Annotated in this window: 56 protein-coding genes, 2 tRNA genes, 2 pseudogenes, 1 riboswitch and 2 other annotated features (1 of these 63 cut by a window edge); of the genes and pseudogenes, 54 read left to right on the forward strand and 6 right to left on the reverse strand. The window is 30.5% G+C overall.

Features of this window, described 5'->3' with window-relative positions; translation table 11 throughout:
• From Q5O29_RS05615 to Q5O29_RS05710, 20 genes and pseudogenes are all read left to right on the forward strand, one after another.
• Nucleotides 1–141: pseudogene (locus Q5O29_RS05615) on the forward strand (adenylate kinase); the annotation flags it as partial.
• Nucleotides 141–890 (forward strand): type I methionyl aminopeptidase, encoded by a 750-nt coding sequence (gene map, locus Q5O29_RS05620; RefSeq protein WP_022212000.1) that lies wholly within the window; start codon nucleotides 141–143, stop codon nucleotides 888–890. The pseudogene Q5O29_RS05615 and the gene map, both read left to right, overlap by 1 nt.
• 81 nt (nucleotides 891–971) lie before the next feature.
• Nucleotides 972–1,253, forward strand: a complete 282-nt coding sequence (locus tag Q5O29_RS05625) for a KOW domain-containing RNA-binding protein (protein WP_022212001.1) — start codon at nucleotides 972–974, stop codon at nucleotides 1,251–1,253.
• A gap of 7 nt (nucleotides 1,254–1,260) precedes the next feature.
• Nucleotides 1,261–1,479: a translation initiation factor IF-1 gene (infA, locus tag Q5O29_RS05630; protein WP_005212092.1), complete on the forward strand. Its 219-nt coding sequence runs from the start codon at nucleotides 1,261–1,263 to the stop codon at nucleotides 1,477–1,479.
• Between the two features lie 39 nt (nucleotides 1,480–1,518).
• Nucleotides 1,519–1,632 (forward strand): 50S ribosomal protein L36, encoded by a 114-nt coding sequence (gene rpmJ, locus Q5O29_RS05635; RefSeq protein WP_016205879.1) that lies wholly within the window; start codon nucleotides 1,519–1,521, stop codon nucleotides 1,630–1,632.
• A 210-nt stretch (nucleotides 1,633–1,842) separates the two neighbouring features.
• Nucleotides 1,843–2,208: a 30S ribosomal protein S13 gene (rpsM, locus tag Q5O29_RS05640; protein ID WP_022166532.1), complete on the forward strand. Its 366-nt coding sequence runs from the start codon at nucleotides 1,843–1,845 to the stop codon at nucleotides 2,206–2,208.
• 15 nt (nucleotides 2,209–2,223) lie between these two features.
• Nucleotides 2,224–2,616, forward strand: a complete 393-nt coding sequence (gene rpsK, locus Q5O29_RS05645) for a 30S ribosomal protein S11 (RefSeq protein ID WP_022212002.1) — start codon at nucleotides 2,224–2,226, stop codon at nucleotides 2,614–2,616.
• A 32-nt stretch (nucleotides 2,617–2,648) separates the two neighbouring features.
• Entirely contained in the window at nucleotides 2,649–3,269 is a 621-nt protein-coding gene (rpsD, locus tag Q5O29_RS05650; protein ID WP_022212003.1) for a 30S ribosomal protein S4, read from the forward strand.
• Between the two features lie 98 nt (nucleotides 3,270–3,367).
• Nucleotides 3,368–4,315 carry a DNA-directed RNA polymerase subunit alpha gene (locus tag Q5O29_RS05655; RefSeq protein WP_022166534.1) on the forward strand — a complete coding sequence of 316 codons (948 nt, stop codon included), beginning with the start codon at nucleotides 3,368–3,370 and terminating at the stop codon, nucleotides 4,313–4,315.
• Between the two features lie 12 nt (nucleotides 4,316–4,327).
• A complete protein-coding gene (gene rplQ / locus Q5O29_RS05660; RefSeq protein ID WP_022212004.1) occupies nucleotides 4,328–4,669 on the forward strand; it encodes a 50S ribosomal protein L17 in 342 nt (113 codons plus the stop codon).
• A 190-nt stretch (nucleotides 4,670–4,859) separates the two neighbouring features.
• The gene (locus Q5O29_RS05665; protein ID WP_302622849.1) at nucleotides 4,860–5,693 is read left to right on the forward strand and encodes an energy-coupling factor transporter ATPase; all 834 of its coding nucleotides are present in this window, start codon (nucleotides 4,860–4,862) and stop codon (nucleotides 5,691–5,693) included.
• Nucleotides 5,678–6,535: an energy-coupling factor transporter ATPase gene (locus Q5O29_RS05670; protein WP_022212006.1), complete on the forward strand. Its 858-nt coding sequence runs from the start codon at nucleotides 5,678–5,680 to the stop codon at nucleotides 6,533–6,535. The genes Q5O29_RS05665 and Q5O29_RS05670 overlap by 16 nt, the downstream gene beginning before the upstream one ends.
• An 18-nt stretch (nucleotides 6,536–6,553) precedes the next feature.
• Nucleotides 6,554–7,351: an energy-coupling factor transporter transmembrane protein EcfT gene (locus Q5O29_RS05675; RefSeq protein ID WP_022212007.1), complete on the forward strand. Its 798-nt coding sequence runs from the start codon at nucleotides 6,554–6,556 to the stop codon at nucleotides 7,349–7,351.
• A 35-nt stretch (nucleotides 7,352–7,386) separates the two neighbouring features.
• Nucleotides 7,387–8,121, forward strand: a complete 735-nt coding sequence (gene truA / locus Q5O29_RS05680) for a tRNA pseudouridine(38-40) synthase TruA (protein ID WP_022212008.1) — start codon at nucleotides 7,387–7,389, stop codon at nucleotides 8,119–8,121.
• 160 nt (nucleotides 8,122–8,281) lie between these two features.
• A complete protein-coding gene (rplM, locus tag Q5O29_RS05685; RefSeq protein ID WP_022212009.1) occupies nucleotides 8,282–8,716 on the forward strand; it encodes a 50S ribosomal protein L13 in 435 nt (144 codons plus the stop codon).
• A 26-nt stretch (nucleotides 8,717–8,742) separates the two neighbouring features.
• On the forward strand, nucleotides 8,743–9,135 hold the full coding sequence (rpsI, locus tag Q5O29_RS05690; protein WP_022212010.1) for a 30S ribosomal protein S9: 393 nt from the start codon (nucleotides 8,743–8,745) through the stop codon (nucleotides 9,133–9,135).
• Between the two features lie 228 nt (nucleotides 9,136–9,363).
• Complete coding sequence (locus Q5O29_RS05695; RefSeq protein WP_370545597.1) at nucleotides 9,364–10,965, forward strand: Na/Pi cotransporter family protein; 1,602 nt, start codon at nucleotides 9,364–9,366, stop codon at nucleotides 10,963–10,965.
• Nucleotides 10,966–11,070: 105 nt separating this feature from the next.
• Nucleotides 11,071–11,769, forward strand: a complete 699-nt coding sequence (gene cwlD / locus Q5O29_RS05700) for an N-acetylmuramoyl-L-alanine amidase CwlD (RefSeq protein ID WP_022212012.1) — start codon at nucleotides 11,071–11,073, stop codon at nucleotides 11,767–11,769.
• Between the two features lie 148 nt (nucleotides 11,770–11,917).
• Nucleotides 11,918–12,760 carry a fumarate hydratase gene (locus Q5O29_RS05705; protein ID WP_022212013.1) on the forward strand — a complete coding sequence of 281 codons (843 nt, stop codon included), beginning with the start codon at nucleotides 11,918–11,920 and terminating at the stop codon, nucleotides 12,758–12,760.
• A gap of 10 nt (nucleotides 12,761–12,770) precedes the next feature.
• A complete protein-coding gene (locus Q5O29_RS05710; RefSeq protein WP_022212014.1) occupies nucleotides 12,771–13,343 on the forward strand; it encodes a Fe-S-containing hydro-lyase in 573 nt (190 codons plus the stop codon).
• A 14-nt stretch (nucleotides 13,344–13,357) separates the two neighbouring features.
• On the opposite strand, the gene Q5O29_RS05715 is transcribed toward Q5O29_RS05710, so the two are convergent.
• Entirely contained in the window at nucleotides 13,358–14,215 is an 858-nt protein-coding gene (locus tag Q5O29_RS05715) for a YitT family protein (RefSeq protein ID WP_022212015.1), read from the reverse strand.
• 308 nt (nucleotides 14,216–14,523) lie between these two features.
• Between Q5O29_RS05715 and Q5O29_RS05720 the strand changes: the two genes are divergently transcribed.
• The 7 genes from Q5O29_RS05720 (at nucleotide 14,524) to iadA (ending at nucleotide 23,439) form a co-directional block, all read left to right on the forward strand.
• Complete coding sequence (locus Q5O29_RS05720) at nucleotides 14,524–16,743, forward strand: ribonucleoside-diphosphate reductase subunit alpha (protein ID WP_022212016.1); 2,220 nt, start codon at nucleotides 14,524–14,526, stop codon at nucleotides 16,741–16,743.
• Between the two features lie 33 nt (nucleotides 16,744–16,776).
• The gene (locus Q5O29_RS05725) at nucleotides 16,777–17,811 is read left to right on the forward strand and encodes a ribonucleotide-diphosphate reductase subunit beta (protein ID WP_022212017.1); all 1,035 of its coding nucleotides are present in this window, start codon (nucleotides 16,777–16,779) and stop codon (nucleotides 17,809–17,811) included.
• A gap of 228 nt (nucleotides 17,812–18,039) precedes the next feature.
• On the forward strand, nucleotides 18,040–19,659 hold the full coding sequence (gene ptsP / locus Q5O29_RS05730; RefSeq protein ID WP_022212018.1) for a phosphoenolpyruvate--protein phosphotransferase: 1,620 nt from the start codon (nucleotides 18,040–18,042) through the stop codon (nucleotides 19,657–19,659).
• Between the two features lie 368 nt (nucleotides 19,660–20,027).
• Nucleotides 20,028–20,561: a chromate transporter gene (locus Q5O29_RS05735; protein ID WP_022212019.1), complete on the forward strand. Its 534-nt coding sequence runs from the start codon at nucleotides 20,028–20,030 to the stop codon at nucleotides 20,559–20,561.
• Nucleotides 20,562–20,564: 3 nt separating this feature from the next.
• Nucleotides 20,565–21,089 carry a chromate transporter gene (locus tag Q5O29_RS05740; RefSeq protein WP_022212020.1) on the forward strand — a complete coding sequence of 175 codons (525 nt, stop codon included), beginning with the start codon at nucleotides 20,565–20,567 and terminating at the stop codon, nucleotides 21,087–21,089.
• Between the two features lie 43 nt (nucleotides 21,090–21,132).
• Entirely contained in the window at nucleotides 21,133–22,254 is a 1,122-nt protein-coding gene (locus Q5O29_RS05745; RefSeq protein ID WP_022212021.1) for a tetratricopeptide repeat protein, read from the forward strand.
• Between the two features lie 15 nt (nucleotides 22,255–22,269).
• Nucleotides 22,270–23,439: a beta-aspartyl-peptidase gene (gene iadA / locus Q5O29_RS05750; RefSeq protein WP_302631825.1), complete on the forward strand. Its 1,170-nt coding sequence runs from the start codon at nucleotides 22,270–22,272 to the stop codon at nucleotides 23,437–23,439.
• Nucleotides 23,440–23,491: 52 nt separating this feature from the next.
• Here the strand turns inward: iadA and Q5O29_RS05755 are convergent, their stop codons facing one another.
• Both Q5O29_RS05755 and Q5O29_RS05760 read right to left on the reverse strand, forming a co-directional pair.
• The gene (locus tag Q5O29_RS05755) at nucleotides 23,492–24,082 is read right to left on the reverse strand and encodes a cell wall hydrolase (RefSeq protein ID WP_022212023.1); all 591 of its coding nucleotides are present in this window, start codon (nucleotides 24,080–24,082) and stop codon (nucleotides 23,492–23,494) included.
• A gap of 64 nt (nucleotides 24,083–24,146) precedes the next feature.
• A complete protein-coding gene (locus tag Q5O29_RS05760; RefSeq protein WP_022212024.1) occupies nucleotides 24,147–25,148 on the reverse strand; it encodes a hypothetical protein in 1,002 nt (333 codons plus the stop codon).
• Nucleotides 25,149–25,279: 131 nt separating this feature from the next.
• On the opposite strand from Q5O29_RS05760, the gene cdaA reads away from it, so the two are divergent.
• The 20 genes from cdaA to Q5O29_RS05860 all read left to right on the forward strand — a co-directional run bounded on the left by cdaA (nucleotide 25,280) and on the right by Q5O29_RS05860 (nucleotide 47,216).
• On the forward strand, nucleotides 25,280–26,131 hold the full coding sequence (cdaA, locus tag Q5O29_RS05765; protein ID WP_022212025.1) for a diadenylate cyclase CdaA: 852 nt from the start codon (nucleotides 25,280–25,282) through the stop codon (nucleotides 26,129–26,131).
• The gene (locus tag Q5O29_RS05770) at nucleotides 26,101–27,396 is read left to right on the forward strand and encodes a YbbR-like domain-containing protein (RefSeq protein WP_022212026.1); all 1,296 of its coding nucleotides are present in this window, start codon (nucleotides 26,101–26,103) and stop codon (nucleotides 27,394–27,396) included. The genes cdaA and Q5O29_RS05770 overlap by 31 nt, the downstream gene beginning before the upstream one ends.
• Before the next feature lie 291 nt (nucleotides 27,397–27,687).
• The gene (locus tag Q5O29_RS05775) at nucleotides 27,688–29,292 is read left to right on the forward strand and encodes an NAD(P)/FAD-dependent oxidoreductase (RefSeq protein WP_022212027.1); all 1,605 of its coding nucleotides are present in this window, start codon (nucleotides 27,688–27,690) and stop codon (nucleotides 29,290–29,292) included.
• A 140-nt stretch (nucleotides 29,293–29,432) separates the two neighbouring features.
• On the forward strand, nucleotides 29,433–30,380 hold the full coding sequence (gene ptb, locus Q5O29_RS05780) for a phosphate butyryltransferase (protein ID WP_302631827.1): 948 nt from the start codon (nucleotides 29,433–29,435) through the stop codon (nucleotides 30,378–30,380).
• A gap of 21 nt (nucleotides 30,381–30,401) precedes the next feature.
• Nucleotides 30,402–31,472, forward strand: a complete 1,071-nt coding sequence (gene buk, locus Q5O29_RS05785) for a butyrate kinase (protein WP_022212029.1) — start codon at nucleotides 30,402–30,404, stop codon at nucleotides 31,470–31,472.
• 96 nt (nucleotides 31,473–31,568) lie between these two features.
• Entirely contained in the window at nucleotides 31,569–32,351 is a 783-nt protein-coding gene (locus Q5O29_RS05790; protein WP_022212030.1) for an AIM24 family protein, read from the forward strand.
• A 75-nt stretch (nucleotides 32,352–32,426) separates the two neighbouring features.
• Nucleotides 32,427–32,729, forward strand: coding sequence for a YerC/YecD family TrpR-related protein (locus Q5O29_RS05795; protein WP_022212031.1), 303 nt, complete (start codon nucleotides 32,427–32,429; stop codon nucleotides 32,727–32,729).
• Between the two features lie 118 nt (nucleotides 32,730–32,847).
• Nucleotides 32,848–34,191, forward strand: coding sequence for a phosphoglucosamine mutase (gene glmM, locus Q5O29_RS05800; RefSeq protein ID WP_022212032.1), 1,344 nt, complete (start codon nucleotides 32,848–32,850; stop codon nucleotides 34,189–34,191).
• Nucleotides 34,192–34,649: 458 nt separating this feature from the next.
• A complete protein-coding gene (gene leuC, locus Q5O29_RS05805) occupies nucleotides 34,650–35,909 on the forward strand; it encodes a 3-isopropylmalate dehydratase large subunit (RefSeq protein ID WP_022212033.1) in 1,260 nt (419 codons plus the stop codon).
• Nucleotides 35,910–35,924: 15 nt separating this feature from the next.
• Complete coding sequence (leuD, locus tag Q5O29_RS05810; RefSeq protein WP_022212034.1) at nucleotides 35,925–36,413, forward strand: 3-isopropylmalate dehydratase small subunit; 489 nt, start codon at nucleotides 35,925–35,927, stop codon at nucleotides 36,411–36,413.
• 74 nt (nucleotides 36,414–36,487) lie between these two features.
• The gene (gene leuB, locus Q5O29_RS05815; protein ID WP_022212035.1) at nucleotides 36,488–37,567 is read left to right on the forward strand and encodes a 3-isopropylmalate dehydrogenase; all 1,080 of its coding nucleotides are present in this window, start codon (nucleotides 36,488–36,490) and stop codon (nucleotides 37,565–37,567) included.
• 12 nt (nucleotides 37,568–37,579) lie between these two features.
• Nucleotides 37,580–39,238, forward strand: a complete 1,659-nt coding sequence (ilvD, locus tag Q5O29_RS05820; RefSeq protein ID WP_022212036.1) for a dihydroxy-acid dehydratase — start codon at nucleotides 37,580–37,582, stop codon at nucleotides 39,236–39,238.
• Nucleotides 39,239–39,331: 93 nt separating this feature from the next.
• On the forward strand, nucleotides 39,332–41,008 hold the full coding sequence (gene ilvB, locus Q5O29_RS05825) for a biosynthetic-type acetolactate synthase large subunit (RefSeq protein ID WP_022212037.1): 1,677 nt from the start codon (nucleotides 39,332–39,334) through the stop codon (nucleotides 41,006–41,008).
• A gap of 16 nt (nucleotides 41,009–41,024) precedes the next feature.
• On the forward strand, nucleotides 41,025–42,029 hold the full coding sequence (ilvC, locus tag Q5O29_RS05830) for a ketol-acid reductoisomerase (protein ID WP_022212038.1): 1,005 nt from the start codon (nucleotides 41,025–41,027) through the stop codon (nucleotides 42,027–42,029).
• A gap of 192 nt (nucleotides 42,030–42,221) precedes the next feature.
• Nucleotides 42,222–42,536: a heavy metal-binding domain-containing protein gene (locus Q5O29_RS05835; protein WP_186834991.1), complete on the forward strand. Its 315-nt coding sequence runs from the start codon at nucleotides 42,222–42,224 to the stop codon at nucleotides 42,534–42,536.
• A 16-nt stretch (nucleotides 42,537–42,552) separates the two neighbouring features.
• Complete coding sequence (locus Q5O29_RS05840) at nucleotides 42,553–42,702, forward strand: hypothetical protein (RefSeq protein WP_022212040.1); 150 nt, start codon at nucleotides 42,553–42,555, stop codon at nucleotides 42,700–42,702.
• 149 nt (nucleotides 42,703–42,851) lie between these two features.
• A riboswitch (purine riboswitch) is annotated at nucleotides 42,852–42,953 on the forward strand.
• A 102-nt stretch (nucleotides 42,954–43,055) separates the two neighbouring features.
• Nucleotides 43,056–44,360 (forward strand): NCS2 family permease, encoded by a 1,305-nt coding sequence (locus Q5O29_RS05845; RefSeq protein WP_022212041.1) that lies wholly within the window; start codon nucleotides 43,056–43,058, stop codon nucleotides 44,358–44,360.
• Between the two features lie 170 nt (nucleotides 44,361–44,530).
• Nucleotides 44,531–44,716 (forward strand) — a binding site (T-box leader).
• A gap of 60 nt (nucleotides 44,717–44,776) precedes the next feature.
• Nucleotides 44,777–46,438: a glutamate--tRNA ligase gene (gltX, locus tag Q5O29_RS05850; RefSeq protein WP_022212042.1), complete on the forward strand. Its 1,662-nt coding sequence runs from the start codon at nucleotides 44,777–44,779 to the stop codon at nucleotides 46,436–46,438.
• A 269-nt stretch (nucleotides 46,439–46,707) separates the two neighbouring features.
• Nucleotides 46,708–46,875, forward strand: coding sequence for a hypothetical protein (locus Q5O29_RS05855; RefSeq protein ID WP_022212043.1), 168 nt, complete (start codon nucleotides 46,708–46,710; stop codon nucleotides 46,873–46,875).
• 176 nt (nucleotides 46,876–47,051) lie between these two features.
• Nucleotides 47,052–47,216 carry a hypothetical protein gene (locus Q5O29_RS05860; RefSeq protein ID WP_022212044.1) on the forward strand — a complete coding sequence of 55 codons (165 nt, stop codon included), beginning with the start codon at nucleotides 47,052–47,054 and terminating at the stop codon, nucleotides 47,214–47,216.
• Between the two features lie 8 nt (nucleotides 47,217–47,224).
• Here the strand turns inward: Q5O29_RS05860 and Q5O29_RS05865 are convergent, their stop codons facing one another.
• On the reverse strand, nucleotides 47,225–48,889 hold the full coding sequence (locus tag Q5O29_RS05865; protein ID WP_022212045.1) for a glutamine--tRNA ligase/YqeY domain fusion protein: 1,665 nt from the start codon (nucleotides 48,887–48,889) through the stop codon (nucleotides 47,225–47,227).
• A 186-nt stretch (nucleotides 48,890–49,075) separates the two neighbouring features.
• On the opposite strand from Q5O29_RS05865, the gene Q5O29_RS05870 reads away from it, so the two are divergent.
• The 3 genes and pseudogenes from Q5O29_RS05870 to Q5O29_RS05880 all read left to right on the forward strand — a co-directional run bounded on the left by Q5O29_RS05870 (nucleotide 49,076) and on the right by Q5O29_RS05880 (nucleotide 50,858).
• Nucleotides 49,076–49,408: a DUF1540 domain-containing protein gene (locus tag Q5O29_RS05870; protein WP_022212046.1), complete on the forward strand. Its 333-nt coding sequence runs from the start codon at nucleotides 49,076–49,078 to the stop codon at nucleotides 49,406–49,408.
• 284 nt (nucleotides 49,409–49,692) lie between these two features.
• Nucleotides 49,693–50,265, forward strand: coding sequence for a 5-formyltetrahydrofolate cyclo-ligase (locus tag Q5O29_RS05875; RefSeq protein WP_022212047.1), 573 nt, complete (start codon nucleotides 49,693–49,695; stop codon nucleotides 50,263–50,265).
• A gap of 181 nt (nucleotides 50,266–50,446) precedes the next feature.
• Nucleotides 50,447–50,858, forward strand: a pseudogene (locus Q5O29_RS05880) (HAD family hydrolase).
• A gap of 104 nt (nucleotides 50,859–50,962) precedes the next feature.
• On the opposite strand, the gene thrS reads toward Q5O29_RS05880, so the two are convergent.
• A complete protein-coding gene (gene thrS, locus Q5O29_RS05885; protein WP_022212049.1) occupies nucleotides 50,963–52,894 on the reverse strand; it encodes a threonine--tRNA ligase in 1,932 nt (643 codons plus the stop codon).
• Between the two features lie 65 nt (nucleotides 52,895–52,959).
• Nucleotides 52,960–53,175: a binding site (T-box leader), on the reverse strand.
• Between the two features lie 106 nt (nucleotides 53,176–53,281).
• On the opposite strand from thrS, the gene Q5O29_RS05890 reads away from it, so the two are divergent.
• The 3 genes from Q5O29_RS05890 (at nucleotide 53,282) to Q5O29_RS05900 (ending at nucleotide 56,758) form a co-directional block, all read left to right on the forward strand.
• Nucleotides 53,282–53,366, forward strand: a tRNA-Leu gene (locus Q5O29_RS05890).
• A gap of 5 nt (nucleotides 53,367–53,371) precedes the next feature.
• Nucleotides 53,372–53,447: transfer RNA gene (locus Q5O29_RS05895), tRNA-Gly, on the forward strand.
• Between the two features lie 281 nt (nucleotides 53,448–53,728).
• Nucleotides 53,729–56,758, forward strand: coding sequence for a glycoside hydrolase family 2 TIM barrel-domain containing protein (locus Q5O29_RS05900; protein WP_022212050.1), 3,030 nt, complete (start codon nucleotides 53,729–53,731; stop codon nucleotides 56,756–56,758).
• Nucleotides 56,759–56,837: 79 nt separating this feature from the next.
• Here Q5O29_RS05900 and Q5O29_RS05905 read toward each other — a convergent pair whose 3' ends face one another.
• Nucleotides 56,838–57,242, reverse strand: coding sequence for an HNH endonuclease signature motif containing protein (locus tag Q5O29_RS05905; protein ID WP_022212051.1), 405 nt, complete (start codon nucleotides 57,240–57,242; stop codon nucleotides 56,838–56,840).
• A 184-nt stretch (nucleotides 57,243–57,426) separates the two neighbouring features.
• Between Q5O29_RS05905 and Q5O29_RS05910 the strand changes: the two genes are divergently transcribed.
• Nucleotides 57,427–57,671 carry the 5' end (the start) of a hypothetical protein gene (locus Q5O29_RS05910; RefSeq protein ID WP_022212052.1) on the forward strand. 430 nt of this gene lie beyond the right edge of the window, so the window shows 245 of its 675 coding nt (coding positions 1–245); its start codon is at nucleotides 57,427–57,429; its stop codon lies off the right edge, out of view.

A 57,671-nucleotide genomic window follows, 5' to 3' on the forward strand; every position in this document is an offset into this window, starting at 1 on the left:
AGACTAGACGTATATGAAAGACAAACACAACCACTGATTGATTTTTACAAAGAAAAAAATCTACTTTCTACGGTAGATGGAACAAAAGCTATTAACGAAGTATTTAATGATATTTGTGAATTATTCGGGAGAGTTGATTAATGATCATTATTAAAAATGATAAAGAAATCGACCTAATGAGGAAAGCTGGTAAAATAGTAGCGGAAACGCTTCTAGTGGTTGAGAAAAACATAAAGCCAGGCATAACTACTGCCGAATTAGATAGGATAGCAGAAGAATTTATAACTAAGCATGGGGCAAAACCTTCATTTAAAGGGCTCTATGGATTTCCTGCATCACTATGCATATCTGTTAATGAGCAAGTAGTTCATGGAATACCAGGAAGGTATGTATTAAAAGAAGGAGATATTGTTAGTGTAGATTGTGGAGCTATTATTGATGGCTATCACGGAGATGCTGCAAGAACCTTCGCTGTTGGAAATATTTCAGAAGAAGCACAAAAGCTTATTGAAGTAACTAAAGAAAGTTTTTTCAAAGGTTTAGAAGCTGCAAAAGTAGGAAATAATCTAACTGATATTTCAAATGAAATACAAAAATATATTGAGGCTTCAGGGTTCTCTGTTGTAAGAGATTTCGTTGGGCATGGAATTGGAAAAGATCTTCATGAAGATCCAGAGGTTCCAAACTTCGGAAGACCAGGCCGAGGTCCAAAATTAGTGACTGGTATGGCTCTAGCTATTGAACCTATGGTTAACGTAGGAAGTCATAGAGTTAAAACATTAGGTGATGATTGGACAGTTATCACCAGTGATAAAAGTCTATCAGCACATTATGAAAATACAGTCATAATTTTACCAGATGGACCAGAGATACTAACACTAGTTAAATAAGTGTTGCTTAGTTATAAATTCGCATGAAACCATATGGTGTCTTGTAAATTTATGGCTAAGGTAATCATCGAGGTGAAAAGTTTGCAAAACAATGACTTAATTGGAAAACTTGTTATTTCAAATTCAGGTAGGGATAAAAATCAAATGTATGTCATAGTAGATAATATAGATGATAATTATTACCTATTGAGCAATGGAAAAACAAAGACAATTCAGATGCCGAAAAAAAAGAAGATAAAACATTTTGATGTTTTAGAAGATGCTGAAGATCATATTAAAACTGCTCTAGCAGCTAAAGATAAAGGCACTGATTTAAAGATTAAGAGATTTTTAAAGCTTAAAGGCATTGTTAAGGAGGGTTGATTACCTTATGTCAAAAGATGATGTAATAGAAATGCAAGGTGTAGTTTTAGAAGCTTTACCTAATGCAATGTTTCAAGTTGAGTTAGAAAGTGGTCATAAAATACTAGCTCACATATCAGGAAAATTAAGAATGAACTTCATAAGAATTCTTCCGGGAGATAAAGTAACAATAGAGCTTTCTCCATATGACCTAACAAGAGGAAGAATTACTTGGAGAGCAAAATAAGGTGTGAAGTCACCATAAATTACACAAGGAGGGTTAGCGATGAAAGTAAGACCATCAGTTAAGCCTATTTGCGAAAAGTGCAAGATTATAAGAAGAAAAGGAAAAGTAATGGTTATCTGTGAAAATCCTAAGCACAAGCAAAAACAAGGCTAATATAATTAAGTATTAGGCAAATATATTTTTACAAATATTAATATATTGACTTTTATTACAAATTTCAATATTATTATATAGGCAATATTTAAGTCGATAATTTTAGGTGCGGCTGCAATAGTAATTGCAATTAGTTATCTATTAACCTAAAATTCATTATAAATTATTTAATAAATAATTGCATTCCAACTTATCAGGAGGTGTAAATCAATGGCAAGAATTTCAGGAGTTGACCTACCAAGAGAAAAAAGAGTTGAGATAGGTCTAACATATATATACGGTATAGGATTATCTACTTCTCAAAAGATTTTAGCTGAAACTGGAGTAAACCCAGACACTAGAGTTAAAGATCTTACTGAAGAAGAAGTTAATGCAATCAGAAACTTCGTTAAGAATATTACAGTTGAAGGTGACTTAAGAAGAGAAGTTGCTTTAAACATAAAGAGATTAGTTGAAATCGGATGTTACAGAGGAATAAGACATAGAAAAGGTCTTCCAGTTAGAGGACAAAAGACTAAGACTAATGCTAGAACTAGAAAAGGTCCTAAGAAGACAATCGCAAACAAGAAGAAATAGTGAGGAGGGATTTCAATGGCTCAAAAAGTTAAAAAGACTAGAAGAAGAAAAGAAAGAAAGAATGTTGAACATGGTGCTGCACACATCAAATCAACTTTCAATAACTCAATAGTTACTTTAACTGATGCAGCAGGAAATGCTTTATCATGGTCAAGTGCTGGAGCTTTAGGTTTCAGAGGATCAAGAAAGAGTACTCCATTCGCATCACAAATGGCAGCAGAAACTGCAGCTAAAGCGGCTATGGAACACGGTCTAAAGAGTATAGAAGTATACGTTAAGGGACCAGGTGCTGGAAGAGAAGCAGCTATAAGATCTTTACAAGCTGCTGGATTAGAAGTAACTTTAATAAAAGATGTTACTCCAATTCCACACAACGGATGTAGACCACCAAAAAGAAGAAGAGTTTAGTTTATATATAAGTTCAACAGGAGGTGTAACGAATGGCAAGATATACTGGAGCTACATGTAGATTATGTAGAAGAGAAGGTCAAAAGCTATTCCTTAAGGGAGATAGATGCTTTACTGATAAATGTGCTTTCGTTAGAAGAAGCTATGCACCAGGACAACATGGAGCAGCTAAGAAAAAGATGTCTAACTACGGAGTTCAATTAAGAGAAAAGCAAAAAGCAAGAAGAATATATGGTGTTTTAGAGAGACAATTTAGAGCATACTATGAAAAAGCTGAACACATGAAAGGTATCAGCGGTGAAAACTTACTTAAATTATTAGAAATGAGATTAGATAACGTTGTTTACAGATTAGGATACGGTGCTTCAAGAAACGAAGCTAGACAATTAGTAACACACGGTCATTTCTTAGTAAATGGTAAAAAAGTTGATATTCCATCATTCAAGGTATCAGTTAACGATGTTATATCTGTTTGTGAAAAGAGCAGAGGAACTGAAAAGTTCAAGACATTTGTTGAAAACCCAAAAACATTACCAAAATGGTTAGAAGCTAACGTTGAAAACTATGAAGGTAAAGTTGTTGCTGAACCAGCTAGAGAAGACATTGATGTACCAATTAATGAAACTCTAATCGTTGAGTTATACAGCAAATAAAATCTAACTTTGTAAAATAAGATCTAGTCTTAAGTGCAATTTTAGAATCAGTTGCCCTCATAATTAGATTGCCATTTTAATATAAGGAGGGTTTTTAAATGTTAGAAATCGAAAAGCCAATAATAGAGTGCATTGAATCAAATGAAGATGGTACTTATGGTAAGTATGTAGTTGAACCACTTGAAAGAGGATATGGAATTACACTTGGAAATGCTATGAGAAGAATATTACTTTCATCACTTCCAGGTGTAGCAACTACATCTGTTAAAATCGATACAGTACTTCATGAATTCTCAACTGTACAAGGCGTTAAAGAAGATGTTACAGAATTAATTCTTAACATCAAATCATTAGCGTTAACAATGGAAGGTGAAGGACCAAAGACTATCTATATAGATGCTCAAGGTCCAGGTGTAGTAACAGGAGCTGACATTAAGACAGACGGAGATGTTGAAGTTATTAATAAAGACCTACATATAGCGACTTTAGATGATAACGGAAAACTATATATGGAGTTAACAGTAAACAGAGGAAGAGGATATGTTACTCAAAATAAAAATAAGAGTGAATCATTACCACTTTCAGCTATAGCTGTTGATTCAATATATACTCCAGTTAAAAGAGTTAATTTCACAGTAGAGAATACTAGAGTTGGTCAAATTACTGACTATGATAAGTTAACTTTAGAAATCTGGACTAATGGTACTATTAAAATAGATGAAGCTATAAGCTTATCTGCTAAAATTTTAATAGAACACTTCAAGTTATTCATGTCTTTAGGCGTTGCGACTAATGATGTTGAAATAATGATAGAAAAAGAAGAAGATAAAAAGGAAAAAGTACTAGAAATGACTGTTGAAGAGCTAGATCTTTCAGTTAGATCATATAACTGTTTAAAGAGAGCTGGTATTAATACAGTTCAAGAGCTTGCTGGTAAATCAATGGATGACATGATGAAGGTAAGAAATCTAGGAAAGAAATCCTTAGAAGAAGTTGAAAGAAAGCTTAAAGAATTAGGTTTAAGCTTAAAATTAAGCGACGAGTAAGGAGGAAGATCCATGGCAGGTTATCGTAAGTTAGGTCTTGCTACAGACCAAAGAAGAGCTATGTTAAGAAGCTTAGTAACAAGCTTTTTAAAGCACGGAAGAATAGAAACTACTGAAACTAGAGCTAAAGAAACTAGAAGTATAGCTGAAAAAATGATCACTCTTGCAAAAAGAGGAGATCTTCACGCTAGAAGACAAGTTTTATCTTATGTTTTAGAAGAAGAAGTTGTTAAGACATTATTCGAAGAAATCGCACCAAAGTATGCTGAAAGAAATGGTGGATACACTAGAATAATTAAAAAAGGCCCTAGAAGAGGGGACGGAGCAGAAGTTGTTATACTTGAATTAGTATAATTTCTTTTAGGGGGGATTAAGTGTTAAGCTTAATCCCTCTTTTTTTTTATAAATATTATGTAAAAGCTTATAATATTATAGAAAATAATGTATACTTAAATTTAATAAGTTAGCTTATAAAGAAAATAAAAGCACTATAGGTTTTTATATGATATTTAATGATTAAAAGGGAGGAAAATGCTTGAATACAATGATTGAATGTAGAAATTTAGTTTTTAAATATACAGCTAGTGAAAACCAGGAAGAAAAGATTGCCATAAATGATGTAAATCTTCAAATAACAGAGGGTGAATTTATTGCTATATTAGGACATAATGGTTCGGGAAAATCTACTATGGCAAAACATATGAATGCATTGTTGATTCCTACCGATGGAAAAATGTTAGTAAATAAAATGGATACTTCTGATATGAATAACTTATGGAATATAAGGGAAACAGCTGGAATGGTTTTTCAAAATCCAGATAATCAATTAGTAGCAACTATAGTAGAAGAAGATGTTGCTTTTGGACCAGAAAACTTAGGTGTACCACCAGAAGAAATAAGAAAAAGAGTTGATGAGGCTTTAGAGAGGGTTGGAATGTCAGAGTATAAAAAGCATGCACCACATTTGCTTTCTGGTGGACAAAAGCAGAGAATAGCCATAGCAGGCATCTTAGCTATGCAACCTAAATGTATAATATTTGATGAGCCAACAGCAATGCTTGATCCATCAGGTAGAAAAGAAGTACTTGATACTATTATTGATTTAAATAGAAATTATGGAATTACAGTAATACTTATAACTCATTATATGGATGAAGCAGCTAAGGCTGATAGAATAGTTGTGATGGATAAAGGAAAGTTGATTTTAGATGGAAAGCCACGAGATGTTTTCTCTAATGTAGAAAAGATGAAAAATATAGGGCTAGATGTTCCTCAAGTAACAGAATTAAGCTATGAGTTGCAAAAAGTAGGAATTAATATAGATACTAGAATATTAGATGTGAATGAGATGGTGAATGCAATATGTCAATTAAAATAGAAAATTTAACATATGTTTATATGCCAAAGACACCTTTTGAAAAAAAGGCTTTAGATAATGTAAGCTTAGAAATAGAAGATGGAGAGTTTTTAGCAGTAATCGGACATACTGGTTCAGGAAAATCTACCTTAATACAACATTTAAATGGGCTTTTAAAGCCAGCCAGTGGAAAGATTTATGTTGATGGAACTGATATAACTGATAAAGATACTAAGCTAGTTGATATTAGAAAAAAAGTTGGGTTAGTATTTCAATATCCAGAATATCAGCTTTTCGAAGAAACTATTGCTAAAGATATTGCTTATGGACCAACCAATTTAGGGTTAAATGAAGATGAAATATTAAGAAGAGTTAAAAAATCTATGGAAATGGTAGGTTTGGATTATGATGAGTATAAAGATATTTCTCCGTTTGAACTTAGTGGAGGGCAGAAGAGAAGAGTAGCCATTGCAGGAGTAATTGCTATGGAACCCAATGTGCTGATATTAGATGAACCTACAGCAGGTTTGGATCCAGCAGGGAGAGATGATATATTAGAGCAGATAAAATTTCTGCATGAAAAATATAATATGACAATAATTCTTGTGAGCCATAGTATGGAGGATGTAGGAAAGTTAGCAGAGAAGATCATTGTAATGAATGATGGACATATAGAGCTTAAAGGAAAACCAAAAGAGGTATTTAGGGAAATAGATACTTTAGAAAGAATAGGTTTAGCAGTGCCTCAAGTAACGTATTTAATGAGAGAGTTAAAGAGAAAAGGCTTTAATGTATCAGAAGATATTTTTACTGTGGAAAAAGCTAAAAGTGAATTATTAAATATATTATTAAAAAATAAGTAATGGAAAGAGAGAGTTAGTATGATAAAAGATATTACCATAGGCCAATATATACCTGGCGAATCTTTTGTGCATAAGCTTGACCCAAGAACCAAGATATTAATATCTATTTTGTTTATTATATCGCTTTTTGTGGTAGATAAATTTGCAGCATATTCTTTTGTAGTTGCTTTTTTAGTATTAGTTATCTGCACAGCAAGGATACCATTTAGATTTGTATATAAAGGTCTTAAACCAGTATTCCTATTAATTGCCTTAACAGGTGCCTTAAACTTATTTATGGTAAAGGGAGGAGAGCTCTTATTCAGTTTTGGTTTTATTAAAATATATGAGCTAGGACTTAGAACTGCTGTATTTATGGCAATAAGATTAATTTTGTTAATAATGGGTACGTCTATATTAACATTAACTACATCGCCAATAGAGCTTACAGATGGGATAGAAAGGCTTCTAAGACCTATAGGAAAAGAAATAGCCCATGAATTAGCAATGATGATGACCATTGCCTTAAGATTTATACCAACATTGATGGATGAAACTGATAAGATAATGAAAGCTCAAAAAGCTAGAGGAGCTGATTTTGAAACAGGAAACATTCTACAGAAGGCTAAAAACTTAATACCATTATTGATTCCTTTATTTATTAGTTCCTTTAAAAGAGCTGATGAGCTAGCTATGGCTATGGAAGCAAGATGTTATAGAGGTGGAGTTGGTAGAACCAGAATGAAGGTATTAAAATTCACTTCTAAGGATGTAATTGCTTTTGCATTATTTTCCGTAGTATTTGCTAGTATTATAGCAACAAGAATTTTATTATAAATTTTTAATATTAAAATAAAAAAGGTGATAGTTTAGTGAAAAATATAAAACTGATAATAGAGTATGATGGTACTAATTATTATGGATGGCAGAAGCAAAATGATAAGGTCACTATACAAGGAACTCTTGAAGAGGCGGTAAGGAGTCTTACTAAGGAAGAAAATGAGATAATTGGATGCTCCAGAACTGATTCTGGAGTACATGCCAGAGGATTTGTGGCAACATTTAAGACAGAGAGTACAGTACCACCCCATAAGTTTAGAGAAGCAATTAATTATAGATTGCCAGATGATATAGTGATTCTTAGCTCTGAAGAAGTTTCTGAAGATTTTCATCCAAGATATTTGGCGAAGGGAAAGACATATGAATATACCATATATAATAATTTAGTGCCAACAGCATTAAATAGGTTATATTCATATCATTATAAATATTCTTTAGATATTGAAGTAATGAAGAGTGCTTGTCACTTCTTTAAGGGAACTCATGATTTTAAAGCTTTTAGAAGTGAAGGAAGTTCTGTTAAGACAACTGTAAGAACCATATATGATGTAAATATTAAAATTGATGGAGATTTTATTAAGATTTCTGTTTCTGGTGATGGTTTTTTATATAATATGGTTAGAATAATAGTAGGCACTTTAATTAACGTTGGAAGAGGAAAAATTACACCAGATGATATTGAAAAAATTATATTAGGAAGAGATCGAAAAGCCGCTGGAGATTGTGTTCCTGCGAAAGGATTAAAGCTAATTGAAGTTTATTATTAAAAATAAAAAAAAATGTTGACACGCCCGTAAGCGTGTATTATAATTTATTTTGTTTGTTAGATTATTTATGTACGTAAGATCCAATTAGACCTGGGTCTTAACATAAATGCAAAGCTCGAAAGAGCAAAGCGATATAATGTAAGTTCAGGGAGGGAAAAACATGAAATCATACATTGCTAAGGCACAAGAAGTTGAAAAGAAATGGTTTGTTGTTGACGCTGCTGGTAAGCCACTAGGAAGAGTTGCTAGCCAAGTTGCTTCAATATTAAGAGGAAAACATAAACCAACATTTACACCAAATGTTGATTGCGGAGATCACGTAATAGTTATCAATGCAGAAAAAGTTGTTTTAACTGGTAAGAAGTTAGATCAAAAATTCATGAGAAAATACAGCGGATACGTTGGAGGACTTAAAGAAGTTCCTTACAGAGAAGTATTAGCTAAGAAGCCAGAACTAGCTTTCGAAGAAGCTGTTAGAAGAATGCTTCCATCAGGAGTTTTAGGAAGAAAGCAACTTAAAAACTTAGTAGTATATAGAGGTGCTGAGCACAATCATGAAGCTCAAAAACCAGAAGTACTTGAATTAAAGTACTAATATACAATCGGGAGGAGGAATAAATTATGGCAAAAGTTCAATATATGGGAACTGGTAGAAGAAAGAAATCAGTTGCTAGAGTAAGACTAGTACCAGGAACTGGTAAAGTAGTTATAAACAACAGAGAAATAGAAAACTTCTTTGGTTTAGAAACTTTAAGAATGATCGTTAACCAACCATTAGTATTAACAGGAACTAAAGACAGATTTGACGTTTTAGTAAATGTACACGGTGGTGGATTCACTGGTCAAGCAGGAGCAATAAGACACGGAATCACAAGAGCTTTAATTAAGTCAGATGAAAGTCTTAAATCAGAATTAAAGAAAGCTGGATTTGTAACAAGAGATCCAAGAATGAAAGAAAGAAAGAAATACGGTCTTAAGAAAGCAAGAAGAGCTCCACAATTCTCTAAGAGATAGTATATTCTTTTTGCAAAAAAAAGAGAGGTTCAGCCTCTCTTTTTTTAGTATTTAATAATATATAAAGAAAATTAAAATATTATTACCCAAAATATGAAATATTAAATTCATGTTAAAAACAGAGCAAATTCCTTAACAAATATTAAAAAATATAGTAAACTAGCCTTGAGAAAATAATCGTTTATTATAGAAATAAAAAGTAGAGGAGAGTCTAACTTGGATACAATAATGGTTATAATTAGTTTATTAGGCGGTCTTGGGTTATTCATATATGGTATGAAAATCATGGGAGATGGTCTTGAAAACGCAGCAGGAGAAGGGTTAAAAAATATACTAGAAAAAGTTACTAAAAATCCTATAATTGCTGTAGTTGTTGGTGCCATAGTTACAGCAGTAATTCAAAGTAGTAGTGCAACAACAGTTATGGTAGTAGGTTTTGTTAATGCTGGTTTAATGAATTTAGCACAAGCAGCTGGAATAATTATGGGGGCCAATATAGGGACAACCATTACAGCACAATTAGTAGCGTTTAAACTTACAGATATAGCACCTTTATTTGTTTTTGGTGGTGCAATGATTGTAATGTTTGCAAAGATGAAAAAGAAAAAGGAAATTGGGAATATTATTTTAGGGTTTGGTATTTTATTCATCGGTATGGGAATGATGAGTGAATCGATGGAACCTTTAAGGGAATCAGCAATGTTCCAAAAGGTATTATTAACTATTTCAGATAAATGGTACTTAGGAGTTATTGCCGGAGCATTAATTACTGCCGTATTACAAAGTTCATCAGCAACAACTGGTATATTAGTTGCTTTAGCCAATGCAGGAGCGATTTCAATAGCAGGAGCATTACCAATAGTACTTGGATGTAATATAGGTACATGTATAACAGCTATGTTATCAACAGTTGGAACAAATAAAACTGCTCATAGAGCAGCTATGATGCATTTAATATTTAATGTAACAGGTACAGTGATATTTTTACCGTTATTAGCTACAGGATTATTAGCTGACATAGTTTCATATATGTCACCAGTAGTAAGTAAACAAATAGCTAATGCACATACAATATTTAATATTACAAATACAATAATTATGGTTCCGCTAATACCTTTATTGATTAAGGTAGTTACTTGGATTATACCAGGTGAAGATGAAGATGAAAAACAAGGACCTAAGTATATTGATGATAGATTATTAGAAACACCAGTAATTGCAGCTGGACAAGTAATAAAAGAAACTATTAGAATGGCCACAAAAGCTAAAAAAGGTTTAGTTTTATCAATGGATGCATTTAAGAAGAATGATGAATCATTAGTTCAAAAAGTTTATGAAAATGAAAAAATTATAAATATATTAGAAGAATCAATAACTACATATTTAGTTAAGCTTTCTAAATGTGAATTATCAGATAAAGAAAAAAATATAGTAGCGGCTACATTCCACATAGTAAATGATATTGAAAGAATAGGGGATCATGCTGAAAACTTAGCTGATTTAACATTACAAAAAATAAATAAATCATTAGAGTATTCTAAGGATGCAATGGAAGAGCTAGATAGTATTTATTCGTCAACTTTGGAAGCTTTAGATATAGCAATTGAAAGTTATGAAAATAGAAATGTTAATAAAGCAAAAAGCATAGTTGATGTTGAAGCTAAAATTGATAAAAAACAAAAAAGCTTTAGAGAACGTCATATAAGAAGATTATATGATGGAAGATGTAATGCATATACAGGGGCTATATTCTTAGATATATTAAGTAATTTAGAGAGAATTGGAGATCATTCAACAAATATAGCTGAAAGTGTTATTGAAAATAATTAATTATAAAGACTAGAGGAAAAATACCTCTGGTCTTTTTTTAGTTGGAATAATAAAAGTGGTTTTAAACATAATAAAAATGAGAAATAAAAGGTATGGAGGATAAGTATGAAAAAATTTATATTGGCTTTTATAGGTGTATTTTTAATTCTTTCAAGTACTATACCAATAAAGGCAGAAGAATTAAATGAAAAGATAATCTTGATAGATCCAGGGCATGGAGGAATTGATGGGGGAGCAATATCTAAAAATGGTACTGTGGAAAAAGATATTAATTTGGACATAGCCTTAAAGCTTAGAGAAAGTTTAGAAGATAAAGGTTACAAAGTATTTATGACTAGAGAGTGTGATAGGGGCTTATATGAAAATGGGAAAAGCATTAAGGAAAAGAAAAGAGAAGATTTAAAAAAGAGGGCATCTTTAAAAGTTGAAACTAATTGTGATATTTTTATTTCTATCCATGAAAATATGTTTCCTCAAGCAAAATGCTTTGGTGCACAAGTATGGTATGCATCTAATACTGATAGTGAAAAGCTAGCCAATATTGTACAAGATTCTATAAAAGTAGTAGTGAATGATGGTAATAAAAGAGTAGCTAAACCAGCAGGAGAAGCATATCTAATTTTAAGAGATAAATATGAAGGAGCATCTATATTAGTAGAATGTGGTTTTTTATCTAATAGTGATGAAGAAAGTAGATTGAAAACTGATGAACATCAGCAATTGTTAGTAGATGGAATTGTTAAAGGAATTGATGAATACTTTAGTAATGACAGTTCTACAAATGAAAAGAGTGAAGCAAGCTAAAATCAGTAAGGTTAATAATTGATAATTGGGGAAAGTTCATAAGGACTTTCAATCTCAATTATCCATTATCAATTATAAATTTTTAATAAAAAATAATAGCTTGTTCATTGAATATATATAATAAAATTTAAATATAAGGGGGATTTTTATGAGAATTATAAATATAAAGGAGATAATAAAGACAGTTAAGGAATTATCCATAGAAGCTAATTATTATTTGCCTGATGATATAAAGGAAGCAATAGAAAAGGCAGAAAAAAATGAAAAATGGCCAATAGCAAATAATATCTTAAACAAGATAATAGAAAATAGTCATATAGCTGCTAGAGAAAAAATACCAATATGTCAAGACACAGGAATGGCTTGTGTATTTGTTGATATTGGACAAGATGTTCATATAATAGGAGGAAATTTGGAAGAAGCAATTAATGAAGGAGTAAGACAGGGATATGAAGAAGGATTTTTAAGAAAATCAGTGGTTAAGGATCCATTACATAGGGTAAATACCAATGATAATACTCCGGCACTGATTTACTACAATATTGTACCAGGAGATAAAGTGAAAATAATGGTATCACCTAAAGGTTTTGGTTCAGAAAATATGAGCAGAATTGCCATGTTGAAGCCATCTGATGGATTAGAGGGTGTAAAGAACTTTGTACTTGAAACAGTAAGAATTGCTGGGCCCAATCCATGTCCACCTATAGTAATAGGCATTGGTATAGGTGGCAACTTTGATAAAGTAGCATATCTTGCTAAAAAGGCTTTATTAAGATATGTTAATGAAAAAAATGTTGATGAGTTTTATGGCAATTTAGAAAAAGAGTTATTAGAAGAGGTAAATAAAATAGGTATTGGGCCTCAAGGATTTGGTGGAAAGACTACGGCATTAGCTTTAAATATAGAAACATATCCTACTCATATTGCAGGACTTCCAGTGGCAGTGAATATAAATTGTCATGCTACTAGGCATAAGGAAAGGATTTTATAGGGGAAAGTTTATGGAAAAGAAAATATATCTTCCTTTAACAGAAGAACAAGCAGCAAATCTGAAAGCTGGAGATAATGTATTATTAAGTGGAATAATTTACACAGCAAGAGATGCAGCTCATGAAAGGTTAGTTAAGCTCATCGAGGAAAAAGAAAAGCTACCCATAGAACTTAAGGATTCAGTGATATATTACGTAGGACCTACACCAGAGAAACCTGGAGAAATAATTGGTTCAGCAGGTCCAACTACTAGTTATAGGATGGATAAATATGCACCTATACTTTTGGATTTAGGATTAAAAGGAATGATTGGTAAGGGAGCAAGAAGTGAAGAAGTCATTGAAGGAATTAAGAAAAATAAATCTATTTACTTTGGAGCTATAGGTGGTGCAGGAGCACTTATTAGCAAGTGTATAATATCTTCAGAGATTGTGGCTTATAAAGACCTTGGAGCTGAAGCTATAAGAAAACTTGAAGTGAAAGACATGCCTTTAACAGTAATTATAGATAGTGAAGGAAATAATCTTTATGAAATAGGAAAAGAAAAATATTTAAATGAGCAAGTAAAAAAACACAGCAGTTAAGCTGTGTTTTTTTGCTATATTGATTGGAATCCATTACCTTTTACTTCTGAAACATCAACTATTGTAATAAAGGCATTTGGATCTATATTTAAAATTTTTCTTCTTAAACTAATCATTTGAGAAGTGGTTACAGCTACATAAAGAAGCTTTCTTTTATGTCCAGTAAATTCACCTTCAGCCATTAAGGAAGTTATTCCCCTATGCATATCTTTTAATACAAAATCAATAATATCTTTTTCACGATCAGTTAATACTAAGAAGAGTTTTTTGCTAGTAAAACCATTAATTACTTTATCAATAGTAAATCCTTGAATATACATTGATATCAATGTATAAAGTGCTTGAGGTAAGCCAAAAATTAATGCACCAATAGCAACAATTATTAAGTTGAAATAGAAATTTACTGCACCTATTTCAAAACTAGGATATTTTTTTCGAATTACCATGGTAATAATATCAGTACCTCCAGTGGAACCATTTCTTGAAAAGACTAGTCCACTACCAATACCATTTATTACACCACCATAAATACAATAAAGCAATATATCATCAACATTTACAAATGATGATAATGGTTTAGTTAATATAAGAGCTGTAGAGAATGACAGCATTCCTATGGCAGTATAAATTGTGAAACGTTTGGTTAAAAATTTATAACTTACAAAGAATAATGGAATATTTATTAAGAAGACAATAAGCCCAGAAGGAATATTCAAAGCATATTGAAAAATAAGAGCAATACCAGTGGCACCACCACTAAGAAGTTTAGCATTAGAAATAAATAGATTTATTCCTAGTGCAGAAATAAATGTTCCTAAAATTATAAGTACAATATCTAAAATAAGCATTTTGTTTTTGTAAAATATTTTCATAAAATTTTTCCTCATTAATTATTTATATAAATTTCATATAACATAATAAAGTATATAGTAGTAAAAATGCAATAGAAATAAAAAAATTTTTTTTATAAGAGATATTAATTCTTAATAAATAAAAATCATTGATTAAAAGAGAATAGAAGAGGATAAAAGAAATGTTAAAAAAATTTATAGAAAAACAACAGAAAAACTATTTTTACAAATTAAAAATGTGAGTTTATAATAAGACAATATGTTGTGTGGAATAATGAAAATATAGACATATAATATACTATATATAGTAGAAGAGAGGAAATGGCTAAATGAATAAAATGTGTAAATTTGCTATAGAAGATATAAAGGATAAAGATGGCGTATATAATGAAGCAAAGTTAGTTGAGAGTTGTAATAACATAATAAGACCAGGTATGACTGAGGAAGAAATATTATCATCTATTATGCAAAGTGCCTTAGAGTTAACAACAGAAAGTGAACCAAAATGGCAATATGCAGCTTCAAAAATATATATTTATAAATTGTATAAAGAAGTAAATAATAACAGAGGGTTAAAAAAGCAAGAACCATATAGCAATTTTTATGATTTTATTAAAGAAATGACAACAAGAAATTTATATGGAAAATATATTTTAGAAAATTATTCACAAGAAGAGGTAGAGGAATTAGAAAAATATATAAAGCCAGAAAGAGATTATTTATTTACATATAGTGGTATTGATTTATTAACTAAAAGATATTTAATACATGATTATAATAAAAAGACATTAGAATTACCACAGCAAATGTTTATGGGAATAGCTATGCACTTAGCAGTTCCAGAAGTAAAAGGTAAGAAAATAGAATGGGCTAAGAGATTTTATGATGTTTTAAGTTCATTAAAAGCTACAATGGCAACACCGACTATGTCAAATGCTAGAAAGCCATTTTATCAGTTAAGCTCATGTTTCATTGATACTGTTGATGATAGTTTAAATGGAATATATAAATCTTTAGATAACTTTGCTAATGTTTCTAAATTTGGCGGAGGTATGGGGATATACATAGGTAAGGTTAGAGCTTTAGAGTCAAGTATAAGAGGTTTTAAAGGAGCTGCTGGAGGAGTAATTCCATGGGTTAAATTATTTAATGATACAGCAATAGCAGTTGACCAGCTGGGAGTTAGAAATGGATCTGTAGCAGTATGGCTTGATGCATGGCATAAAGATATTCCTGAGTTTCTTCAAATAAGAACGAATAATGGAGATGATAGAAAGAAAGCACATGATGTTTTCCCAGGGTTATGTTATCCAGATTTATTTTGGCGTTTAGCAGAACAAGATATTGATGCAAATTGGTATATGATGTGTCCTCATGAGATTAAAGTTGCTAAGGGATATTCACTAGAAGATTATTATGGTGCAGAATGGGAAGAAAAGTACTATGAATGTGTTAATGATGATAGAATATCTAAACGTGTTATGAGTGTAAAAGATATAGTAAGGCTTATTATAAAAAGTGCAGCAGAAACAGGAACACCATTTGCATTTTATAGAGACACTGTCAATAAGATGAACCCAAATAAGCATAAAGGGATAATATATTCTTCTAATCTTTGTACAGAAATAATGCAAAATATGAGTGCAATGGAAATACAACAAAAAGAAATTTTTGATAAGAACGGCGATAAAATAGTAATTGAAAAAACAAAAGCAGGAGATTTTGTTGTATGTAATCTTTCATCAATAGTATTAGGTAATGTTGATGTAAATGATGAAAAGGAAATTGAATATGTTGTTGAAACACAAATAAGAGCCATGGATAATGTAATTGACTTAAATTATTATGCAATTCCATTTGCTGAAATAACTAATAAAAAATATAGAGCAATAGGTCTTGGAACCAGTGGATATCATCATATGCTTGCTAATAATAAAATTCATTGGGCAGAAGAAAAACATTTAGAATTTGCTGATAAAGTATATGAAAATATTAATTATTATGCAGTAAAAGCAAGTATGAAGATAGCTAAAGAAAAAGGTTCATATGAATGCTTTGAAGGATCAGATTGGCAAAATGGAGATTATTTCAAATTAAGAGGCTATTCTAGTGATAGATGGAATGAATTAAAGCAAGAAGTAAATAAAACAGGGTTAAGAAATGGATATTTATTAGCAGTAGCACCAAATGGTTCAACAGCTACTATAGCAGGTACATCAGAAGGTATAGATCCAGTTATGGCAAGGTTTTGGTTAGAAGAGAAAAAAGGAAGCATAGTGCCAAAGACAGCACCTAATTTAAGCTGGGAAAATTTCTGGTTCTATAATTCAGCATATAATGTAGATCAAAGCTTTAGTGTTAAAGTTAATGGTGTACGTCAAAGACATATAGACCAAGGACAATCTTTTAACTTATATATAACGACAGATTTTACAATGAGACAAATAATGAACCTATACATAGATGCATGTAAGTGTGGAGTAAAATCAATATACTATGTAAGGTCAAAATCACTAACAGTAGAAGAGTGTGAGAGCTGTTCAGCATAATAAAAAATATAAAAACATTTGGGAGTAACTAATATGGATGTAAAAAAGAGATCTTTATTTAATGAAAATGGAGATGTGGAAGTCAGTAAAAAAAGAATGATTAATGGTAATACCACTAATTTAAATGATTTTAATAATATGAAATATGGATGGGTTTCAGAGTGGTATAGACAGGCAATGAATAATTTCTGGATACCAGAAGAAATTAATTTATCACAAGATTTAAAAGATTATAACAATTTAAAAGAAGCAGAGAAAGTTGCATACGATAAAATACTATCATTTTTAATATTTTTAGATTCAATACAGACAGCTAATTTAGGAAATATAAATAATTATATTACAGCCAGTGAAATTAACTTATGTCTTACAATCCAAGCTTTCCAAGAAGCTGTACACTCTCAAAGCTATAGCTATATGTTGGACACTATATGTTCTCCAGAAAAGAGAAATGAGATATTATATCAATGGAAAGATGATGAAATATTGCTGGAAAGAAATAAATTTATAGGGGCTCAATATAATAACTTTTTAGAAGAGCCTACTATAGAAAACTTAGTAAAGACAGTAATGGCTAATTACATTTTAGAAGGTATATATTTCTATTCTGGATTTATGTTCTTCTATAATTTAGAGAGAAATGGAAAGATGCCAGGTTCAGCTCAGGAAATAAGATATATAAATAGAGATGAAAACACTCACCTTTGGTTATTTAGAAGCATAATTAGAGAGCTTATAAAGGAAGAGCCAGAAGTATTTACAGAAGAATTAAGAGAAGAATTAAGATGCATGATGAAAATAGGTGTTGAAAATGAAATTAATTGGGGTAAATATGTAATTGGTGATAAAATTCAAGGAATAAATAGTAATTTAATTGAAAGTTATATAAAATATTTAGGTAATAGAAGATTAAAAGAAATTGGATTTGAAGTAATTTTTGAAGGTTATGATGAAAATCCAGCTAAATGGGTAGATATTTTAGCAGATGCAAATTCAGTAAAAACTGACTTTTTTGAAGCAAAATCAACAGCATATGCAAAAGCTAGTGTATTAATTGATGATTTATAAAATTAACATTTACAGTATAAATTTGAAAATATTATCAAAAAAATGTTATAAAATATGATAGTTATTAAAAAAATATAAAGTATTTTGAGAAAATATTAAAAATTAAAGAAATTTTGATAATATTTAAAGAATATATGTTATAATTAAAAAACAATCATAATATTTTAATTAACTATGGAATTACAATGTTAAACAATTACATTGTTATGATGCAGGGAGGAAATTGCAATGAAAAATGGTATTGCTGCTTCAAAAGGATATGCAATAGGTAAAGTATTTATTCAACAACATGAAGAAATAGTTATAACAGATGAAAAAGTAACAGATGTTGCTGCTGCTAAGGCAGAATTAAGCAAAGCTTTAGAAGATTCAAGAATTCAATTAGAAGCTATTAAAGCTAAAACTTTAGAAGAAATAGGTGAGCACGAAGCTCAGGTTTTCGTAGCACACTTAGAATTATTAGATGATCCAGGATTTGCTGGAGAAATGGAAAACACTATAGAAAATGAAAGTATAAATCCAATGAAAGCAGTTCAAATGGTAACAGATACTTTCGTTATGATATTTGAATCAATGGAAGATGCATATATGAGAGAAAGAGCTGCTGATGTTAAAGACGTTTCTAAGAGAATAATCTCTAACTTAGCAGGAAAAGGTGGAAGTGATTTTGCTATAACTGAAAAGAATACAGTTGTAGTTGCTCATGATTTAACTCCATCAGATACAGCTCAATTAGATAGATCATTAGTTGTTGGTTTCTTAACTAACATTGGGGGAAGAACTTCTCACTCAGCTATCATGGCTAGAACATTAGAAATACCAGCAGTAGTTGGTTTAGGAGATATAACTACTTCAGTTAAAAATGGAGACTTAGTTATAGTTGATGGTATTGAAGGTATTGCTATAATCAATCCTTCAGAAGAAGTAGTAGCAGAATATAGAGCTAAGCAAGAAGCTTTCAAAGCAGAACAAGAAGAATTAAAGAAACTTATCGAAGTTAAAACAGTTACTAAATCAGGTAAAAGAGTAGAGGTTTGTGGAAACATAGGAAAGCCAGAAGATATAGACCAAGTTTTAGCTAATGGTGGAGATGGTGTAGGTTTATTCAGAACAGAATTCTTATATATGGATAGAGATTCAGCTCCAACTGAAGAAGAACAATTCGCAGCATATAAGACTGTATTAGAAAAAGCTAACGGAAAACAAGTTGTTATAAGAACATTAGATATCGGTGGAGATAAGGTATTACCTTACTTACCATTACCAGAAGAAATGAACCCATTCTTAGGATATAGAGCTATAAGATTATGTTTAGATAGAAAAGACATATTCAAAGTTCAAATAAGAGCTTTACTTAGAGCTTCAGTATATGGTAAATTAGCAGTTATGTTCCCAATGATTTCAGGATTAGAAGAATTCCAAGCTGCTAAAGAATTCGTAGAAGAGTGTAGAGCAGAATTACATGCTGAAGGAGTAGCTACTTCAGATTCAATTCAATGGGGTATAATGGTTGAAATACCTGCAGCTGCAGTAATGGCTGATGAATTAGCTAAGCATGTTGATTTCTTCTCAATAGGAACAAACGACTTAATTCAATATACATTAGCTGCTGATAGAATGAGTGAAAAAGTTTCATATCTTTACAATCCAATGCACCCAGCTGTATTAAGATTAATAAAGATGACTATTGATGGAGCTCATAAGCACGGTAAATGGGTTGGAATGTGTGGAGAAATGGCAGGAGATGAAGCTGCTATCCCAACACTTGTTGAATATGGACTAGATGAGTTCTCAATGAGTGCTACTTCAATCTTAAATGCTAAGAAGATAATCTTAGAACAAGAATAATATAAAAAATAAGAGGTAAAGGTATTAAGTACTTTACCTCTTATTTTTTATCTGAAAAGTATTCAAAGGTTAATGGCAGTGGTATTTATATGAAAAAGTTAATGGAATAAGGAGATAGTAAGCTGTCCAATGAGTTATAATAGAAGAAAAGAAAAATAATGAGAAGATGGAGACGTAAAATACTGGCATGATAAAAATGATGCAAATCATGTTCCTAAAAGAAGTCTTTCAGATTTAATTATAGAAGGCAAAATTAAATAATATTATTAAATGGACTGTTTTTATCTAATTGATAAGAAACAGTTTATTTTATTTAATAAGTATTTGAGCAGTAGTATTAAGGTATAATAAACATGGGTGGTGATTTTATGAAAATTATTTTTGAAATTTTTCTATCTATATTTAAAATAGGAGCATTTACTTTTGGTGGAGGATATGCAATGATTCCATTAATTGAACAAGAGGTGGTTAATAATAAGAAATGGCTTAATAAAGATGAATTTATGGATGTATTAGTGGTAGCACAAAGTCTTCCAGGGGCAATTGCAATTAATGCATCTATTTTTTTAGGATATAGGATAGCTGGAATTTTAGGTGCTATATCAGCTTTAATTGCAGTAATATTACCATCTTTTATAATAATTATATTAATAGCTGCTTTTTTTATGCAATTTAGAAATAATTACTATGTTAATGCTGCTTTTATGGGCATAACAGCAGCAGTGCCAATGCTTGTATTAGTAGGAGCTATAAGTTTAGCTAAAGGAATACCTAAAAATTTAAGAAGCCTTATAACTATACTTATTTCATTAATTGTATTGATATTTTTCCATATTAACCCTGTGGTAGTAATAATAGTATCTGGAGTTTATGGAGCGATATTTTTAAGAGGGAAGGTATAGGAGATGAAACTATTAGTAAAATTATATTTAGCCTTTTTAAAGATAGGTACTTTTAGCTTTGGCGGTGGATATGCAATGCTTCCTTTTATTCAAAAGGAAATAGTAGAAAAAAATAATTGGATAAGTAGTACAGAATTTACTGATATAATTGGTATTTCACAAATGACACCAGGACCTGTGGCAATAAATTCTGCAACTTTTGTTGGATATAAAATAAGTGGAGTAATAGGCAGTATAGTTGCTACATTAGGAGTAATAACTACTTCATTTATTTTAGTAGTAATAATAAATAGGATATTAGATAAATTCAAAGAATTTAAAATGGTTCAAGCTGCATTATTAGGTATGAAACCAGCACTTATAGCATTGATAATATATGCTTTTTGGGATTTAGCTATAGATGCATATAAAGATTGGAAAAGTATTTTTATTACTGTGATAATTGCAGTAGTATTGTGGTCAAAAAAAGTGCATCCTATATTAGTAATTGTAATTGCTGCAATACTTGGTTTAGTATTTTATGTATAATAACGATATTATAATAGTAAATTTTAAATAATGGAGACAATGAATGGGAAATAAACTTAACAAAATATATGAAAAGTCTATGGATAATTATAATAAAGGTTATATTGAAAAGGCTTTAGAAGAATGTGAAAAGGGTATATCTTTAAATTTAAAAGATGTGAGACTATTAAATTTAAAGGGAATGCTATTATATATAAAAGGAGATTTAAAGGGAGCAATTGCTGTATGGAAAATAAATAAAGATTATAATAATGATGAAATATCAAAAATTTATATTAGAGATGCAAAAAAAGATGAAGAAAATATTAAATTATACTCTTTAGCAGAACATGATATCAAAGAGTTGAAGATTGATAATGCCATAGAAAAATTAGAGAAGTGTAGGGTGAGTGATTTTAATAGCATAAATGTTAATAATGCTTTATCCATATGTTATTTAAGAAAAGGCAATTATTTAAAAGCAATGGAGTTTAATGAAGCCTCACTAATTATAAATAAAGAGGGAAGGACAGCTCTTGAAATAAGAAATCAAATTAATGGATATTTACAAGATCCAGTAGATGAATTTAAAAATTCAATAAAGAAAAAAGCTTTAATAATATTATTGATACTATTAGGTGTAATAGCTATATTTATATTTTTAAATATTAATAAAAAAGATGAAGGCTTATCAAATAATACTGAAAATATAGTAGCAAATGAAGAAATTATAAATAAAGAAATCATAAATGAAGAAGTTAATAATGAAGAAGTTAATAATGAAGAAAAAAATACTCAAGTTAATAAACTTAATTCGGAAGAAGAAATTAAAAAAGCATATGAAGAATCAATAGGGTTATTTGATGAAAAAAAATATGATGAATCAATAGAAAAGTTACAAAGTGCATATAATAGTGATGTAGATACTTATTATCGTAAACACGTATTATTTTTATTAGCATCATGTTATTATGAAAAAAATCAAATTAATGAAGCTATACAATATTATGAAGAATATATTGGTAAATATGATGAAACATATATAGAGGAGATATATTATAAATTAGCTTTAGCGTATGAAAACATAGATTTAAATAAAAGTAAAGAATATGCAAATTATATAAAAAATAAATTTAGTAATTCCATATATAACAATAGCAAAATATCTCAAATAATATATAAATAAAGGAGGAGAATAACAATAATTACTGTAATTGAAGATATTAAAGTCTATAACCCAAAATATTTGGGTATTAAGACAATAGTCTTAGTTGGAAACAAGATAGAAGGGATATACGATAAATTAAAAATACCAGAAGATTTTATAGAAATTAAAAGAATAAATGGTGTTGGAAAGATATGTTTACCAGGATTTATAGATTCACATGTTCATATTATTGGTGGAGGTGGTGAAGGCGGATTTAGAACTCGTACTAAAGAAATAGATATAAAAGAACTTATAGAAGCTGGAATAACTTCAGTAGTAGGATGTTTAGGTACTGATTCTGTATGTAGAAATATGGAAACACTTTTAGCAAAAGCAAATGCATTGGAGCAAGATGGTATAACAGTATATTGTTATACAGGTTCATATGATATACCAATAAAGACAGTAACAGATAGTATAAAGAAAGATGTAATGTTAATTGAAAAAATAATAGGTGTAGGAGAAGTAGCATTATCGGATCATAGAAGTACTCAGCCTACTTATGATGAATTTCTTAGAGTTGTGGCAGAAACAAGAGTAGCTGGATTATTATCAGGAAAAGCAGGCGTAATTAATGTGCATTTAGGTGATGGCAAAATGGGTCTAGAATATATTGTTAAAATGATAGAAGAAACAGAAATACCAAGTACGCAAATATTACCAACTCACCTTAATAGAAATAAAGATTTGTTAGATGAAGGTTTAAGATATGCTAAAAAAGGTGGATATATAGATTTAACAACAAGTTCAGACCCTAAGCATTTAGAACCAGGGGAAATGAGAGCATCAGAAGCATTAGAATACTTATTAAATAAAGGTGTTAAAATTGATAATATAACATTTTCATCTGATGGTAATGGAAGTATGCCTGTTTTTGATAAAGGTAAGTTATTAGGTTTAGGGATATGTAGTGTAACAAGTTTATATGGAGAAGTTAAAGAGGCTGTTAAGAATTATAATATTCAAATGGAAACTGCTATTAAAGTAATAACTTCAAATGTATCAAGGATATTAAAATTAGAAAATAAGGGTACTATAGAAATGGGAAAGGATGCGGATTTAGTTATTGTTGATGATGAAAATTTAGAAATAAATATTGTAATAGCTAATGGAAATATTGTTGTTGAAAATGGAAAAGCTATTATAGAGAGCATATTCGTTTAATGTTTAATATAAAAATAAGGGGCTATATCTAATAAGACATAGCTCCTTATTTTTAATAAGCTAAAGAGAAAAATAAATGCTGACCTATTAAGGTAGTATCAGATTTTTCTACACTTCTCATCCAGCTACAAGTTGCTGTTTCTGGGTTATAAAAAAATAACGCATCACCAGTTGGATCATAGCCTTTAATAGCATCATAAACAGCTGCAAAACACTCTGATGATGGTTCAACGGTAATCTTTCCATCTACTACGCAAGAAAAAGCATAGGGTTGGAATATTACTTCTTGAACCGTATCAGGAAATTGTGGACTTAAGACACGATTTAATATTACAGATGCTACGGCTACCTTTCCTTCAAATGGTTCGCCTTTACTTTCAGCATATACAACTTGAGACATAATATATATGTCATCTTCTGTTAAATAAATTGAACTATTATTATCTGAAAAAACTTCTACATAATCATTATCAGATAAATCTATACAGCTCTCACTGGAGCAATTTAAGCTTTCAACATTTTCATCATACTTTAAATTATTTAATAAATTAATATTATCTGCTAGTTCATAACCTTTGCAGCTAATATTCGCTGAAAGAGAAAGGGTTAAAATAAAAAAAATAAAAAAATTAACCAATTTCATAAAAAACCTCCTTTTGGTTACAACCCAATCAGAATATAGTGTAACCAGAAAGAGAAAAATAATACTAAGAATTTTCTAACAAGCTTAAAAATTGCTGGATGCTCTCTAAAACATTATTATATTTTTTATATGCATTATCATAATTTTTATCAATAACTGTCTTATTTTTTTTATAATCAGAAGAGGAGCGTTCATATATAATGGCAGTACGCATTGAATTTAAATAAGATGAATATAAAGAAAAAATATCATTTAAATTATTATAATAATTTAAATAGCCTTCTGGAATAGAAACACTATTTAAATCTTTCTTTAGAAAATTAAAAGAATTTTCTTTATCATTTAAATCATTAATAATAGCATCGAAGCTTCTATTTTCTTCGCGAACACGATCAACTGCTGGCTTAAGGTCTTCTAAAAGTCCTAAAAAGTTATTAGATATAGCTGAAAGCTTAGTAATAAATTCTGTATTTTGTGAATGTTTAAGTTCACTTTCAATCTTGCTTTGGTTTAATTTGGAGTAATGAGAAATAAATGCGTATAAAAAGTTTTGTAAAGAACTACTATAATTAAGTGAAATGCCTTCATCAGATAGTTTAGAGTAAGAAGCAATGCAGTTATTTTTTAAGGCATCTAAATTAGCAGCTAGTTCATCTAATGAAGAGTCTTCATATGTAGAAATATAGTTAAGACAGTATGTGTATAAGTTATAAGTGTCATCCAATGCTTTAAGTAGATTGCTAGATACTTGGCTATTGTCATTAGAAGATAAACTAGCCAAAGATGTCTTACAATTATCTAAATCGGCAAGGCCATTTTTTAATAAAGATGAAGCTGCCACGATATTTAATGAAGTGTCGGCAGTGCAATTATTAAGTGAAGAGTTAATTGAATTAAGATTATTAGCTATAAGAGCATAATTTGATAGATTACTATAAGTGGTTGTGCTTTTCATATTAGAGCTAATATTTAAAAGAATAACGCAAGTTGAGGTAATAATAATAGATACTATAAGACAAATTATGAAGTTAAAATTATTTTTTAAATACTCTTTATTAATATTCATTAAAAATCACATCCCTTGAAAAGTTGTCTTTACATAAATTTATTAAGATAAACTTAAAAATATTATATATATTGTTAAAAAATATAAGTTATAGTGTATAATTTAAATAGAAAAGTAATGGTGGTGAAATTATGGAAGAGTTGGTTTCAATGATTGTAAATGCTTTAAGAAATATTTCAATCAGTGCATGTATAGATATAGTAGTTGTAGCTTTTATTTTTTATAAAGGATACTTTTTAATAAAGGAAACCAGGGCAGAGCAATTATTAAAAGGAATTGCCTTAATTATAGTATTAATACCAATAAGTTATTTATTTAATTTATCAATGCTATATTACATATTAAATAAGACATTAGCTATTGGGGTCTTATCAGTGGTAATTATCTTTCAACCTGAAATTAGAAGAGCATTGGAGCATTTAGGCAGAAGTGCTTTTGAAGATAAGCATGGCTTTGAAGATGAAGAACAGATGAACAAAAATGTAAATGAAATAGTTGAAGCAGTGATTAATCTTGCAGAAACTAAAACAGGAGCATTAATTGCCATTGAACAAGGAACAGGACTGGGAGAGTTAATAGCATCAGGTACAGAGATAGATTCAAAAATATCAGCAAATCTATTAGAAAATATATTTGTTATTAATACCCCATTACATGATGGTGCAACAATAATTGGTAAAGGAAGAATAATAGCATCAGGATGTGTGTTGCCACTTACTAATCAAGATATAAATAAGAAGCTTGGTACAAGACATAGAGCTGCTATAGGACTATCTGAAATATCTGATGCTTTAGTAATAATTGTATCAGAAGAAACAGGAATAATTTCTCTAGCTATTAATGGAAGACTTACAAGAAACTATGATAGAGATAGATTGAAAATTATATTATTAAAAATAATGGAAGAAAGAGAAAATAAGAGAGTTAAAACTGCAGGCAAGAAGGTGAAGGGATGGATAACAGGAAAACTAAGCAAAAAATAATAGTTCAAATTGTATCGCTTTTTATATCCATTGGGTTATGGTTATATGTAACTAATACTGAAAATCCAATAAGGACTGTAGAAGTAAGCAAGGTTCCTGTACAGCTTTTAAATGCTAACGATTTATCAAAGCAAGGGATGGCCTTAGTACCCAATCAAAGTATTTATGTAGATTTAAAGGTTGAAGGATATAGCCAAGACGTGTATAAATTGAATAAAGATAACTTTTCAATTAAGATAGATTTAGCTGAGTATGCCTTAAAGTTAGGAGATAACTCAATTCCAATAACTATAGTTGATACTCCATCAAACGTTACAGTGAAAAATACCTCTAATTTAGTTGTGACAGTAAAGATTGAAGAAATTATAGAAAAAGATTTTAAGGTGGAGTCAAGAATAGATGTGGCAGCCAAAGCTAATTATTATGTTGCACAGCCTCAAATAAATCCAGAAACAGTGACAGTATCTGGACCAAAATCACTAGTAAGTCAAGTTAAGGGAGTTGTGGTATTAGGTCAGGAGGATAATGTTTTTGAAGATATAGTTAAAAATTATGAAGTTGTAGCTATAGGTGATAGTGGATATACTGTAGAAGGGGTAAAACTTTCAACTGAAAGAGTACAAGTAATTATCAAAGTTAACCCAGGTAAATCTGTACCTATTAAGGTAGGCACTATAGGTAATGCAGGTTATAATATTAATATAGCATCCATGGAACTATCGCAGAATTATGTGGAAATAACAGGACCTCAATATATTTTAGATAGTATCAGTGAGATATACACAGAAGCTATTGATTTATCTAGAATAACAAAAAACAGTAATATGAAAGTTGATTTAATTTTTCCAGATGGTATTGAAAAAGCAAGCATATCATATGTTACTGTAAGTATTGAAGTAGAAGAAGCTAAGGAAAGCCAAGAAAATGAAGTAACAAGAGAATTTGAAGTAGAATATACTACAAGTGGTTTAGCAAGTGATTTTAATATGACAGCTTCATCAGACAAGGTAAAAATTGTACTTAAAGGTAGCAAGAATAAACTAGATTCTATCAATATAGAAAATATAGTAGCTAGTATAGATTTATCTTCAATAACTGATACAGGACAATATACAGAGACTCCAGCTGTTAATATTACAGGAGATGCTGAAGGTGTTGAAATAATCAGTGTTGAAAGCATAATAATAAATGTAACTAAAGAAGAAAATAGCGAAGGTGTCTTTAATGAAACAACTACCAATGAAGAAAGTACTTTAGCTCAATAGTAGTTAATAATGAATTATGAATTGATGATAAAAAGCCCCGATGGGCTTTTTATTTTTTAGTTAAACAGTGCAGGTAGAGTTTCGCTAATGTAACTTTAGTTAAGTGCTCATAAATGGCTAATGAAAAGCTTAGTTAGGTTTTGCGTAAGCTACAAGCCTATTTAACTTAGTGCTTGTGACTTATTAACTAAAGCTATGATAGACTTAACTAATTAACGTAGTGTTTAATTAATATGTGAGGTATGATAAAATAGTCTAACATTAGAAAATAATAATTAAGAAGGTGATTTTATGACTATAAGAGTTAATAATATAGTACTTAGCTTAGATGATGATATAAGTATATTAAAAAGGAAAGTTAGTAAAAAGCTGAAGATATCTATTGATGAAATAAAAAACTTTAAGATAATAAAGGAAAGCTTAGATGCTAGAAATAAAGATAATATAAGACTTACATATGCCGTAGAATTAGAACATAAAAATGAAGAAAAGCTTGTGGAAAGATTACATGATAAAGATGTAAAAATAGATACTACAAAATATGAACCAGATGTTCAGGAAGGAAATGAAAAGCTTAATAATAGGCCTGTAGTAGTGGGGTTTGGGCCAGCAGGTATATTTGCAGCTTTAATGTTAGCAGAAAAAGGTTATAAACCACTGGTGATAGAACGTGGAGAAGATGTGGATAAAAGAAGTGAAACTGTGGATAGATTTTGGACAGAAGGAAAGTTGAATTTAGAATCTAATGTACAGTTTGGAGAAGGGGGGGCAGGTGCCTTTTCAGATGGTAAGCTTACTACAAGAATAAAAGATAAAAGATGTGATTATGTATTAGCAGAGCTTGTTAAAGGTGGAGCACCAGCAGAGATTGCTTATCTAGGAAAGCCACATGTTGGTACAGATATTTTAAAAGATGTTGTTAAGAATATAAGAAAAAAAATAATTAAATTAGGTGGAGAAGTAAGATTTTCTTCTAAACTTGAATATATAAATAAGGAAAATGGTAAAGTTAAGAGTATCATAGTAAATGGTGAAGAAATTCCTTGTGAAGCTGTGATATTAGCATTAGGACATAGTGCTAGAGATACTTATGAAATGCTTTATGAAACAGGTCTTGAAATGACACAAAAAGCTTTTGCCATTGGCGTAAGAATAGAGCATCCACAGGATTTAATAAATAAGAGTCAATATGGAAAGTTCCATAATCATCCTAAATTAAAGGCTGCAGACTATAAACTTACTTATCAATGCAAAGAAAGTAAAAGAGGAGTATATTCATTCTGTATGTGTCCAGGTGGAGTAGTTGTAGCAGCAGCCTCAGAAGAGGGAAGAGTTGTTACCAATGGAATGAGTTATCATGCTAGAGATTTGGAAAATGCTAATTCAGCATTAGTTGTTCAAGTACATCCAGAAGATTTTGGTAGCGAACATGTCTTAGCAGGGGTAGAATTTCAAAGAAAATATGAAGAGCTTGCTTATAAGGTAGGTGGAGCTAATTATAATGCACCTGTACAACTTGTAGGAGATTTTATGAGGGATAGAGTTTCTACTAAAATAGGTTCTGTAACACCAGGATATAAACCAGGATATAAACTTGTAGATATGAGAGAATGTCTGCCAGATTTCGTTGTTGAATCAATTAAAGAAGGTATAGTTAATTTTGATAGAAAAATTAAAGGTTATGGCATGGATGATGCAGTTCTTACAGGAGTGGAAACAAGAACATCAGCACCTATAAGGATGCTAAGAAATGAAAACTTTGAAAGTACTTCTATTGAAGGTATTTATCCTTGTGGAGAAGGTGCAGGATTTGCTGGGGGAATTATTTCAGCGGCAGTAGATGGTATAAAGGTTGCGGAAAATATCATAGGAAAATATACCAAACTAAATATTTAATAAAAAATTACAATGAATCAAGCATATTGATTCATTGTTTTTTTTATGTGAAAAAAATAACTGAAAGTTTTCTGAAAATTTAGGAATTTATGATAAAGTTTGATAAAATATAATTGTTAAATATTATAAAAAATACTAAAATTTATAATAAAAGGGATAGAATAAGAAATGAGAGGTGTATTATGAGTAAGAATTTTGATGATTTATTATCAAAATTAAAGGGGATTCAGAGAAAAAAATTAGCAGTAGCAGTGGCACAAGATGAGCCAGTTCTAGAAGCTGTTAAAGAAGCAAATGATAAAGGAATAGCTGATGCAATATTGGTTGGAAATAAAGAAGAAATATCTTTAATAGCAAAGAACATAGGTATGGATTTAAATAAATTTGAAATAGTAAATATAGAAGAACCTAAGAAAGCGACATTACATGCAGTTGAATTAGTATCGATAGGAAGAGCAGATATGCTTATGAAGGGTCTAGTAGATACAGCAACGTTTTTAAAAAGCGTATTAAATAAGGAAGTTGGACTTAGAACAGGAAGTTTAATGTCTCATGTAGCTGTTTTTGAAATAGAAGGATTTGATAGATTAATTCTTTTAACAGATGCAGCATTTAATACTTATCCAGAGTTAAAGGATAAAGCTCAAATAATTAAAAATTCAGTAGTGGTAGCAAAGGCTTGTGGAATACAAACACCAAAAGTAGCTCCAATATGTGCTGTGGAAGTTGTTAACCCAGATATGCAAGCAACAGTAGATGCAGCATTATTATCAAAGATGAGTGATAGAGGGCAAATTAAAGGATGTATAGTTGATGGACCTTTAGCATTAGATAATGCTTTATCAATTGAAGCTGCTGAACATAAAGGGGTAAGCGGCTCAGTTGCAGGAAATGCAGATATATTGTTACTTCCTAATATTGAAACAGCTAATGTTATGTATAAAACATTAACTTATACTGCTCATACTAAGAATGGTGGAATACTGGTAGGTACATCAGCACCAGTAATTTTAACTTCAAGAGCCGATAGCTTTGAAACCAAGGTTAATTCCATAGTATTAGCTGCATTAGTAGCTGAAAATAAATAAGAATTTTTGGGAGGATTAAAAATGGCATTTAAATTATTAATAATAAATCCAGGTTCAACATCAACTAAAATTGGTGTTTATGAAGATGAAAAGCAAATTTTTGAGAAGACTTTAAGGCATAGTGCAGAAGAAATAGGTCAATTTGAAACTATTTACTCTCAAAAGGATTTTAGGAAGGAAGTAATCCTTAATGTTTTAAGAGAAAATAATTTTGATATAAACACTTTAGATGCAGTAATAGGGCGAGGTGGACTTTTAAAACCAATTCCAAGTGGGACTTATGAAGTAAACAAGGTTTTACTTGAGGATTTAAAGATTGGGGTGCAAGGACCTCATGCTTCAAATTTAGGAGGAATATTAGCACAAGAAATTGCAGAACAAGCAGATGTAAGAGCTTTTATAGTTGATCCAGTTGTAGTTGATGAACTAAGCGATGTAGCAAGATTATCTGGAGTGCCAGAATTAAGAAGAATAAGCATATTCCATGCTTTAAATCAAAAAGCTGTTGCTAAGAGGTTTGCTAAAGAAAGTGGTAAAAGATATGAAGACTTTAACCTTGTAGTTACTCATATGGGTGGTGGAGTTTCTGTAGGTGCTCATAAAAATGGTAGAGTCATAGATGTTAATAACACTTTAGATGGAGATGGTCCATTTTCACCTGAAAGAGCTGGAGGAGTACCAGCAGGAGAGCTAATTAAAATGTGCTTTAGTGGTGAATATACTAAGGATGAAGTATATAAGAAGATAGTAGGAAAAGGTGGAGTAGTTGCTTATTTAGGAACTAATGATTTAAAGTCTGTTATTGATAAGAAAAATAATGGAGATGAAAAATGTAAATTAGTATATGATGCATTTATTTATCAAGTGGCAAAGGAGATAGGAGCTATGTCTACTGTTCTAAAAGGCCAAGTTGATGCAATAATTTTAACTGGTGGAATAGCATACTCACCATTTATAGTAGATGATTTGAAAAAAGCCATAGGTTGGATTGCACCAGTAAAAGTATATCCAGGAGAGGATGAGCTTTTAGCGTTAGCACAAGGTGGAATTAGAGTATTAAGTGGGGAAGAGGAAGCAAAAGAATACAAATAAATTTATAATGCTTGAAAATTAGATTTTCAAGCTCTTTTTATTTGAGAAAAGATTAAAATGATGGAATGTGTCTATACTTAAGGAAGGGGTGGTTATATGAAGACAACTATTACTTCTAAAAGCAAGGCAGAAGTTATTTTTCAAAGCATAGGGAATTCATTATTTCAAGTTTTACAATATAATGATATAGGGGGATATTCTAATTATAAAAGCTTTAAGCAGGCAAAGGATATATATGATTGTAATGATGCATTGAGGCAAGTTAAAGTTATTTTAAAAAATAGCACTATAAAGGTACAAAATGAAATATTAAGCTATATGAAAGGTGATATTGGAATAAAGGATAAAAAGATTAAGTCATCAAGCATAACTAGAAGGTTATTGGGTATAGGAGAAAAGACAGGAAAGATATCTTTAAGCGGTACAGGAGAAGTGTATTTTAAGCCATCATTTAAGTATTTTTCTTTAATTGAATTATATGATGAAGAAATAATAGTTGATGAGGATATATTTTATATATGTGAAGATTCAATTAAAATCAATATTGAAGATGGTGAAAAATTATTAGATAAGGATAAATTACAAATAAAACTTAGTGGAAGTGGAATTGTTATTTTACTTATGAATGTTCCTGAAAGTGAGATAGTCAGATGCAAATTATTTAATGATAAGCTTACAGTAGATGGAGATTTTGCTGTATTAAGAAGTGGTTCTATAGATGTATCTATTGAATCAATTAATAATTATCTTAACGATTCAGATATAAGTGAAAAAGAATATCTACATGTTTATGAAGGCATTGGAGAAGTGTGGATATTACCAACTTTAAGCTGTTATGAAGATTTTTCAGAGGATATTGATGAAAACCAGGAAGAATAATGCGCTTATTACTTAACTTTATTAAGCTAAAGTGATAAAATTATATTGAAAAAAGCTGATTTAGGAGTGAGAATAATGAGCATTAAAAATACAGATTTTAAAGAAGAATTAGATATATTATTTAAAGCTATCTTAAAATTAGAAAATGAAGATGAGTGTTATAAATTTTTTGAAGATATAGCAACAATTAATGAATTAAAATCATTAGCGCAAAGAATGCAGGTTGCAAAGATGTTAAAGGAAAAGAAAGTATATACAGAAATAGCAGAAGTTACAGGTGCTAGTACAGCAACAATAAGTAGAGTTAATAAGTGTTTAAATTATGGAGAGGAAGGCTATAATCTAGTGCTAGATAGGCTTTATCCAAAAAGTAAGTAGTTAGATTCTTGTAAAAAAATTGCATAGGATATATACTATAATAGCTACAATAATTATTGTAGTAAAAATCGATATTTGTTAATTATATTAAATAGATAAGATAAGTAGAGGTATTTGTATGAGTAGAATATTTGGTACAGATGGTGTTAGAGGTATAGCTAATACTGAGCTAACATCAGAATTAGCATATAATTTAGGTAGAGCAGGAGCTTTTGTATTAACAGAAGGAACTCATAAACCAAAAATATTAGTAGCAAAAGATACAAGAGTATCAGGAGATATGCTAGAAGCAGCATTAGTAGCTGGGATTCTTTCAGTTGGAGCAGAAGCAGTGATGATAGGTGTAGTTCCAACACCAGCAGTTGCATATTTAACTAGAGAGTACAATGCAGATGCAGGAGTAATGATTTCAGCTTCTCATAATCCTGTTGAATATAATGGTATAAAGTTCTTTGATAATAGAGGGTATAAGTTATCGGATGAATTAGAAGATAAGATACAAAAAACAATAGAAGATGGATTTGTAGGGGTACCTAGTCCAATAGGAAAAGATTTAGGAAAATGCCACTTTGAAGCAGAAGGCATAAATAAATATATGGAACATGCTAAATCAACTATAGCAACTGAACTTGCAGGATTAAAAGTTGCTTTAGATTGTGCTAATGGAGCAGCTTATGAAGTTGCAGTAAAAGCTTTTAAAAGCTTAGGAGCAGAAGTGCATGTAATCAATAATACTCCAGATGGAACAAATATTAATGAAAAATGTGGATCTACTCATCCGGAAGCTTTAATGGAATATGTAGTTAAAGAAAGATGTGATATAGGATTTGCTTTTGATGGAGATGCAGATAGATGCTTAGCAGTGGATGAAAATGGAAACCTTGTTAATGGAGATTTTATATTAACTATTTGTGCAAAGGCTTTAAAAGAAAAAGGACAATTAAAAGATGATACTTTAGTTGTTACAGTAATGAGTAATTTAGGATTAGACATTGCTTGTAAAGCAGAGGAAATAAGAACATTTAAAACTAAAGTTGGAGATAGATATGTTCTTGAAGAAATGTTAAAAGATGGATATGTTCTTGGAGGAGAACAATCAGGTCATATTATATTCTTAAACCATAATACTACTGGTGATGGATTAGTTACAGCATTAAAAGTGGCAGAAGTTGTTAAAGAAAAGAATAAGACTTTAAGTGAGCTTGCAAGCATAATGAAGGAGCTACCACAAGTATTAGTAAATGCAAAAGTACCTAATCATATGAAAAATATATATTTAGAAGATGAAGAAGTAGTAGAAGCTATAAAAGTAGTTGAAGATAGATTAAATGGAGTAGGAAGGGTGCTTATAAGACCTTCTGGAACAGAACCATTAGTTAGAGTTATGCTTGAAGGCGAAAATCAAGAAGAAATTAACGAAATGGCTCATAGTATAGCTAATTTAATATTAAGTAAAATATAAAAATATTAGAAAGTGAAAGTAGAAAATTCTACTTTCGCTTTTTTTTACATATAAATTTACATGATAATATTTTTATTGTAAAGTATGAAAAATTGTAGAAAAGAGTATTTTTAAAATAATAATAAAATATGAAAATGATTATTAATAAAATAAAATTAGAGATGTTGCGATGATAAAGAGTTAAGAATAGTCTTTATTTTTTAACAAACTATTAATAATAATAAAATCTTTTTGCTAGATATTAATAAAATGAAAAAAAAAGCTAATATTATTGACTTTGCTATAGAATAAAGAGTAAAATTTTTACAATACATTAAAATAATATAAAAAAGTTACGGCGGTGTAAGTTATAAAGTAGTATAATAATTCAGTTTATAGAGAGTTAGTGTTAATCAAGGTAAGTGCTGATGCTGAAAAAAGAGCTGAGATAAATAATAAGTGAAAAAGGGGGCAATAATATGGCAATGACCATGACACAGAAAATTTTAGCTAAGCATGCAGGGTTAGAAAGCGTTAGAAGTGGACAACTTATTGAAGCAGAATTAGATATGATTTTAGGCAATGATATAACTTCGCCTGTAGCTATTAATGAGTTTGAAAAATTAGGCTTAGATAATGTCTTTCATAGGGATAAAATTTCTATTGTGCCAGATCATTTTACACCTAATAAGGACATAAAGGCAGCAGAGCAGTGTAAATTAGTGAGGAAATTTGTAAAGAATAAAAAGATTAGTAATTATTTCGAAGTTGGGCAGATGGGCATAGAACATTGTTTATTGCCAGAGAAAGGACTTGTGGTTGCAGGTGATGTAGTTATAGGGGCTGATTCACATACTTGCACATATGGGGCATTAGGTGCTTTTTCAACGGGAATAGGTTCAACAGATATGGCAGCAGGTATGGCTACAGGGAAATGTTGGTTTAAAGTTCCATCAGCTATTAAGTTTATACTAAATGGTAAACCAGGAAAATGGGTAAGTGGAAAAGATATAATACTTCATATAATTGGGGAAATAGGAGTAGATGGTGCATTATATAAGTCTATGGAATTTGAAGGCCAAGGGATAAAATATCTTTCAATGGATGATAGGTTTACTATATGTAATATGGCTATAGAAGCTGGAGGAAAAAATGGAATATTTCCAGTAGATGAAAAAACCATAGAATATATGAAAGAACACTCTAAAAAAGAGTGGATGGAGTTTAATGCAGATGAAGATGCTGAATATGAAGCTGTTTATGAAATTGATTTATCAAAGATAAGGCCAACAGTATCATTTCCACATTTGCCAGATAACACAAGGACTATTGATGAAGTTGGAGAAGTAAAGATAGACCAAGTTGTTATTGGATCATGTACTAATGGAAGACTTTCAGATTTAAGGATAGCAGCAAAGATATTAAGAGGCAAAAAGGTTCATAAGGGTATAAGATGCATCATTATCCCAGGAACACAAAATATATATCTTGAAGCTATGAAAGAAGGACTCATAAAGGATTTTATAGAAGCAGGTGCTGTAGTTTCTACGCCAACTTGTGGCCCATGTCTAGGGGGGTATATGGGTATATTGGCAAAGGAAGAAAGAGCAGTATCAACAACTAATAGAAATTTCGTTGGAAGAATGGGGCATGTGGAATCTGAGGTATACTTAGCAAGTCCAGCAGTTGCAGCAGCTTCAGCAATTAGAGGTAAGATAGCAAATCCAGAATTGTTGTAAAATGGGGGTTATTAAATGAAAGCAAGAGGCAGAGCCTTTAAATATGGTGATAATGTAGATACAGATGTAATAATACCAGCAAGATATTTAAATACAGCAGATCATAGTGAACTGGCAAGCCACTGTATGGAAGATATAGATAAAGATTTTACAAAGAAAGTTAATAATGGGGATATAATTGTAGCAAAAAAGAATTTTGGTTGTGGTTCATCTAGAGAACATGCACCGCTAGCTATAAAGTCAAGTGGAATAAGCTGTGTAATAGCATCTACTTTTGCTAGGATATTTTTTAGAAATTCAATAAATATAGGATTGCCTATTATTGAGTGTGATGAAGCGGCAAAAGCAATAGAAGATGGAGATGAATTAGAAATAGATTTTAGCAGTGGAGTAATCAAAAATATTACTAAAAATGAAAACTACAAAGGAGAACCTTTTCCAGAATTCATGCAAAACATTATCAATAGCAATGGACTTATTAATTACATTAAAAATTTAAAATGAAAAATTAGAATAATGAATAATAAAATTTTTCATTTTAATTATTTATTTTTCATTTAAAAAAGGGGGCTTTTTTTATGAATTATAGAATAGTAGCAATACCAGGAGATGGTATAGGACCAGAAGTTGTTAGAGAAGCTATACTTATATTAGATAAAATTGGAGAAGAATTTAATCATAAATTTGAAATAAAATACGCTTTAGCAGGGGGATGTGCCATTGATGAAGTGGGAGTCCCTTTGCCACATGAAACATTAAAGATTTGTCAAAGTAGTGATGCGGTATTACTTGGGGCTGTAGGAGGGTATAAATGGGATAATACTACTGCTAAAGTAAGACCAGAACAAGCTTTACTTGGTTTAAGGGAAGGATTAAACCTTTACTGTAACTTAAGACCAGCTCTTTTGTATAATCCTTTAAAAATAGCATCACCATTAAAAGAAGAACTAATTAATGATGGAATAGATATAGCTGTAGTAAGAGAACTGACAGGAGGAATTTATTTTGGTAACCGTGGAAGATTTCTTGAAGATGGTGTAGAAGCTGCTTTTGACACAGAAAAATATAATAAAGAAGAAGTAAGAAGAATTGCTAAGATTGCTTTTGAAACTGCCATGAAGAGAAATAAGAAGGTAACCAGTGTTGATAAGGCTAATGTTTTAGAAAGTTCAAGGCTATGGAGAGAAACAGTAATTGAAGTTTCTAAGGAATATAAGAAAGTAGAACTAAATCATATGTATATAGATAATGCATCAATGCAGCTTGTGAGGAATCCGGCACAATTTGATGTGATAGTTACTTCAAATATGTTTGGAGATATTTTATCAGATGAAGCTTCAATGATAACAGGGTCTATAGGAATGTTGCCATCAGCATCTTTAGGTAAGGGAAAGCTTGGAATGTATGAACCTATTCATGGTTCAGCACCAGATATTGCAGGTATGGATATAGCTAATCCTTTAGCAACAATATTATCGGTAGCTATGATATTTAGATATAGCTTAGATTTAGAAGAAGAAGCCCAAGCCATTGAAAACTCTGTAGTTAAAGTATTGGAAGATGGTTATAGAACTAAGGATATTTATAGTGAAGGTACAAGACTCGTTGGTACAAGAAAAATGGGACAGCTAGTTATTGAAAGATTAAGCAAGATATAGAGGTGAATATAATTGAGAAGTGATATGGTTAAGAAGGGGATAGCAAGAGCACCTCATAGAGCTCTTTTTAAAGCAATAGGATTAAGTGATCTGGAACTAGAAAGACCACTTATAGGAATAGTAACATCACAAAATGATATAATACCTGGACATATTAATTTAGACAAGATTGTTGAAGCAACTAAAAAAGGTGTACTTATCAGTGGAGGAACTCCATTAGTATTTCCAACCATAGGAGTATGTGATGGAATAGCTATGGGTCACGAAGGTATGAAGTATTCATTGGCTACAAGAGAGTTAATAGCAGATAGTGTTGAGTGTATGGTAAAAGCTCATGGTTTTGATGCGTTAGTATTTATTCCTAATTGCGATAAGATTGTACCAGGAATGATAATGGCTGCATTAAGGCTTAATATACCTTCAGTATTTGTTAGTGGAGGGCCAATGTTAGCAGGTAAATATAAAGGTGAGGCAGTATCATTATCAACACTATTTGAAGCAGTTGCTTCTGTGGAAAGTGGAAAAATGACTAAAGAAGAATTAAAAGAATTGGAAAGTAAGTCATGTCCAACATGTGGTTCATGTTCAGGAATGTTTACAGCTAATTCAATGAATTGTCTTACAGAAGTTTTAGGATTAGGGCTTCCAGGCAATGGAACTATTCCAGCTGTATATTCAGAAAGAATAATACTTGCGAAGTATGCTGGAATGGCAGTTATGAATTTATTAAAAAATAATATAAAACCAAGAGATATAGTAAATGAAAAATCAATTAAAAATGCACTTGCTGTAGATATGGCTTTAGGATGTTCAACCAATAGTGTATTACATTTAACAGCTATAGCAAATGAAGCAAAACTACAAATGAATTTAGATATTATTAATGAAATGTCATCAAAAGTTCCTAATATTTGTAAGTTAGCACCAGCATCGAATATTCATATTCAAGATTTATATGAAGCTGGTGGAATATCTGCAGTTATTAATGAATTAAGTAAAAAAGATTTAATAGATTTAGAGTGTATTACAGCTACAGGAAAGACCATAGGTGAAAATGTTAAAGATAAAAAAGTATTGAATTATGATGTAATAAAGCATGTGGAAAGACCATATAGCAAAACAGGTGGCATAGCTGTATTAAGAGGAAATTTAGCAGTGGATGGAGCTGTAGTAAAGAGATCAGCAGTACTTCCTGAAATGTTAGTTCATCAAGGGCCAGCTAAAGTATTTGATTCAGAAGAGGAAGCTGTAGAAGCTATATTTAATAATAAGATAGTGGCAGGAGATGTTATTGTAATAAGATATGAAGGACCAAAAGGTGGACCTGGTATGAGAGAAATGCTTTCACCAACATCTGCTATATCAGGAATGGGACTTGATAAATCGGTTGCACTTATTACAGATGGAAGATTTAGTGGAGCCACAAGGGGAGCATCAATAGGACATGTATCTCCAGAAGCAGCAGAAGGTGGAGTAATTGCTCTAGTAGAAAATGGTGACATAATTTCCATAGATATAAATAGTGGTAAGTTAGAATTATTAGTTAATAAAGATGTATTAAAAGAAAGAAGGAAGAATCTTGTAAAAGTTGAACCTAAAATTAAGGAGGGATATCTTGCAAGATATGCTAAGCTAGTAAGTTCAGCAAACACAGGAGCAGTTTATAAATAATTAAACAGTAAATTTTGTTACACTCATTAGAGTCAGCATTCATTAACGAAGTGTTAATTAGATTGTCGTTTAATTAAAAAGGGGGCGATTTATGTGTTATTGACTGGTGCTGAAATTTTGGTGAATTCGCTGATAGATAATGGCGTTGATACTGTATTCGGTTATCCAGGTGGGGCAGTTTTAAATATATATGACGCATTATTTAAGAAAAACGATAAAATAAGGCATATTTTAACTTGCCATGAACAAGGTGCAGCTCATGCAGCTGATGGATATGCTAGATCAACAGGTAAGGTCGGTGTATGTATAGCAACATCAGGGCCTGGAGCAACAAATTTGGTTACAGGAATTGCTACAGCTTATATGGATTCAACACCAATGGTTGCAATTACAGGTAATGTTACGAGGCCTTTACTTGGCAAAGATAGTTTTCAAGAAGTGGATATTACAGGTATTACAATGCCTATAACTAAGCATAATTATATAGTTAAAGATATAAAGGATCTACAAAAAATAATTAATGAAGCTTTTTATATTGCTTCATCAGGACGTCATGGTCCAGTACTTATTGATATACCTAAGGATATAACAGCAGAAAAGTATAATTATATAACGATGGAGCCTAAAAATAGAAAAAAAAGTTTACAGCATATAAATATAAACTCTCTAGAGAGGTTTGCACAATTAATCAATGAGAGTGAGAATCCTTTTATTTATGCAGGAGGAGGAATATTAAGTTCAAATGCAGAAAAAGAAGTTTTAGCTTTGGCAGAAAAAATAAACGCACCAGTTGCAACCAGTCTTATGGGAATAGGCTCTATTCCTAATGATCATAGATTATATACAGGAATGATTGGAATGCATGGTACTAAAGCTTCAAATCTTTTGGCTACCAGTTGTGATTTGATTATTGCTTTAGGAGCAAGATTTAGTGATAGGGTAATAAGTCATAAAAACCATATAAAGAATGCTAAAATAATCCAAATAGATATAGATCCTACAGAGATAAATAAAAACGTTAAAGTAGATTCATATATTGTAGGTGATATAAAGGAAGTTATAAAAAAGTTATTTCCTATGATAAATGAAAAAGAAAATATAGCATGGATAAATAAAATGAATGAACTTAAAACATTAAATAATAAGGAAGTAGTGAAAGAAGGAGTACTTACACCAGAATATTTATTTACTTTATTAAATAAAATGAATAATGGTAATTTTATTATTACCACAGAAGTTGGACAACATCAAATGTGGACAGCTCAAAATTATAAATTTTATAAGCCAAGGACATTTATAAGTTCATGTGGACTTGGAACTATGGGATTTGGAATGGGTGCGTCCATTGGTGCACAAATGGGAAATCCTAAGGCTGTAGTATTCAATATTGCTGGAGATGGTAGCTTTGGTATGGATTGCAATGAATTTGCCACAGCAGTTAATTTTAAGCTTCCTGTAAAAGTAATAGTGATGAATAATAATGCTTTAGGAATGGTCAGACAATGGCAAAGCTTGTTTTATGAAGGCAGATATGCTGAAACAACATTAAATAGAGCAACTGATTTTGTAAAATTGGCAGAAGCTTTTGGAGGAACTGGTTTTAGGGTAGAAAAGCCAGAAGAGTTACAGGAGATATTAGAAAAAGCATTAGCCACTGATGGACCTGTAATTATAGATTACAAAATTAATAGTGATGATATGGTGTTACCAATGGTTGCACCAGGGGCACCAATAAATGAAATTATCAGTAAAGAAGATATTAAATTATAAATTGGAGGGTATAAAAATGGCAAAGATGTTTTATGAGAATGATACAAATTTAGGATTATTGCAAGGAAAGAAAATAGCAGTAATTGGTTTTGGTAGCCAAGGACATGCCCATGCATTAAATTTACATGAAAGTGGAGTAGATGTAATTGTAGGATTATATGAAGGGAGCAAATCATGGAATAAGGCAAAAGAAGCAGGATTAGAAGTTACTACAACTTCAGAGGCAGCTAAAAATGCTGATATTATAATTATATTAGTACCAGATGAAAAGCAAGCAAAATTATATAGAGAAGAAATTGAACCATACTTGGAAGATGGAAATGCTTTAGTATTTGCTCATGGATTTAATATTCACTTTAAGCAAATAGTACCTCCTTCAAACGTTGATGTATTTATGATAGCTCCAAAAGGACCAGGACATATGGTAAGAAGAACTTATACCGAAGGATCTGGTGTTCCATGTTTAATAGCTGTAGAGCAAGATTATTCAGGAAAGGCTAAGGATTTAGCATTAGCCTATGCAAATGGTATAGGTGGAGCTAGAGCTGGTGTTCTTGAAACTACATTTAAAGATGAAACAGAAACAGATTTATTTGGTGAACAAGCAGTTCTTTGTGGAGGAATCACAGCTTTAATTAAGGCTGGTTTTGAAACTTTAGTTGAAGCAGGATATGCACCAGAAAATGCTTATTTTGAATGTATGCATGAAATGAAGCTTATTGTAGATTTAATGTATCAAGGTGGTATGGCTGCCATGAGATATTCAATTTCTGATACAGCTGAATATGGTGATTATGTAACTGGAAGCAGAATAATTACTGATGAAACTAAGAAGGAAATGAAACAAGTTTTAACTGAAATTCAAAATGGTACTTTTGCTAAGAAATGGCTTCTTGAAAATCAAGTTGGTAGACCTACATTTAATGCTATGAGAAGAATGGAAGCAGAGCATCCAATAGAAAAAGTAGGTAAAGAGCTTAGAGAAATGATGTCTTGGATAGACAGTAAGAAATTAGATTAATAATTAATAATTAAAAATTAAAGTGAGAAGGGTCTGTTCAGTCTGTTCATAGTGCGACAGTCCCTTTTTTATTTTAAATAAAAACTGGAAAAAGATTATTGACAATTTTTAAGATATAGTATATTATCATATTAAATATTATTAAATAACTCTTAAAGAGTTATTTAAACAATGTATAAAGGGGTAATGATTATGATAATATTAACAATAGAAAATGTTCCAGGAAAAGAAATTAAAGAAGTTAAAGGATTAGTAAAAGGAAGTACTGTAAGATGTAAAAACATTGGACGTGATATAACTGCTTCTTTTAAAAATCTTGTAGGTGGGGAAATGTCAGGATATAATGATATGCTTACAGAAGCAAGACAAATAGCTATTGGAAGAATGGCTGATGAGGCAGAAGCTATGGGAGCTAATGCAATTATAGGAATGAAGTTAATGTCTTCTGCTATAGCAGCAGGAGCAGCAGAAATGGTAGCTTATGGTACAGCAGTAGTAGTGGAATAAAAAGGAGTAATTTATTTTGAATATAACATTGATGATTATATTATACGTTGGGTTTTGGATACTTACAGCTATAGGATCAATAGCAATGATAATATGGGCTATAGTAAGTAGGATTAAAGAAAAAAAGATAGAAAAAGAAAAACATAAGAAGTATAAAGAATACTAATTATAATAAATAATATAAGAAATTATCATGTAAAAAGTCATTAGAATTTTAAAATATATTTAACATCTAATGCTTTTTTCACATAAAGTAATAAAAGTATAAAATTACAAGTAGACAAGCTGTAAAAAATATATTATCATATGTTTTATAGTAAATTACAATCGAATGTTCGTATAATGCCGGAAATATGGTCCGGGAGTCTCTACCAAATCACCATAAATGATTTGACTACGATATGGATTTAATATTTATATATAAGTACATACAGTATAAATTCTATTAATATAATACATATCTTTTTCCTCATATCATGCGATATTCGGTTGTAAAGAAAATGCATGGAGGAACAAACGATGGAATTCTTATCAAACTATTTCAAATTCAAAGAAAAAGAAACAAATTTTAAAAGTGAAACCATAGGTGGTATAACTACATTTTTAACAATGGCTTATGCGTTATTCTTAATTCCTAGTGTACTTGCAGAGGCTGGTATGCCACAAGGGAGTGTATTTGTAGCTACAGGACTTGCAGCAGCTTTAGGAACACTAATAATGGGAATATTCGCGAATTTTCCAATGGGATTAGCACCAGGTGTTGGTTTAAATGCATTCTTTGCATATAGTGTATGTTTAGGAATGGGTATTAAGTGGGAGATAGCACTATCAGGTGTATTAGCTTCAGGAATTATATTTTTAATAATATCAGCAACTGGTTTAAGAGAAATGATTATTAAAGCTATACCAACTAACTTAAAGTTTGCAGTAAGTGCAGGAATAGGATTATTCATTGCTTTTATAGGATTAAAAAATGCAGGAATAGTAGTAGCTAATTCAGCAACTTTTGTAGGTCTTGGTGATTTAACAGATCCTACAGTTTTACTTTCTATATTTGGTGTTATTGCAATTTCAATATTTATGGTTAGAGGTTCTAAAATAGCAATCTTCTTAGGTATGGGGTTAACAGCAATTGTGGGTATGATAACAGGACTTATTGATATACCAACATCAGTAATATCAATGCCACCATCAATGGCACCTACTTTTGGAGCTGCTATTAAGAACTTAGGCAATATATTTAATCCAGAAATGATTCTAGTAATATTTACTTTCTTATTTATGGATTTCTTTGATACAGCAGGAACATTAGTGGCTGTCGGTTCAAAGGTTGGACTTCTTAAAAAAGATGGTTCTATAGAAAATGGTTCAAAAGCATTGTTAGCTGACTCAATTGCTACATGTATAGGATCAATATTGGGTACAACTAATACAACATCATATGTTGAATCATTATCAGGAGCTTCTGTTGGAGCAAAAACAGGATTTTCCAGTGTAGTAGTTGGAGGATTATTCTTAGTATCATTATTCTTCTCACCATTACTTACAGTAATAACTTCAGCAGTTACAGCTCCAGCACTTATTATAGTTGGATCATTAATGTGTTCATCACTTAAGGAAATAGAATGGGAAAGATCAGAAATAGCTATTCCATCATTCTTAACTATTTTATTAATGCCATTAACATATAGCATTGGTGAAGGAATTGCTTGCGGATTTTTAACATATGTTATTTTGATGATATTTAAAGGAAAAACTAAAAAAGTTCATCCAGTAATGTATGTATTAGCACTATTATTTGTAATATATTTTGCTATAAGATAGAGTTTTGTTTATAAAAATTGAGCTTAAATTATCAATAACAGAGATAGTTTAAGCTCAATTTATTTTTGATTATTAAAATATATATTAAGAGTTTTATACATAAGAGAAATACTTTACAATAATAATTTGAATCTGTATAATTAATCTGTAATTTGCAAAAAATGATAATAGTAATTGCGCTGAAGAGGAGCAGTAAATAGAAGTTTAATTTAAAGCGATTTAGGAATGGTGTGAGCCTAAAATTTAAAATTATTGAAGGAAACCTTGGAGCAATAAAATTAAATAAGTATTTGAGTGGGTTAATTTTTATTAACCAATTTAGGTGGTAACGCGGAAGTAAGTCTTTCGTCCTATATTTTAATGGGATGAAAGACTTTTTTATATTTTAACAAAAAAAAGATAAGGAGAATAACATTATGTCATTTGAAAAATTAGCTGAAATAATATTTCCTAATGTTGAACATGATAGAGAATATTATATAGCAAAATACCCAAAGAGAAACTTAAAAGAAGGTGCTAGAGTAACTAGATATGCACCATCACCAACAGGATTCCAACATATAGGAGGAGTTTTTGCTGCATTAATTAATGAAAGATTAGCAAGTCAAAGTGAAGGTGTTTTCTATTTAAGAATAGAAGATACAGATCAAAAAAGAGAAGTTGAAGGTGCCATTGAAGATACAATTACAACTATGCACAATTTTGGAATGGACTTCAGTGAAGGAATGACTGGCCAAGAAACTTCAAAAGGTGAATATGGTCCATACAGACAAAGTGAAAGAGCTGAAATATATAGAACTTTTGCTAAAGATTTATTATTAAAAGGTTTAGCATATCCAGATTTTTGTACTCCAGAAGAATTAGCTGCTTTAAGAGAAGAACAAATAGCTAATAAAATAACTCCAGGATACTATGGAGAATATGCTAAATACAGAAATATAACTGAAGAAGAAGCTATTGAAAGAATAAACAATGGTGAAAGTTATATATTAAGATTAAAATCACCAGGAAATATTGAAAATAGAGTAGAATTTCATGATTTAATTAAAGGTGATATATCATTCCCTGAAAACAATCAAGATGTTGTTCTTATAAAAGGTGATGGACTTCCAACATATCACTTTGCACATGCTATAGATGATTATTTAATGAGAACTACAGATGTAATAAGAGGAGAAGAGTGGTTATCATCACTTCCAATACACGTTCAATTATTTGAAGTATTAGGATTTGAAAGACCAAACTATGCTCATATTCCAACAATAATGAAACAAGAAGGTGGATCTAAGAGAAAACTTTCTAAGAGAAAAGATGCTGAAGCAGCTGTTTCTTACTACAATGAAGTTGGATATCCAGTAGTATGTGTTATTGAATACTTATTAAACATAGTTAATTCAAGTTATGAAGAATGGAGAGCTGAAAATCCATGTGCTGATTACCATGAGTTTGTTGTTCATTTAGATAAAATGAGTAAGAGTGGAGCATTATTTGATTTAGTTAAATTAAATGACGTTTCTAAAGATGTTATAGCTAGAATGTCAGCAGACAAAGTATATGAACAATATACTGCATGGGCTAAACAATATGATGAAGAAATGTATAACTTAGTAACTTCAAATGAAGCTATGGCAAGAGAAATATTTAATATAGATAAAGAAGGCCCAAAACCAAGAAAAGACTTTGCAAAGTGGGATGAAGTTAAAGATAAGATATTCTACTTCTTTGATGAATTATTCTACAAGGAAACTGTAGAGCAAGTAGAATTACCAAAGACTTTATCATTAGAAAATGCTAAGGCTATAATTGAAGAATATGCTAAAAAATTTACATTTAATGTTGGAAGCCAAGAAGAATGGTTTGAAGAATTAAAAGTAATAGGAGCTGAGCTTGGATACTGTGCTAATAGAAAAGAATATAAAGCAAACCCAGAAAATTATAAAGGAATGATTTCTGATGTTGCTGGTGCTGTAAGAACTGCTTTAGCACATAGAACAAATACTCCAGACCTTTATACTATAATGCAAATTATGGGTGAAGAAAAAGTTAGAGAAAGATTCAACAAGTTTTTAAATTTATAATTAATAAAGGTTTGTTCCAAACTTAATCTTTAATCACTCATATTTCATAAGTATCTAATTAATTACTGTTCTTCATAATAAAATCAGGTATAGAGTTTGTCTAAAAAGCACACAATAGTAATGACTTAAGGATAGGATGTTGCTTTAGTCGATAGTCCTAAGAGTCTTAACAACTGAATAGAAAATTTAATGAGCAATGCTATAACTAGAGTTTTTGGACTGGCTATAGTATTGCAAAAATAAAAGATAGTTTATAGGAGGGCAAAAGTATGAGCAAATCTAAAAAATGTCACTGTAATCATGAACTGTCATCAACATCAGTGGAGGGCCATGGTTGCGGATGCGGCCAAAAGGCAAAAAAGAGTGCGACAAATAATCAATGGACAACTGCCAGCAGAGGAAGTTGTGTATGTGAATGTAACGAAGAGCATAAATAAGTAAAGAGACTTGGACAGAAAAATACCATTTTATAAGTGAGTTATGTGAAGTTTTCAACCAATAAACTATTATTGGAAAGAAAAGCTTCATGTAGCTCATTTTTTAAATGAATAAAAATAGTAGAAAAACTAAAACTATATATAACTAAAAATTAGAAAGGAGAAGAATAAGAAAGATGACTAATGAAAAGAAAGGCATAAAGAAAAGTGCATTATTGAAGCTTAATAATATACGAGCAAATAATTGGGACATAGATTGTGATACAAATTTTTTAAATGATTATAGTGATGATTATGGTTTTTATGAAGATAGAATAAATATAGAAAATAAGTGGAGATAATTCTCCACTTATTTATTAAGTTTAAAAGAAGATTTTAAAGATACTATTCTATTGAAAACTAACTTTTCAGCTGTAGTATATTTAGGATCAACATTAAAGAAACCGTTTCTTACCATTTGGAACTTATCTTGAGGTTTAGCATTCTTAATAGCTATTGGCTCAATAAATCCGTCTAATATTTCTATTGAATGAGGATTTATTTGTTCTAAGAAGTGTTTTCCTTCATTTTCTTCTGCAGCATCTAAGATTAATGGTTCATATAATCTAAATTCAGCAGGAACAGCATTTTTAGCATCTACCCAGTGGATAGTTCCTTTTACTTTTCTGCCTGTAAATCCTGAACCACTCTTAGTTTCTGGATCGTAAGTACAATGAACTTCAATTACATTACCATTTTCATCTTTGATTACATCAGTACATTTAACAAAATATGCACCAATTAATCTAACTTCATTTCCTGGGAATAATCTAAAGTATTTTTTTATTGGAACTTCCATGAAATCTTCTTGTTCAATGTATAATTCTCTTGAGAAAGGAACTAATCTTTTACCAAAAGATTCATCTTTTGCATTATTGCTTACTTCTAGCATTTCAGTTTGTCCTTCAGGATAGTTAGTGATAACTAATTTTAAAGGATTTAGGATAGCCATAGCATTTGGTGCTTTCATTTGTAAGTCTTCTCTTACAAAGTAATCAAGCATTTGAGAATCAACTGTTGAGTTTGCTTTAGCAACACCTATAGCTGAGCAGAAGTTTCTTAAAGCTTCAGGAGTACATCCTCTTCTTCTAAGACCAGAAATAGTAGGCATTCTTGGATCATCCCAGCCATCAACAACACCTTCATCTACTAATTGCTTAAGCTTTCTTTTACTCATAACTGTGTTGGTCATGTTTAATCTAGCAAATTCAATTTGTCTAGGAACACATTCCATTTCACATTCTCTTACAACCCAGTCATAAAGAGGTCTATGATCTTCAAATTCTAACGTACAAATAGAGTGAGTAATTCCTTCTATAGCATCTTCTAATGGATGAGCAAAGTCATACATTGGGTAGATACACCATTTGTCTCCTGTATTATGGTGAGTTGCATGTGCAATTCTATAGATTATTGGATCTCTCATATTAAGGTTTGGAGAAGCCATATCTATTTTAGCTCTAAGAACTTTTTCTCCATCTTTGAATTCACCATTTTTCATTCTTTCGAATAAATCTAGGTTTTCTTCAATTGATCTATTTCTATATGGGCTTTCTTTACCAGGTTCAGTTAATGATCCTCTATATGCTTTTGCTTCTTCTGGAGTAAGATCACATACATAAGCTAATCCTTTCTTAATTAAAAGAACAGCTTTTTCATACATAGTATCAAAGTAATCAGATGCAAAGAATAAAGCATCCCAATTTCCACCTAACCATTTAACATCTTCTTTAATAGATTCAACATATTCTGTATCTTCCTTTACAGGGTTAGTATCATCAAATCTTAAATGTGTTTTACCATGGAATTCTTCAGCTAAACCAAAGTTTAATAATATAGATTTTGCATGACCTATATGTAAATAACCATTTGGCTCTGGTGGGAAACGAGTGATTATCTCATTATGTTTTCCACTCTCTAAGTCATTAATGATTATATTTCTTATAAAATTAGAAGAATTAATTTCATTTGACATTGTTTTACCTCGCTCAAAGTTTATTTATTAATTAAGTAAAAATATATAAATTTACCCTATTAACATAGTTTACTATTAATAATAATTTTAATCTAATATACAGAAAAAATAAAGAAAAACATTAAAAGACTGATTTATGTATAAATAAAGAAAGAAATTGTAAAAATAAATAGGTGGAATTTAGTAATGAATAGGAGTGATTTTATGCCAAATTTAATGTGTAATGTTACTACTTGTGGTCATAATAAGAATAGTCTTTGTTGTAAAGATGGTATACAAGTAGGTGGAAGTCAAGCTTTTGTAAGTGAAACTACATGTTGTGAAAGCTTTATTGAAAAAACAAAGGAATTTTTAAATAGTGCAGAAGAACCAAAGGCTGCTATGCCAGTTAATTGTGAAGCTGTAAATTGTGTATACAATGAGCTAGGAATGTGCGGAGCAGAGTCAATAAGTATAGCTGGAGGCCCAGTTTCATCTGTTTCTAAGACAGAGTGCAACACCTTTGTTCCAAAATTCTAAATTATTTTAGAAGTTAATGCTACGCTAATTAAACACTTCGTTGACTAAGTAGGTTTATAGCTAATATAAAACCTAGTTAAATTCTAAATGAATTATTAGTAGTTGAATTAGCGTAGCTATATTCATGGTTTAATTGATATAATTATATATTTAGGGATATTGAGTACGAATATTTGACTAATAGTTTTGGAAGGGTAGGACAAGCACTAACTGGATTGCTTATAGAGAAAAGGATATGGTAATTATTGAATGTAATTTTATTTGCATAAAATGAGAGGGTAAATATGGAAAAAAAGTTAGTAAGAAAAGAAATATTAAATATGAGAAATAATATGAGTAATGAAAAAAGAATCTTAAAGGATAAGCTTATATATAATCTTTTTATAAATAGTGATTTATACAAAAAAGCTAAAGATATATTTATATATGTAAGTTTTGGTTCTGAAGTAAATACTCATGAAATTATTAAGAAAGCAATAATTGATAAGAAAAATATATATGTACCTAAAATAGATATGAAGAAAAAAGAAATGATAGCTGTAAAAATCCACAGTATTACTGAATTAAGTGTGAACAACTATGGAATATTAGAGCCTATAAATGTGGATAAAGATAAAATAGCCAATGATTTTGATATAATTGTAATGCCAGGAGTGGCGTTTGATAAAAATGGAAATAGAATAGGTTATGGTGGTGGATACTACGATAAATATTTAGAAAAAAATATTTTTAAAGCAAAAAAGGTAGCTTTAGCTTATGAAGAGCAGATTTTGGAAAGGATAGAAAGTGATTTTCATGATATAAAAGTTGATTTTATAATAAATACAAAAAAAATTATAAAAAAATATTGTGAATAAATTCTATATATGTATAATTGAGTAAGTTTCAATTGATAAAACTTTCGATTTATTTTTTTAACAAAAATGAGCTGTGCACTAATTATTTAGTGCAATAGCCCCTTTTTTTATTCTATAAGAAGAAAGTATTATAAATTATTATGGTGAAATAATAAAGTAAGAAAATACTGGAGGTAAAGAAATGAAGTATGAAGTAATATTATTTGATGCAGATGAGACTTTGTTTGACTTTAAAAAGTCAGAGAGAGAAGCTTTTAGAAAAGCAATGATTGATATTGGAATAGAATATGATGAAAATTATCATTTTAAAATATATCATGAAATTAATAAAAAGATTTGGCGAGAATTTGAAGAGGGACTTATAACTCAGGAAAAGCTTAAGGTAGAAAGATTTAGAAGATTAGCAGATAAATTATCATGATAAGAAAAAAGTATTAATGGTGGGGGATAGCCTTACTTCAGATATACAAGGTGGTATAAATGCAGGGATTGATACATGTTGGTATAATCCAAATGAATATATTAATAACACAAATATTAAGCCTACATATGAAATTAAATCATTATTTCAGCTTAGAGAATTATTAAAATAAAACCTAAAGGATGAGATACAGATATATTGAATCTCATCCTTTATATAATTTAAAGTTATTGAAACTCTACTTTTGTTGCATTAAATGTATTATTAAGTTTAAAATTAACGTTCTTTTTTAGCTATTTCATCAGATATTCTAGCAACAATAGTATTTAAAGCTATTGGACCTTCTTCTCCGTTCTTCCTGCTTCTTACAGCAACTTCGTTGTTAGCTTCCTCTTTTTCACCTACAACGAAGATGTAAGGAACTCTTTCAAGTCTAGCTTCTCTAATTTTATAACCAATTTTTTCAGTTCTGTAGTCAGCTTCAACTCTGATTCCATTGTTTCTTAATTCACTTACAACTTTAGCAGTGTAGTCATTGTACTTATCTGATAAAGGTAATACCTTAACTTGAACTGGAGCTAACCAAGTTGGGAACGCACCAGCATATTTTTCTATAAGCATAGCAATAGTTCTTTCATAGCAGCCAATTGATGATCTATGAATAACGAATGGTGTTTTCTTGTTACCATCTTTATCAATGTAAGACATTCCTAATCTTTCACCTAAAGCAAAGTCAATTTGAACTGTGATGATAGTATCTTCTTTACCGTGAACGTTCTTGAATTGGATATCAAGCTTTGGTCCATAGAATGCAGCTTCACCTTCAGCTTCAACATAATCTATATTTAAGTGATCTAATATAGTTCTCATTTGGTTTTGAGTAGCTTCCCAAGCTTCTGGGTTATTGATGTACTTTTCAGTGTTGCTTGGGTCCCATTTAGAGAATCTGTAAGATATATCTCCATCAATTCCTAAAGTACTCATAACATAGTTAATTAAATCAATAACTTCTTTAAATTCTGATTCTAATTGCTCAGGAGTACAGATTATATGTCCTTCAGATAATGTAAATTGTCTTACTCTTATAAGACCATGCATTTCTCCTGAAGCTTCTTTTCTAAATAGAGTAGAAGTTTCAGCATATCTGATTGGAAGGTCTCTGTAGCTGTGTTGTTCTGCATTGTATACTGTAAATTGGAATGGACAAGTCATTGGTCTTAATGCCATAACTTCAGTATCTTGTATTTCGTCACCTAAAACAAACATTCCATCTTTATAGTGATCCCAGTGTCCTGAAGCTTTAAATAAATCATTTTTAGACATGAAAGGAGTCTTAGTTAAAACATAGCCTCTTCTTTCTTCTTCATCTTCAATCCATCTTTGAAGAGTTTGGAATATCTTAGCTCCCTTAGGCATGAATAGTGGTAAACCTTGACCAACCTTTTCGTCAGTTGTGAAGATTCCAAGTTCTCTACCTAATTTGTTGTGATCTCTTTTTTTAGCTTCTTCTAATGCTTCTAAGTGAGCATCTAAATCAGCTTTCTTTAAGAATGCAGTACCGTAAATTCTAGAAAGCATCTTATTCTTTTCGTCACCTTTCCAGTAAGCACCAGCACTTCTAAGTAATTTAATAGCTTTTATATTCTTTAATGACATTACGTGAGGACCAGCACAAAGATCTGTAAAATCACCTATTTTGTAGAATGATATTATTTCATCTTCAGCTAAGTCGTTGATTAATTCAACTTTGTAAGGCTCATCCTTCATAAGTTCTAAAGCTTCGTTTCTTGGAAGTTCAAATCTTTCTATAGCAGGATTTTCCTTGATTATTTTTCTCATTTCATCTTCTATTTTAACTAAGTCTTCAGCTGAAAAAGCTTTTTCAGTATCGAAGTCATAATAGAATCCATTTTCAATTGATGGTCCAATAGCTATTTTAGCTTCTGGGAATAATCTCTTAACAGCAGCAGCTAATACGTGAGAAACACTGTGTCTTACAGCATCTTTTCCTTCCTTGCTATCAAATGTGCAAATTTCAAGAGTACAGTCTTCATTTAAAATAGTTCTTAAATCTTTAACCTCTCCATTTACTTTTCCACATTGTGCATTTCTAGCTAAACCTTCACTGATTGATTTAGCAACATCTAAGATTGATGAACCTTTAGCAACTTCTCTAACTGATCCATCTTTTAAAGTTATTTTAATCATCTTTTTTCGTCCTTTCATTATGTATTTTTTAAAATAAAAAAAGCTCATCGTCTCTTTTCGTATAGAAAAGGGACGAGAGCATATATATATTCCCGTGGTTCCACCCTTAATTGCCTAAAATAATAGGCCACTTAAGAATCATCGTAACGTGATGACAAACGGACTGGATTAGAGTCACTCCGAGTTAGTTTTCAACTAATTTCATTTAAATCTGCTTCCAGCTATTGCAGATTATCTCTGGAAATATACCTTTAGTTTACTCTTCTCATCATAGTATTTTTATATTTAAGATTATTATATGTATCAAATTAAATTATGTCAATATTGAAAATTTGTTAAAATAAATATTGCATTAATTTACAAAAAATAGTAAAATTAAAATATCAAGCAGGTGTGGCGGAATTGGCAGACGCACTAGACTTAGGATCTAGCGCCAATCGGTGTAAGGGTTCGACTCCCTTCACCTGCACCATTTAAGCGGTAATGACTCAATTGGCAGAGTGTCACCTTCCCAAGGTGGACGTTGCGGGTTCGAGTCCCGTTTACCGCTCCATTTTTATAATTGAAAATTGATAATTTGGAATTGAATTCATAAGTGAGTTAATTTTTATGGCATAAATAATAAAAAAGTATTGGCAAAAATTAATGGATTGTAATAAAATAAACTATGTAAGAATAAAAGATATATGTATATATAATAAATTTGCGTAGTAGGAATGCGTAAGCCTAGAAATAGGTTTACGCATTTTTTTTGAAAAAAAATACTAAAAAAATAAGTAAACAAATGATATAATGAAAATGTATACAAAGGTGTTTAAGAGGAGGAATTTATAAATGATAAATGAAGCAACATTAAAATGGCTTAATGATCCAGAGGTTTTTAGAGTTAATAGAATAGATGCTCATTCAGATCATCTTTTCTATGAAAAAAAAGAAGACTTAAAATTAGGATATAGCATGCCATTAAGACAAAGTTTAAACGGAAAATGGAAATTTAGTTATGCAGTAAATCCTCATGAAAGAATTGCTGATTTTTATAAAGAGGATTTTAATTGTGATAATTTTGATGAAATAAATGTACCAGGGCATATTCAAATGCAAGGTTATGATAAGTGTCAATATATTAATACAATGTATCCATGGGATGGACAAGAATTCTTACGTCCTCCATTTGTTTCAGAAGAGTATAATCCAGTAGGAAGCTATGTGAAGAATTTTGAAATAAAGGAAGAATTAAAGGGTAAAAGAACTTTTATTTCATTCCAAGGTGTAGAAACAGCATTTTATCTTTGGTTAAATGGTAAATTTGTAGGATATAGTGAGGATACATTTACGCCATCAGAATTTGATATTACGGATTTCTTAAAGAGCGGAGAAAATAAGCTAGCGGTGGAAGTATATAAAAGAAGTAGTGCTAGTTGGTTAGAGGATCAAGATTTCTGGAGATTTTCAGGAATATTTAGAGATGTATATATTTATGCAGTACCGAAAACTCATGTAAAGGATATGTTTGTTAAGGCAAATTTAGATAGAAATTATAGTGATGGAATCTTAAGTGTAGCTCTTAAATTAGAAGGCTATGAAGAATGTACTGTAGAAGTAGCTCTTAAAGATAGGCTTGGAGAAATAGTATATAGCAGTGGAAAGGAAGACTTTAATAAAGAAATTTATTTTGATGCAATTATTGAAAACGTATATAAATGGAGTGCAGAAGATCCATATTTATATACATTATATGTAGAAGTAAGAGATAGAGAGGATAAGTTAATTGAAATAATACCTCAAAGAATTGGATTCCGTAAATTTGAATTAGTGGATAAAGTCATGAAGCTAAATGGTAAGAGAATTGTTTTCAAAGGTGTAAATAGACACGAATTTAATTATCAGAGAGGTCGTGCTATTACTAAAGAAGACATGCTATGGGATATAAAATTCATGAAACAACATAATATTAATGCTGTAAGAACATCTCATTATCCTAATCAAAGTTTATGGTATGATCTTTGTGATGAGTATGGAGTTTATTTAATTGATGAAGCAAACCTTGAAAGTCATGGTTCATGGCAAAAGATGGGAGCTTGTGATCCAGAGTGGAATATTCCAGGAAGCTTGCCAGAATGGAAAGAAGTTGTTATAGATAGAGCTGCATCTATGCTGCAAAGAGATAAAAATCACCCATCTATATTAATATGGTCATGTGGTAATGAATCATATGCTGGAGAAAATATTTTGAAAATGACTGAGTATTTTCACGAAAATGATGATACAAGAATAGTTCATTATGAAGGCGTATTTTGGAATAGAGATTTTAATGAAATAAGTGATATGGAAAGCAGAATGTATGCAAAACCTTTAGATATTGAAGAATACTTAAATAATAATCCACAAAAACCATATATAAGCTGTGAATATATGCATGCCATGGGTAATTCATGTGGAGGAATGCACTTATATACAGAACTTGAAGAGAAGTATGAAATGTATCAAGGCGGATTTATTTGGGATTATATAGATCAATCTGTGGAAAAAGCTAATGAAGATGGGGAAAAAATCTTTGCTTATGGAGGAGATTTTGATGATAGAGCTACAGATTATTGTTTCTGTACCAATGGAATAGTATATGCTGATAGAAAGGCATCACCAAAGGCACAAGAAGTAAAATATCTTTATGCTAATGTAAAGCTTGTAGCTGATAGCAAAGGAGTAAGTATTAAAAATGATAATTTATTTATATCTACAGATGCATATGATTTTGTATGTTATGTAGAACATGAAGGAATTAAAATTTTTGAGACAACTATCAAACCTTCTGTAAAAGCAGGAGAAGAGTTATATGTGCCAATTGATTATCCTCAATTTAAAGAAGAAGGAAATTACACTTATAATATATCTATGAGATTATCAGAAGATACATTATGGGCAGAAAAAGGCTTTGAAGTTACTTTCGGACAAGCCGTAAAGGAAATAGCAAGAGAAAACAATAAAGAAGATCTTTTGAAGAATTATAAAGTCCAAGTGGTTCATGGTGATGTAAATATAGGTATTAAAGGTGAAGGATTCACAGCTATGTTCTCTAAGCAAGAAGGGGGAATAATCTCTCTTTGTTATGATGGGATTGAATATATCACTAGAGTTCCTAAGACTTCTTTCTGGAGAGCAACAACTGATAATGATAGAGGAAATAGACATGATTTCAGATGTGCTACATGGCTTACAGCAGGAATGATGCAAAGACCTAGTAGTTTCCATTTAAAAGAAGAAGAGTATAAGATTATCTTAACTTATACTTATGATGTTCCAACTGTTGTGCCTACAAAGAATATCATTGAATATACAGTCACTGGTGATGGAACTATTAGAATTCAAGGAACTTATCAAGGAGTAAATGGTCTTCCAGAGCTACCGGTTTACGGAATGGATTTTAAATTAAAGAAGGATTTAAATAGATTTGAATACTTTGGTTTTGGACCAGAAGAAAACTATATAGACCGTAATAAAGGAGCTAGATTAGGCTTATTTACAAGTAATGCAGTAGAAAATATGTCTAATTATCTTGTTCCACAAGAATGTGGAAATAGAACTAATACTAGATTTGTAAAGGTGGTTAATAAGGAAAATAAGGGATTATGCTTTAGTTATGAAAAAGAACCTTTTGAATTTAGCGTACTTCCTTACAGTGCATATGAGTTGGAGAATGCTCTTCATAAAGAAGAACTTCCAAGAGTTAATTATACTTGGGTGCGTATATTAGCAAAACAAATGGGTGTTGGAGGCGATGATAGTTGGGGTGCACCAGTTCATAGCAGATATTTAATACCATCAAATAAGGATATTAGTTTTACAGTAAATATTTCAAGAGCATAAATATTAATGTATATGGATGCTATAAAAAGAGGAAGTTTGAAAACTTCCTCTTTTTATAGATATATTATATAATAGCATTTTAAATAAAGTCTAATTCTAACAAGTCCAAGGCTAATTCATCTAAGGCTTCGTAGTTATATAATCTACAGCCCATTAGTTTCCAAATTATATCATCCTTTTTAAAGCCTTCCTTATATAGTTTTAAGTCCTTTAATAATCGTTTAAGAGCTCCATTATGGATTCCTAGTATAATTGACAATTCTTTAGGCCAGTAGTACTTTTTTGGTAAGATTTCGTATAGTTTTTGTTGTAATTCGAGCTTGTATTGCAAATCAATCATTTTGTTTTGATGAGGACCGCATTTTCCACGATGATGAAGAGCACAAAGATACTTATAGTTGAGCTCTATATCAAACCCACCCTCACTTCTATAAACAATATGATGCACATCAGCTTTTTCTCCACAAATACTACACTTATACAAACTGTTGCCCCCTTTATCTATATAAATTAATTATATTACGAAACATAATAACATTCAATTCAGAAATTAATTAGGATTTTTATAAGATTTTTACATTTAATTAAAAAACGGTTATAATTATAGTAGAAGTGGTAAATATAGTTTATAGTATATTATATTAATTTTTGAAAGAAAGGTGATAGATATGAAGAATAAATACGATTCTTTTAAGTATTGGGAAAGCCTTATAAGTGAAAATAAAACTATTAGAGGGCATATGTTCATGGATGAACTTCCAACAGAAAAAAGCCTATATATACACACGTTAATTTTTTCAAAATTTAATGGATTAAAAAATATATGGAGTTATTTTCCAGATGAGATGGCTCTTCTTGGATATATACAATATTCATTTTTACAAGAAGCTTTTTATATATGGATAAATGGTAG

It is taken from the genome of Clostridium sp. CAG:265 (assembly GCF_000436575.1).
In the GTDB taxonomy this organism is placed as follows: domain Bacteria; phylum Bacillota; class Clostridia; order Clostridiales; family Clostridiaceae; genus Clostridium; species Clostridium lentum.

Bases quoted from the DNA above. Each gene is read 5' to 3' on its own strand.
- Q5O29_RS05835 (WP_186834991.1), top strand. From the start codon at position 42,222: ATGATAATATTAACAATAGAAAATGTTCCAGGAAAAGAAATTAAAGAA.
- Q5O29_RS05740 (WP_022212020.1), top strand. From the start codon at position 20,565: ATGAAACTATTAGTAAAATTATATTTAGCCTTTTTAAAGATAGGTACT.
- thrS (WP_022212049.1), bottom strand. From the start codon at position 52,894: ATGATTAAAATAACTTTAAAAGATGGATCAGTTAGAGAAGTTGCTAAA.
- infA (WP_005212092.1), top strand. From the start codon at position 1,261: ATGTCAAAAGATGATGTAATAGAAATGCAAGGTGTAGTTTTAGAAGCT.
- Q5O29_RS05710 (WP_022212014.1), top strand. From the start codon at position 12,771: ATGGAAAAGAAAATATATCTTCCTTTAACAGAAGAACAAGCAGCAAAT.
- Q5O29_RS05875 (WP_022212047.1), top strand. From the start codon at position 49,693: ATGGAAAAAAAGTTAGTAAGAAAAGAAATATTAAATATGAGAAATAAT.
- Q5O29_RS05745 (WP_022212021.1), top strand. From the start codon at position 21,133: ATGGGAAATAAACTTAACAAAATATATGAAAAGTCTATGGATAATTAT.
- rplM (WP_022212009.1), top strand. From the start codon at position 8,282: ATGAAATCATACATTGCTAAGGCACAAGAAGTTGAAAAGAAATGGTTT.
- Q5O29_RS05900 (WP_022212050.1), top strand. From the start codon at position 53,729: ATGATAAATGAAGCAACATTAAAATGGCTTAATGATCCAGAGGTTTTT.
- leuC (WP_022212033.1), top strand. From the start codon at position 34,650: ATGGCAATGACCATGACACAGAAAATTTTAGCTAAGCATGCAGGGTTA.
- Q5O29_RS05865 (WP_022212045.1), bottom strand. From the start codon at position 48,889: ATGTCAAATGAAATTAATTCTTCTAATTTTATAAGAAATATAATCATT.
- ilvC (WP_022212038.1), top strand. From the start codon at position 41,025: ATGGCAAAGATGTTTTATGAGAATGATACAAATTTAGGATTATTGCAA.
- Q5O29_RS05760 (WP_022212024.1), bottom strand. From the start codon at position 25,148: ATGAATATTAATAAAGAGTATTTAAAAAATAATTTTAACTTCATAATT.
- leuB (WP_022212035.1), top strand. From the start codon at position 36,488: ATGAATTATAGAATAGTAGCAATACCAGGAGATGGTATAGGACCAGAA.
- Q5O29_RS05665 (WP_302622849.1), top strand. From the start codon at position 4,860: ATGATTGAATGTAGAAATTTAGTTTTTAAATATACAGCTAGTGAAAAC.
- Q5O29_RS05720 (WP_022212016.1), top strand. From the start codon at position 14,524: ATGAATAAAATGTGTAAATTTGCTATAGAAGATATAAAGGATAAAGAT.
- cwlD (WP_022212012.1), top strand. From the start codon at position 11,071: ATGAAAAAATTTATATTGGCTTTTATAGGTGTATTTTTAATTCTTTCA.
- Q5O29_RS05775 (WP_022212027.1), top strand. From the start codon at position 27,688: ATGACTATAAGAGTTAATAATATAGTACTTAGCTTAGATGATGATATA.
- gltX (WP_022212042.1), top strand. From the start codon at position 44,777: ATGTCATTTGAAAAATTAGCTGAAATAATATTTCCTAATGTTGAACAT.
- rpsD (WP_022212003.1), top strand. From the start codon at position 2,649: ATGGCAAGATATACTGGAGCTACATGTAGATTATGTAGAAGAGAAGGT.
- rpsM (WP_022166532.1), top strand. From the start codon at position 1,843: ATGGCAAGAATTTCAGGAGTTGACCTACCAAGAGAAAAAAGAGTTGAG.
- Q5O29_RS05715 (WP_022212015.1), bottom strand. From the start codon at position 14,215: ATGAAAATATTTTACAAAAACAAAATGCTTATTTTAGATATTGTACTT.
- Q5O29_RS05770 (WP_022212026.1), top strand. From the start codon at position 26,101: ATGGATAACAGGAAAACTAAGCAAAAAATAATAGTTCAAATTGTATCG.
- buk (WP_022212029.1), top strand. From the start codon at position 30,402: ATGGCATTTAAATTATTAATAATAAATCCAGGTTCAACATCAACTAAA.
- Q5O29_RS05845 (WP_022212041.1), top strand. From the start codon at position 43,056: ATGGAATTCTTATCAAACTATTTCAAATTCAAAGAAAAAGAAACAAAT.
- Q5O29_RS05870 (WP_022212046.1), top strand. From the start codon at position 49,076: ATGAATAGGAGTGATTTTATGCCAAATTTAATGTGTAATGTTACTACT.
- leuD (WP_022212034.1), top strand. From the start codon at position 35,925: ATGAAAGCAAGAGGCAGAGCCTTTAAATATGGTGATAATGTAGATACA.
- ptsP (WP_022212018.1), top strand. From the start codon at position 18,040: ATGAAAAATGGTATTGCTGCTTCAAAAGGATATGCAATAGGTAAAGTA.
- Q5O29_RS05695 (WP_370545597.1), top strand. From the start codon at position 9,364: ATGGTTATAATTAGTTTATTAGGCGGTCTTGGGTTATTCATATATGGT.
- rpsK (WP_022212002.1), top strand. From the start codon at position 2,224: ATGGCTCAAAAAGTTAAAAAGACTAGAAGAAGAAAAGAAAGAAAGAAT.
- rpsI (WP_022212010.1), top strand. From the start codon at position 8,743: ATGGCAAAAGTTCAATATATGGGAACTGGTAGAAGAAAGAAATCAGTT.
- Q5O29_RS05735 (WP_022212019.1), top strand. From the start codon at position 20,028: ATGAAAATTATTTTTGAAATTTTTCTATCTATATTTAAAATAGGAGCA.
- Q5O29_RS05655 (WP_022166534.1), top strand. From the start codon at position 3,368: ATGTTAGAAATCGAAAAGCCAATAATAGAGTGCATTGAATCAAATGAA.
- Q5O29_RS05795 (WP_022212031.1), top strand. From the start codon at position 32,427: ATGAGCATTAAAAATACAGATTTTAAAGAAGAATTAGATATATTATTT.
- Q5O29_RS05855 (WP_022212043.1), top strand. From the start codon at position 46,708: ATGAGCAAATCTAAAAAATGTCACTGTAATCATGAACTGTCATCAACA.
- Q5O29_RS05860 (WP_022212044.1), top strand. From the start codon at position 47,052: ATGACTAATGAAAAGAAAGGCATAAAGAAAAGTGCATTATTGAAGCTT.
- Q5O29_RS05790 (WP_022212030.1), top strand. From the start codon at position 31,569: ATGAAGACAACTATTACTTCTAAAAGCAAGGCAGAAGTTATTTTTCAA.
- Q5O29_RS05675 (WP_022212007.1), top strand. From the start codon at position 6,554: ATGATAAAAGATATTACCATAGGCCAATATATACCTGGCGAATCTTTT.
- Q5O29_RS05755 (WP_022212023.1), bottom strand. From the start codon at position 24,082: ATGAAATTGGTTAATTTTTTTATTTTTTTTATTTTAACCCTTTCTCTT.
- rplQ (WP_022212004.1), top strand. From the start codon at position 4,328: ATGGCAGGTTATCGTAAGTTAGGTCTTGCTACAGACCAAAGAAGAGCT.
- Q5O29_RS05670 (WP_022212006.1), top strand. From the start codon at position 5,678: ATGTCAATTAAAATAGAAAATTTAACATATGTTTATATGCCAAAGACA.
- glmM (WP_022212032.1), top strand. From the start codon at position 32,848: ATGAGTAGAATATTTGGTACAGATGGTGTTAGAGGTATAGCTAATACT.
- rpmJ (WP_016205879.1), top strand. From the start codon at position 1,519: ATGAAAGTAAGACCATCAGTTAAGCCTATTTGCGAAAAGTGCAAGATT.
- cdaA (WP_022212025.1), top strand. From the start codon at position 25,280: ATGGAAGAGTTGGTTTCAATGATTGTAAATGCTTTAAGAAATATTTCA.
- map (WP_022212000.1), top strand. From the start codon at position 141: ATGATCATTATTAAAAATGATAAAGAAATCGACCTAATGAGGAAAGCT.
- Q5O29_RS05725 (WP_022212017.1), top strand. From the start codon at position 16,777: ATGGATGTAAAAAAGAGATCTTTATTTAATGAAAATGGAGATGTGGAA.
- Q5O29_RS05705 (WP_022212013.1), top strand. From the start codon at position 11,918: ATGAGAATTATAAATATAAAGGAGATAATAAAGACAGTTAAGGAATTA.